Source organism: Rhodococcus sp. 15-2388-1-1a, assembly GCF_002259145.1.
Lineage (GTDB): Bacteria > Actinomycetota > Actinomycetes > Mycobacteriales > Mycobacteriaceae > Rhodococcoides.
In genome coordinates this window covers 56950-113937 of the sequence record NZ_NPFP01000015.1, presented here as the reverse complement: position 1 = coordinate 113937, position 56988 = coordinate 56950, and the positions used below count along the sequence as shown (strand labels likewise).

The 56988-nt window shown below is 64.8% G+C and carries 53 protein-coding genes and 1 riboswitch (2 of these 54 cut by a window edge); of the genes, 24 read left to right on the top strand and 29 right to left on the bottom strand.

What is annotated here, in order from left to right; genetic code table 11:
* The 4 genes in view from gcl to allB are tightly spaced (at most 2 nt apart) and all read left to right on the top strand, a layout consistent with a single transcriptional unit that may run on beyond the window.
* On the top strand, positions 1–1340 hold the 3' portion of the coding sequence (gene gcl, locus CH302_RS09845; RefSeq protein WP_037195073.1) for a glyoxylate carboligase. It extends 460 nt beyond the left edge of the window; 1340 of the gene's 1800 nt are visible here — the last part of the coding sequence; the start codon falls outside the window, past its left edge; its stop codon occupies positions 1338–1340.
* A 2-nt stretch (positions 1341–1342) separates the two neighbouring features.
* On the top strand, positions 1343–2494 hold the full coding sequence (locus tag CH302_RS09840) for a glycerate kinase (protein ID WP_037195070.1): 1152 nt from the start codon (positions 1343–1345) through the stop codon (positions 2492–2494).
* Positions 2491–3534: an allantoicase gene (gene alc, locus CH302_RS09835; protein ID WP_037195068.1), complete on the top strand. Its 1044-nt coding sequence runs from the start codon at positions 2491–2493 to the stop codon at positions 3532–3534. Before CH302_RS09840 ends, alc begins: the two co-directional genes overlap by 4 nt.
* Positions 3485–4840 carry an allantoinase AllB gene (gene allB, locus CH302_RS09830; protein WP_052048093.1) on the top strand — a complete coding sequence of 452 codons (1356 nt, stop codon included), beginning with the start codon at positions 3485–3487 and terminating at the stop codon, positions 4838–4840. The genes alc and allB overlap by 50 nt, the downstream gene beginning before the upstream one ends.
* Here the strand turns inward: allB and CH302_RS09825 are convergent.
* The 7 genes from CH302_RS09825 to CH302_RS09795 form a co-directional block, all read right to left on the bottom strand.
* On the bottom strand, positions 4837–7158 hold the full coding sequence (locus CH302_RS09825; RefSeq protein WP_094649930.1) for a DUF222 domain-containing protein: 2322 nt from the start codon (positions 7156–7158) through the stop codon (positions 4837–4839). The genes allB and CH302_RS09825 overlap by 4 nt on opposite strands.
* A 289-nt stretch (positions 7159–7447) precedes the next feature.
* Positions 7448–8524 carry an XdhC family protein gene (locus tag CH302_RS09820; protein WP_037194937.1) on the bottom strand — a complete coding sequence of 359 codons (1077 nt, stop codon included), beginning with the start codon at positions 8522–8524 and terminating at the stop codon, positions 7448–7450.
* A 1-nt stretch (position 8525) separates the two neighbouring features.
* Entirely contained in the window at positions 8526–9968 is a 1443-nt protein-coding gene (locus tag CH302_RS09815) for an NCS2 family permease (protein WP_037194936.1), read from the bottom strand.
* A 122-nt stretch (positions 9969–10090) separates the two neighbouring features.
* Positions 10091–12415 (bottom strand): xanthine dehydrogenase family protein molybdopterin-binding subunit, encoded by a 2325-nt coding sequence (locus CH302_RS09810; RefSeq protein ID WP_230596458.1) that lies wholly within the window; start codon positions 12413–12415, stop codon positions 10091–10093.
* The gene (locus tag CH302_RS09805) at positions 12412–13764 is read right to left on the bottom strand and encodes an 8-oxoguanine deaminase (protein ID WP_176460678.1); all 1353 of its coding nucleotides are present in this window, start codon (positions 13762–13764) and stop codon (positions 12412–12414) included. The genes CH302_RS09810 and CH302_RS09805 overlap by 4 nt, the downstream gene beginning before the upstream one ends.
* Entirely contained in the window at positions 13761–14234 is a 474-nt protein-coding gene (locus CH302_RS09800) for a (2Fe-2S)-binding protein (RefSeq protein WP_037194935.1), read from the bottom strand. The genes CH302_RS09805 and CH302_RS09800 overlap by 4 nt, the downstream gene beginning before the upstream one ends.
* A 2-nt stretch (positions 14235–14236) precedes the next feature.
* Positions 14237–15133, bottom strand: coding sequence for an FAD binding domain-containing protein (locus tag CH302_RS09795; protein ID WP_230596455.1), 897 nt, complete (start codon positions 15131–15133; stop codon positions 14237–14239).
* 149 nt (positions 15134–15282) lie between these two features.
* Between CH302_RS09795 and CH302_RS09790 the strand changes: the two genes are divergently transcribed.
* Together CH302_RS09790 and CH302_RS09785 are read left to right on the top strand one after the other, a co-directional pair.
* Positions 15283–16788, top strand: a complete 1506-nt coding sequence (locus tag CH302_RS09790; RefSeq protein WP_255137821.1) for a PucR family transcriptional regulator — start codon at positions 15283–15285, stop codon at positions 16786–16788.
* 13 nt (positions 16789–16801) lie between these two features.
* The gene (locus CH302_RS09785; RefSeq protein WP_037194925.1) at positions 16802–17098 is read left to right on the top strand and encodes a putative quinol monooxygenase; all 297 of its coding nucleotides are present in this window, start codon (positions 16802–16804) and stop codon (positions 17096–17098) included.
* Between the two features lie 12 nt (positions 17099–17110).
* Here CH302_RS09785 and CH302_RS09780 read toward each other — a convergent pair whose 3' ends face one another.
* From CH302_RS09780 to CH302_RS09770, 3 genes are all read right to left on the bottom strand, one after another.
* Complete coding sequence (locus CH302_RS09780; RefSeq protein ID WP_037195531.1) at positions 17111–17755, bottom strand: GntR family transcriptional regulator; 645 nt, start codon at positions 17753–17755, stop codon at positions 17111–17113.
* A 71-nt stretch (positions 17756–17826) separates the two neighbouring features.
* Entirely contained in the window at positions 17827–18597 is a 771-nt protein-coding gene (locus tag CH302_RS09775; protein ID WP_052048088.1) for an ABC transporter permease, read from the bottom strand.
* Between the two features lie 101 nt (positions 18598–18698).
* Positions 18699–19478 (bottom strand): ABC transporter ATP-binding protein, encoded by a 780-nt coding sequence (locus CH302_RS09770; RefSeq protein ID WP_037194922.1) that lies wholly within the window; start codon positions 19476–19478, stop codon positions 18699–18701.
* A gap of 287 nt (positions 19479–19765) precedes the next feature.
* Between CH302_RS09770 and CH302_RS09765 the strand changes: the two genes are divergently transcribed.
* The 3 genes from CH302_RS09765 to CH302_RS09755 all read left to right on the top strand — a co-directional run bounded on the left by CH302_RS09765 (position 19766) and on the right by CH302_RS09755 (position 23316).
* Entirely contained in the window at positions 19766–20932 is a 1167-nt protein-coding gene (locus CH302_RS09765) for an ABC transporter substrate-binding protein (protein ID WP_037194921.1), read from the top strand.
* Positions 20933–20995: 63 nt separating this feature from the next.
* Positions 20996–21979 carry an isopenicillin N synthase family dioxygenase gene (locus CH302_RS09760; RefSeq protein ID WP_037194920.1) on the top strand — a complete coding sequence of 328 codons (984 nt, stop codon included), beginning with the start codon at positions 20996–20998 and terminating at the stop codon, positions 21977–21979.
* Between the two features lie 29 nt (positions 21980–22008).
* Entirely contained in the window at positions 22009–23316 is a 1308-nt protein-coding gene (locus CH302_RS09755; RefSeq protein WP_037194919.1) for an amidohydrolase family protein, read from the top strand.
* Between the two features lie 29 nt (positions 23317–23345).
* Here the strand turns inward: CH302_RS09755 and CH302_RS09750 are convergent, their stop codons facing one another.
* The 4 genes from CH302_RS09750 to CH302_RS09735 all read right to left on the bottom strand — a co-directional run bounded on the left by CH302_RS09750 (position 23346) and on the right by CH302_RS09735 (position 29412).
* A complete protein-coding gene (locus CH302_RS09750; protein WP_037194917.1) occupies positions 23346–25046 on the bottom strand; it encodes a bifunctional diguanylate cyclase/phosphodiesterase in 1701 nt (566 codons plus the stop codon).
* A 147-nt stretch (positions 25047–25193) separates the two neighbouring features.
* Entirely contained in the window at positions 25194–27563 is a 2370-nt protein-coding gene (locus tag CH302_RS09745; protein ID WP_037194916.1) for a lysylphosphatidylglycerol synthase transmembrane domain-containing protein, read from the bottom strand.
* A 9-nt stretch (positions 27564–27572) separates the two neighbouring features.
* Positions 27573–28160: a GNAT family N-acetyltransferase gene (locus CH302_RS09740; RefSeq protein ID WP_037194914.1), complete on the bottom strand. Its 588-nt coding sequence runs from the start codon at positions 28158–28160 to the stop codon at positions 27573–27575.
* Complete coding sequence (locus CH302_RS09735; RefSeq protein ID WP_037194913.1) at positions 28129–29412, bottom strand: MFS transporter; 1284 nt, start codon at positions 29410–29412, stop codon at positions 28129–28131. The genes CH302_RS09740 and CH302_RS09735 overlap by 32 nt, the downstream gene beginning before the upstream one ends.
* 90 nt (positions 29413–29502) lie before the next feature.
* Here CH302_RS09735 and CH302_RS09730 point away from each other — a divergent pair, with 90 nt between their 5' ends.
* Together CH302_RS09730 and CH302_RS09725 are read left to right on the top strand one after the other, a co-directional pair.
* The gene (locus tag CH302_RS09730) at positions 29503–29817 is read left to right on the top strand and encodes an ArsR/SmtB family transcription factor (RefSeq protein ID WP_037194912.1); all 315 of its coding nucleotides are present in this window, start codon (positions 29503–29505) and stop codon (positions 29815–29817) included.
* A gap of 34 nt (positions 29818–29851) precedes the next feature.
* Positions 29852–31000, top strand: a complete 1149-nt coding sequence (locus tag CH302_RS09725) for a macrolide family glycosyltransferase (protein WP_037195527.1) — start codon at positions 29852–29854, stop codon at positions 30998–31000.
* 1 nt (position 31001) lies between these two features.
* On the opposite strand, the gene CH302_RS09720 is transcribed toward CH302_RS09725, so the two are convergent.
* The 6 genes from CH302_RS09720 to CH302_RS09695 all read right to left on the bottom strand — a co-directional run bounded on the left by CH302_RS09720 (position 31002) and on the right by CH302_RS09695 (position 35281).
* Positions 31002–31523 (bottom strand): hypothetical protein, encoded by a 522-nt coding sequence (locus CH302_RS09720; protein ID WP_037194911.1) that lies wholly within the window; start codon positions 31521–31523, stop codon positions 31002–31004.
* Positions 31524–31780: 257 nt separating this feature from the next.
* Positions 31781–32107 carry a hypothetical protein gene (locus CH302_RS09715; RefSeq protein ID WP_037194906.1) on the bottom strand — a complete coding sequence of 109 codons (327 nt, stop codon included), beginning with the start codon at positions 32105–32107 and terminating at the stop codon, positions 31781–31783.
* An 85-nt stretch (positions 32108–32192) separates the two neighbouring features.
* The gene (locus CH302_RS09710; RefSeq protein ID WP_037194905.1) at positions 32193–32936 is read right to left on the bottom strand and encodes an AIM24 family protein; all 744 of its coding nucleotides are present in this window, start codon (positions 32934–32936) and stop codon (positions 32193–32195) included.
* Positions 32937–32948: 12 nt separating this feature from the next.
* Entirely contained in the window at positions 32949–33626 is a 678-nt protein-coding gene (locus CH302_RS09705; protein ID WP_037194904.1) for an AIM24 family protein, read from the bottom strand.
* 1 nt (position 33627) lies between these two features.
* On the bottom strand, positions 33628–34236 hold the full coding sequence (locus tag CH302_RS09700) for an AIM24 family protein (RefSeq protein ID WP_037194903.1): 609 nt from the start codon (positions 34234–34236) through the stop codon (positions 33628–33630).
* A 67-nt stretch (positions 34237–34303) separates the two neighbouring features.
* Entirely contained in the window at positions 34304–35281 is a 978-nt protein-coding gene (locus CH302_RS09695) for an LLM class F420-dependent oxidoreductase (protein ID WP_037195525.1), read from the bottom strand.
* A gap of 59 nt (positions 35282–35340) precedes the next feature.
* On the opposite strand from CH302_RS09695, the gene CH302_RS09690 reads away from it, so the two are divergent.
* On the top strand, positions 35341–35721 hold the full coding sequence (locus CH302_RS09690; RefSeq protein WP_037194902.1) for a VOC family protein: 381 nt from the start codon (positions 35341–35343) through the stop codon (positions 35719–35721).
* A gap of 6 nt (positions 35722–35727) precedes the next feature.
* Here the strand turns inward: CH302_RS09690 and CH302_RS09685 are convergent, their stop codons facing one another.
* On the bottom strand, positions 35728–36828 hold the full coding sequence (locus CH302_RS09685; RefSeq protein ID WP_037194901.1) for a S1C family serine protease: 1101 nt from the start codon (positions 36826–36828) through the stop codon (positions 35728–35730).
* A 95-nt stretch (positions 36829–36923) separates the two neighbouring features.
* On the opposite strand from CH302_RS09685, the gene CH302_RS09680 reads away from it, so the two are divergent.
* The gene (locus CH302_RS09680) at positions 36924–37757 is read left to right on the top strand and encodes a DUF72 domain-containing protein (protein WP_037195523.1); all 834 of its coding nucleotides are present in this window, start codon (positions 36924–36926) and stop codon (positions 37755–37757) included.
* 41 nt (positions 37758–37798) lie between these two features.
* On the opposite strand, the gene CH302_RS09675 is transcribed toward CH302_RS09680, so the two are convergent.
* Positions 37799–38605, bottom strand: a complete 807-nt coding sequence (locus CH302_RS09675; protein WP_037195521.1) for an IclR family transcriptional regulator — start codon at positions 38603–38605, stop codon at positions 37799–37801.
* 109 nt (positions 38606–38714) lie between these two features.
* Here CH302_RS09675 and CH302_RS09670 point away from each other — a divergent pair, with 109 nt between their 5' ends.
* From CH302_RS09670 to CH302_RS09650, 5 genes are all read left to right on the top strand, one after another.
* Positions 38715–39590 (top strand): isocitrate lyase/PEP mutase family protein, encoded by an 876-nt coding sequence (locus CH302_RS09670; RefSeq protein ID WP_037194900.1) that lies wholly within the window; start codon positions 38715–38717, stop codon positions 39588–39590.
* 5 nt (positions 39591–39595) lie between these two features.
* Complete coding sequence (locus CH302_RS09665; protein WP_371828458.1) at positions 39596–40861, top strand: 3-isopropylmalate dehydratase large subunit; 1266 nt, start codon at positions 39596–39598, stop codon at positions 40859–40861.
* Positions 40858–41406 carry a 3-isopropylmalate dehydratase gene (locus CH302_RS09660; protein WP_037194899.1) on the top strand — a complete coding sequence of 183 codons (549 nt, stop codon included), beginning with the start codon at positions 40858–40860 and terminating at the stop codon, positions 41404–41406. Before CH302_RS09665 ends, CH302_RS09660 begins: the two co-directional genes overlap by 4 nt.
* Complete coding sequence (locus tag CH302_RS09655; RefSeq protein WP_037194898.1) at positions 41403–42722, top strand: MFS transporter; 1320 nt, start codon at positions 41403–41405, stop codon at positions 42720–42722. The genes CH302_RS09660 and CH302_RS09655 overlap by 4 nt, the downstream gene beginning before the upstream one ends.
* 81 nt (positions 42723–42803) lie before the next feature.
* Complete coding sequence (locus tag CH302_RS09650; protein ID WP_037194897.1) at positions 42804–43784, top strand: NAD-dependent epimerase/dehydratase family protein; 981 nt, start codon at positions 42804–42806, stop codon at positions 43782–43784.
* Positions 43785–43973: 189 nt separating this feature from the next.
* Here CH302_RS09650 and CH302_RS09645 read toward each other — a convergent pair whose 3' ends face one another.
* Positions 43974–44540 (bottom strand): TetR/AcrR family transcriptional regulator, encoded by a 567-nt coding sequence (locus CH302_RS09645; protein WP_037195517.1) that lies wholly within the window; start codon positions 44538–44540, stop codon positions 43974–43976.
* Between the two features lie 81 nt (positions 44541–44621).
* On the opposite strand from CH302_RS09645, the gene CH302_RS09640 reads away from it, so the two are divergent.
* The gene (locus CH302_RS09640; RefSeq protein ID WP_230596449.1) at positions 44622–46241 is read left to right on the top strand and encodes an MFS transporter; all 1620 of its coding nucleotides are present in this window, start codon (positions 44622–44624) and stop codon (positions 46239–46241) included.
* Positions 46242–46307: 66 nt separating this feature from the next.
* On the opposite strand, the gene CH302_RS09635 is transcribed toward CH302_RS09640, so the two are convergent.
* The 3 genes from CH302_RS09635 to CH302_RS09625 form a co-directional block, all read right to left on the bottom strand.
* A complete protein-coding gene (locus tag CH302_RS09635) occupies positions 46308–47072 on the bottom strand; it encodes a GTP pyrophosphokinase (protein ID WP_052048086.1) in 765 nt (254 codons plus the stop codon).
* A gap of 414 nt (positions 47073–47486) precedes the next feature.
* Positions 47487–47642, bottom strand: coding sequence for a DUF6131 family protein (locus tag CH302_RS29995; protein ID WP_094608853.1), 156 nt, complete (start codon positions 47640–47642; stop codon positions 47487–47489).
* Positions 47643–47735: 93 nt separating this feature from the next.
* Positions 47736–49685 (bottom strand): helicase-related protein, encoded by a 1950-nt coding sequence (locus CH302_RS09625; RefSeq protein WP_037194895.1) that lies wholly within the window; start codon positions 49683–49685, stop codon positions 47736–47738.
* Between the two features lie 48 nt (positions 49686–49733).
* Between CH302_RS09625 and CH302_RS09620 the strand changes: the two genes are divergently transcribed.
* From CH302_RS09620 to CH302_RS09610, 3 genes are read left to right on the top strand one after another with little or no spacing between them, the layout of a single operon-like run.
* Positions 49734–50447: a type 1 glutamine amidotransferase gene (locus tag CH302_RS09620; protein WP_037194893.1), complete on the top strand. Its 714-nt coding sequence runs from the start codon at positions 49734–49736 to the stop codon at positions 50445–50447.
* A 9-nt stretch (positions 50448–50456) separates the two neighbouring features.
* Complete coding sequence (locus CH302_RS09615; RefSeq protein ID WP_037194890.1) at positions 50457–51635, top strand: alpha-hydroxy-acid oxidizing protein; 1179 nt, start codon at positions 50457–50459, stop codon at positions 51633–51635.
* On the top strand, positions 51635–52930 hold the full coding sequence (locus CH302_RS09610) for an alpha-amylase family protein (RefSeq protein WP_037194888.1): 1296 nt from the start codon (positions 51635–51637) through the stop codon (positions 52928–52930). Before CH302_RS09615 ends, CH302_RS09610 begins: the two co-directional genes overlap by 1 nt.
* On the opposite strand, the gene CH302_RS09605 is transcribed toward CH302_RS09610, so the two are convergent.
* Positions 52923–53234, bottom strand: coding sequence for a hypothetical protein (locus CH302_RS09605; RefSeq protein ID WP_037194887.1), 312 nt, complete (start codon positions 53232–53234; stop codon positions 52923–52925). The two genes, CH302_RS09610 and CH302_RS09605, sit on opposite strands and share 8 nt — an antisense overlap.
* 105 nt (positions 53235–53339) lie before the next feature.
* Positions 53340–53432: riboswitch (TPP riboswitch) on the top strand.
* A gap of 48 nt (positions 53433–53480) precedes the next feature.
* On the opposite strand from CH302_RS09605, the gene CH302_RS09600 reads away from it, so the two are divergent.
* The gene (locus tag CH302_RS09600) at positions 53481–54242 is read left to right on the top strand and encodes a 3-oxoacyl-ACP reductase (RefSeq protein ID WP_037194884.1); all 762 of its coding nucleotides are present in this window, start codon (positions 53481–53483) and stop codon (positions 54240–54242) included.
* A 1-nt stretch (position 54243) separates the two neighbouring features.
* A complete protein-coding gene (locus tag CH302_RS09595) occupies positions 54244–55512 on the top strand; it encodes an LLM class flavin-dependent oxidoreductase (RefSeq protein WP_037194882.1) in 1269 nt (422 codons plus the stop codon).
* Between the two features lie 6 nt (positions 55513–55518).
* Here the strand turns inward: CH302_RS09595 and CH302_RS09590 are convergent, their stop codons facing one another.
* Both CH302_RS09590 and CH302_RS09585 read right to left on the bottom strand, forming a co-directional pair.
* Positions 55519–56415 carry an alpha/beta fold hydrolase gene (locus tag CH302_RS09590; RefSeq protein ID WP_037194881.1) on the bottom strand — a complete coding sequence of 299 codons (897 nt, stop codon included), beginning with the start codon at positions 56413–56415 and terminating at the stop codon, positions 55519–55521.
* Positions 56416–56427: 12 nt separating this feature from the next.
* Positions 56428–56988 carry the 3' portion of a PDR/VanB family oxidoreductase gene (locus CH302_RS09585; protein WP_230596515.1) on the bottom strand. It continues 459 nt past the right edge of the window, so only the last 561 of its 1020 coding nucleotides appear in the window; the start codon falls outside the window, past its right edge; its stop codon occupies positions 56428–56430.

Below are 56988 nucleotides of genomic sequence, written 5' to 3'. Positions count from 1 at the left end.
GCCCCGGTCCGGTGCTGATCGATCTGCCCATCGACGTGCAGTTGGCCGAGATCGACTTCGATCCCGAGACGTACCAGTCGCTGCCCGTGCACAAGCCCGTCGCCTCGCGTGCTCAGGCCGAGAAGGCCATCGACATGCTCCTGGCTGCCGAGCGCCCGTTGATCGTGGCCGGCGGAGGCATCATCAACGCCGATGCCTCCGACTTGCTCGTGCAGCTCGCCGAGATCCTCGACGTGCCGGTCATCCCGACCCTGATGGGCTGGGGCACCATCCCGGACGATCACCGCCTCGCCGCAGGCATGGTCGGTTTGCAGACCGCACACCGGTACGGCAACGCAACCATGTTGGCCTCGGACTTCGTGCTCGGCATCGGAAACCGTTGGGCCAACAGGCATACCGGCGGCCTGGAGACCTACCGCAAGGGCCGGAAGTTCGTCCACGTCGACATCGAACCGACCCAGATCGGACGCGTCTTCGCACCCGACTACGGCATCATCTCCGACGCCAAAGCGGCTCTCGAGCAGTTCGTGGCCGTCGCCGAGGAGCGCCGTGCCGCAGGTACCCTCCGCGATCTCTCGGGTTGGGTCGAGGACTGTGCGACCCGCAAGCGCACGATGCATCGCCGCACTCACTTCGAGAACGTGCCGATCAAGCCGCAGCGTGTGTACGAGGAGATGAACAAGGTCTTCGATCGCGATACCCGCTACATCAGCACCATCGGGCTGTCCCAGATCGCGGGCGGTCAGTTCCTGCACGTCTACTCCCCGCGCAACTGGATCAACTGCGGGCAGGCCGGCCCGCTCGGCTGGACCATTCCCGCGGCGCTCGGTGCGGTGGCTGCCGATCCCAAGGCGAATGTCGTTGCACTGTCCGGGGATTACGACTTCCAGTTCATGATCGAAGAGCTGGCCGTCGGTGCGCAGTTCAATCTGCCCTACGTGCACGTGGTGGTGAACAACTCGTACCTCGGGCTGATCCGTCAGGCGCAGCGCGCGTTCGACATGGACTTCTGCGTGCAGTTGGGATTCGACAACATCAACCACCAGGACACCGTGGACACTCAGCCCGGTATCCCCAAGGGCTACGGCGTCGACCACGTGCAGGTGGCAGAAGGGCTGGGCTGCAAAGCGCTTCGCGTCACCGAACCCGAGCTCATCGGTGAGGCGCTCGTGCGGGCCAGGACTCTGGCCAACGAGCACAAGGTTCCCGTCGTCGTGGAAATCATCCTCGAGCGGGTCACCAACATCTCGATGGGCACCGAGATCGACAACGTCGGTGAATTCGAGGAACTGGCCAACACCTCGGCGGACGCACCCACCGCGCTGCTTCTGCTGGACTAGAGATGACACGAATTCTGCTCGCTCCGGACAAGTTCAAGGGCTCGCTGTCGGCAGCCGAGGTTGCTCGGGCATTGGCCGAGGGTCTGGTTGCGGTCGACCCGTCACTCGAGACGGTGTGCCTGCCCGTCGCCGACGGCGGTGACGGCACCGTCGATGCTGCCGTCGCCGCCGGGTGGGACCGAGTGGCAGTGACCTGCTCGGGACCGACCGGTGAACCGGTCGATACCTCGTACGCTCGCCGGGGTGATACCGCCGTCGTCGAACTGGCGTCGGCGGTCGGGCTCGAGCTCCTGCCCGACGGACGGATGGATGCTCTGGGATCCAGCACATTCGGGCTCGGCACCGTCATTGCACACGCACTCGAGGCAGGTGCAGGGTCTGTTTCAGGTGCGCGGCGAATCGTCGTCGGACTCGGGGGCAGCGCATCCACCGACGGCGGTGCCGGAATGCTCGTCGCACTCGGTGCGCGGATCCTCGATGCCGACGGCAACGACGTCGCGCTCGGCGGTGGTCCGCTGCGCGGTGCAGTCCACCTCGACTTGAGCGGCTTGTTGCCGTCGGCTCGGAATGCGGTGTTCGAGCTGGCCTGCGACGTCGACAATCCGTTGCTCGGTGTCACCGGAGCCGCGGCCGTCTACGGCCCGCAGAAAGGTGCCGGACCGCAGGAGTTGCTGTATCTGGAACACGGCATGCGGCAGTGGGCGCATCTGGTGCGCAACGCAATCGGCCGTGACCTCAGCGGTCTGGCGGGCACCGGGGCGGCCGGCGGAACCGCCTTCGGTGCCATGGCCGTACTCGGTGCTGCGGCCAAGCCGGGGATCGAGACCGTGCTCGAGTTGATCGACTTCGGCAGCGCTCTGGCGTCGGCCGATCTGGTCGTCACCGGCGAGGGGTCGCTGGACGAACAGAGCCTGCACGGCAAGGCACCGATCGGCGTCGCGCACGCTGCGCGTGCAGCCGGTGTTCCGGTGATCACCGTTGCGGGACGCAGCGTGGTCGGCATGGATCGATTGCGCCCCTACGGAATCACCGCCTCCTATGCACTGACCGACCTGGAGCCGGACGCGCAGATCTCGATGCGTGACGCGGCCAGGCTGTTGCACGAGGTCGGCCGAACGTTGGCCACCACACACATTTTGGAAGGAACTTCATGACCGGAACCGATTTCACCACGCTCACCGATCTGGCTTCTCGGGCGCTCGGCGGCAGCGTCTCGGCGGCGAACGACGAGCTGTTCGCCCAGCGCGAGAACCTGATCAAGCCCGATGCTCCGCTGTTCGATCCCGCGGACTTCGGCCACAAGGGAAAGGTGTACGACGGGTGGGAGACTCGGCGTCGTCGTGACGAAGGCGGTCACGACTGGGCGATCGTGCGACTGGGCTCCCCGGGCATCGTGCACGGCGTCGTCGTCGACACCGCTCACTTCACCGGCAACTACCCGCCGTTCGTCTCCATCGAGGCGGCGTCGATCGACGGCTATCCCTCCATCGAGGATGTGCAGAATGCGGAGTGGCACAGCATCGTCGACAAGTCCCCCGCAGTCGGTGACACTGCAAACACGTACGCGGTGGCCGATCGGCACCGGTGGACGCATGTGCGGCTGTCGATCTACCCCGACGGCGGCGTCGCCCGGTTCCGTGTGCACGGTCAGGTGGTGCAGGATCCGCGGTTCCTGACAGGCACCGTCGACCTGCTCGCCGCAGAGAACGGCGCTCGGCTCACCGATTGCTCCGATGCGTTCTACTCCTCGCCGGCCAACATCATCCTGCCCGGGCGGGCTCGTAATATGGGCGAAGGCTGGGAGAATTCCCGACGACGTAACGGCGGCAACGACTTCGCAGTGTTCGCTCTCGCATCACCCGGCACCCCGCGCCACGTCGAGGTCGATACGAGCTACTACGTCGGCAACGCACCGGGGTGGATCCGGCTCAGCGCCATCGATTCTCGTCGCCGGCACATCACGGACCCGACGGCGTGGAGCGAGATTCTGCCCCGCACCGCTGTTCAACCGGATACGCGCCACCGGTTCCTGCTGAACGAGGCCGCCGCGTACACGCACCTGCGACTGGACGTATACCCCGACGGCGGACTGTCCCGATTGCGATTGTTCGGGGAGCTCGACGCCGAAGCCCTCGATGCGGCAGATGTCGCATGGAAGTCGTCCGAGCTCCAGAGTGTCTCCAGTGCAGTCTGATCTGGTTGTTCGCGCTTCGCGGGCGGTGATCGGTGGACGGGAGGTTGCGGCCTCGATCTCCGTGTCCGACGGCCGCATCGTGGCAATCGACTCCTTGGATGCGCGCGTATCTGCGGCGGTGGTGGTCGAGCTCGGTCCGGATGAGGTGCTGCTGCCGGGTTTGGTGGACACCCACGTTCACGTCAACGAGCCAGGGCGTACCGAATGGGAAGGGTTCGCGAGCGCGACCCGGGCTGCCGCGGCTGGTGGCATCACGACCATCGTCGACATGCCGCTCAACAGCATCCCCCCGACGGTGGACGTCGCAGCGTTGGAGATCAAGCGTCGGGTGGCGGCGGATCAGTCGGTGGTGAACGTCGGATTCTGGGGCGGTGCCGTGCCGGGGAATGTCGATCAGCTGCGACCACTGCACGATGCGGGTGTCTTCGGCTTCAAGTGCTTCCTGCTCGCGTCGGGGGTGGACGAGTTTCCGCCGCTGACGATTCCGGAGCTCGAGAAGGCTCTGATCGAGATCGCGTCGTTCGACGGGCTGATGATCGTGCACGCCGAGAACGCCGAGGTGATCGCCGAGGCACCGTCGGCGGCGGGCCGTGAGTACTCGGGATTCCTCGAGTCGCGCCCACGTGCGGCCGAGAACCGGGCCATCGAGCAGGTGATCGAGTTGTCTCGTCGGACAGGGTGTCGGGTGCATATTCTGCACCTGTCGAGTGCCGATGCGTTGCCGATGATCGCGGCGGCCAAGCGCGAGGGGGTGCGGGTGACCGTCGAAACCTGTCCGCACTACCTGTGTTTCGACGCCGAGGCCGTACCGGCCGGGGCCACGCAGTTCAAGTGCTGCCCGCCGATCCGCGAAGCCGGTAACCGAGAGTTGTTGTGGCAGGGTTTGTCCGACGGCACCATCGACACCATCGTGACCGACCACTCCCCCTGTACTCCCGATCTGAAGAGGTTCGACACCGGAGACTTCGGTGATGCCTGGGGTGGGATCGCGTCGTTGCAGGTGTCGCTGGCTGCGGTGTGGACCGAGGCGCGTGCCCGTGGGTTCGCGCTGACCGACATCGTGCGGTGGATGGCCACCAACACCGCCGACCAGGTGGGGATGACGGATCGTGGGCGCATCGAAATCGGAAGCGCTGCAGACCTTGTGGCGTTCGCTCCCGACGAGAGGTTCACCGTCGACGTTGCGCAGCTGTACCACCGCAACCCGGTGACTGCCTACGATCGACTGGGTTTGTCGGGTGTGGTGCGACGGTCGTGGATCGCGGGGTCGGAATCCTCGACCGGGCGATTGCTGGCGCGCAACTAGAACGGCGGTGTTGCCGTGTCGTCTGGTTCGGGCTGTTGGTTGTCGGGTGGGTCGGGGTAGGCGATGACGCCTGATCGTGTCGGTCGGGTGGGGATGTGTGGTCTGAGGTCGTTGCCGAGGATGGGTACGGCTGTGCCGTTGGTGGGCAGGGTGATTCGGGTGGTCTTGGATGTGGATCTCCAGAGGATGGCTCCGCCGGGGAGCATGGTGGCGGTCCAGTAGCCGGCGGTTTTGACACTGTGGTGGTAGTCGCAGAGGCATTGGAGGTTGTTGACGGTGGTCCATCCTCCGCCGAGGGGGTTGGGGTGGTCGAAGGCGGTGATGTGGTCGAGTTGGCAGCGTGCGGCGGGTCGGTGGCAGCCGGGAAAGCGGCAGTGTTTGTCGCGTAGTCGGACGGCTGCGGTGGTGAGCGTGTCGGGTCGGTCGATCAGGGCGCGGTCGGTCAGTGGGTCGCGGGGTACGGATGTGCCGAGGGTGGGGTCGGCGGCGATCGCGGCTTCGAGTGCTGCGGCGAGGGAGGCGTTGCCGAGGTAGATGCCACTGGCTGTACAGCTACCGCGGTTGCCCGAAGGCCCGAGTCCCGACTGGTTCAGGGCAGCGTGGTTCAGGGCGGCGCGGTTCAGTGTCGGGAGATCGAGGGCGGAGCTGTGCCGTGTGCCCCGGCCGACGGGGGTGTGGGTGCAGAACAGGGCTGCGGCGGAGGCCAGCGATCCCAGGCGGCGTTGGCGTGGGTTGTCGCTGGCGGCAGCGGCAGCCGCAGCCGCAGCCGCAGCCGCGCCTGTTCCCGGTGCTGGGCCGTCGGCTGACGTTGGGCCGGATCTTGTGGAGCCGCATGCGGTTGTGGGCGAACCGGATTCCGGACAGTTCGGTGCGATACCTGGTACCGGCGATGTCTGTTCCGCAGGTGATCGTGAAGCTGACGCGGGTTCGGACGATGCAACTGCCTCAGGGCCGGTGGCCGACGTTGCCTCCGCCAGCGAGTCGGTCAGCGGTGCGGTAGCGCGTGTTGCTGTGTGCTTCTGGACAGGGTCGGTGGTGCCTGGGTCAGCAGTTGCCGACGGGTCGGTCGCAGGTGTGGGTGCGGACTCGTCGTTCTTCTCGGCATCGTCGCTCGCGTCGGTCTCATCTGCCGGTGCCTCGGGTGCTGCTGGTTCGGTTGCCGGGGTGCTCCCAGGTACAGCTGCAGGTGAAGGTGAACTGGCCGAATTACGTTCGGTCGAGGAATCAGCCTCCCTACCCGAGTCCGTGGCCGACTCAGTTCCCGCATCAGCACCCGCACTCGAGTCTCCAGCCATGCCCGGGCCCGAGCCCGCGTCTTTGTCGTCGTCCGTCGCTGTTCCTGTCTCGGGTTCTGTAGGGCTCCCGTCGTTTTCGCTGTCCGAGGTCTTTTCCCATTCCCCGGTCTCCGGGTTCTGGACTGCCAGTCCGAGTTTCTCCGCAAGGGTGACTGCTTCGGTGAGCAGGATCTGCCAATGGCTGTTGCGTGCCAGCTCCTGCGCGAGGTCGGGGTCGATGGAACCATGCCCGGCCAGGTAGGCGGGGTTGGCGAGCAGTCCGATGAGGGTGGCGATGTCGACGGTGATCATCGTCAACGGCACCCGCCGATCCGGCAGCACTGTGTCTTTCTTCGGGCAGTCGGGGCGGTGGCACAGGCATGCCAGTTGGGGTTCGCCGTGCATGCGGGCCATGAACGCATCACAGAGGCGTTCTTTCTTCCCGCGCGGGTCTTTGGGGCAGAGGGTGTCGGCCATCTCTTCGAGGAGTTGCCAGGCGGCGGCGGCTTCGGGTGCGGTCAACTCGGCTCGGATGCGGGCGAGTTCGCCGGCGGGACTGTAGGTGACGGTGCGGAATTTCTTCGCGAACTCCCGCAGTGCCGCTGCTTCCTCCGGAGCAATCCGCAGCAGGATGTCCCAGATCGCCTGCTCGAGCGGGCCCGGGGACGACCTCCGCGCCGCCTCGACCACCTCTTTCTCGACCGACGTGACGATGTCGTCGGAGAGGTTGTCGAGGATCCGGCATGCGGTCCGCACGCGGGGGAGGTCGATCTCCCCGGTCTCGAATGCTGCTCGTAGTAGTGGGAGTCGGGTGTGCAGGGCTACGCCGATGGATACATACGATTCGGCGACGGTCGCCGAGCAGCCCAACGCGACAGCCATTTCGGTGCGTCCGTATCGGCTGTAGTGCTTGTGTTCGGTGTCGCGGGTGATCCAGTCGCAGTGCACGGTGTAGCAGGCGGTGATCTTGCGGGCCGCGTGCCGATTCTCCTCACGCGCGGCAGCGGTCAACGCCTCCAGTGACACAGTCGGTATTGCACCCATTTTTTCACCCCCCGGTGAGCAACAATTCAGAACGTGCGTTCGAACTGAAAGGAGACTATCTCGGCCCACCGACAAGAACCGAAAGTGTCGATTCAGGCGACTCGTGCAGGCAATCTCGGGTGGAAGGGATAGTGCCGGGGGGATGACCCTTGATCGGCGGTCCAGGTGGATTCACTACCCACGTCTTGCGCGGGGAGTCGAAGCGCAGGGGGTATAGATGTGGCGATCCGGCCGGGGGTGCCGGGCAGAAGTCGAAGGTTGACGACGGGACGTTGTCTACATGGAAGGCTTACGCGTATTTCGCGTTCGCCTCGTCGTGGTGGATCGGGCCCGCCGTACGTGTCAAAGGCAGCGCGCTACCCCCACGTCGCACGGCCACGAATTCCGCCGCGATGGCCAGCGCAGTCTCCTCCGGAGTTCTCGCACCCAAGTCCAAGCCGATCGGCGACTTCAACCGTGCGAGCTCCTGCTCGGTCAACCCGACGTCACGCAACCGGGCCGCCCGATCGTCATGAGTTCTGCGCGATCCCATTGCCCCTACGAATGCGACGGGCAGTCTCAAAGCCACCTCGAGCAGCGGCACATCGAATTTGGCATCGTGCGTCAGTACGCAGATCACCGTCCGGGCATCGACCATAGTTCGCGCCAGGTAGCTGTGCGGCCATTCGGTGACGACCTCGTCGGCGTCGGGAAACCGTGCAGCAGTGGCGAACACGGGGCGAGCATCGCACACCGTCACGTGGAACCCGAGGAACTTGCCCACCCGCGCGAGTGCTCCTGCGTAGTCGATTGCCCCGAAGATCAGCAGCCGCGGTGCAGTGGCGTAGGACTGTACGAACACGTCGAGGTCAGGCCGGCACCGCACCGACCGGATGCCGGTACCGCCGGAGTCCAGCATCGCCAGCGCCTCACCGACGACCACCGCGTCGACGTCCGAAAAACCGGTCGTACCCATTGTGGCCGAGGACGAGACCGCGAGCGACTGCCCGGAGCCGTCGAGCATCGTGACCGTGGCCACCGCAGTATCCGACGCGATGGCCGCGAGCACGGCCCGCGGAGGACCGAGGCGCACGAACACCTCGATCACTCCCCCGCAGGTCAAGCCGACCGCGAAGGCATCGATGTCGCTGTAGCCGAACGACTCTCGCTTGGACTCGCCGGTCTCGAGAACCTCGCGGCACAGCTCGTACACTGCACCTTCGACGCAGCCACCGGAGACGCTGCCGACTGCTTCACCGTCGGCGCACACCGCCATCGCAGCACCCGGAAGCCGTGGAGCACTTCCGGATACCGCGATGACCGTCGCCACCGCGTAGGGAACGCCTGCGTGGTCCCAGGCGGACAGACGATCGACAATTTCTTTCACGTTACGAGATTCCCAACGCTTCTTCGATCGGGTGCAGGGCGAAGTAGACCAAGAAGATACCCGACATCAGGTACAGCAGCCAATGCGTCTGGCGTGCTTTGCCTTTGGCGAGACGAACCAGGGTGTACGAGATGACGCCTGCTGCAACACCGACGGTGATCGAGTAGGTGAAGGGCATCAGGACGATGGTGAGGAAGGCCGGGATCGCGATTTCGGTGTTCTCCCAGTCGATCTTGCGTACGTGCGTCATCATCAGCGCGCCCACCAGAACCAGTGCCGGTGCAGCGGCTCCAACGGGGACCACGCCGGCCAGCGGGGTGAAGAAGATCAGGCTCGTCAGCAATCCGCCGGTGACAACGCTGGCAAGGCCGGTCCGGGCACCTTCGGTGACGCCTGCCGCGGACTCCACGACGGCCGTGTTGGCCGATCCGTTGATCGCGCCTCCTACGATGGCACCGATGCCGTCGACGGTGAGGATGCGGCTCAATCCCGGCATCCTGCCCTGCTTGTCGACCAGACCTGCTTCCTCGCCGACACCGAGGATGGTGCCCATGGCGTCGAAGAAGCCCGAGAGAACGAGAGTGAACAGGACGACCGACGCCGTGACGATTCCGGCCCGTGCGAAGCCGCCGAACAGGTCGACGTTGAACAGTAGGTCGAATTGTGGTGTGGCGACGATGGAATCGGGCACCTTCGGAACGACCGGTCCCCACGCCTCCGGTTCGATGTCGAACACCGAGTTCAGGATGATCGCCAGGTTGGTGGCCACGAAGATGCCGATGAGCATCGCGCCCGGCACTTTCCGCACGAACAGCATGATCATCAGGACCAGGCCGACGCAGAAGACGAACACGGGCCAGCCGGCGAGCTTGCCGAACGTGCCGAGGGTGACTGCGGTTGCTGCTGACTCGTGGTGCCCGACGAACCCTGCGTCGACCAGGCCGATGAGCGCGATGAATGCACCGATCCCGACGCCGATCGCCTGCTTGAGAACCAGTGGTATGGCATCCATGATCAGTTGCCGAATGCCGGTGAGAGCGAAGACGACGATGACCACGCCTTCGAGAACCACCAGCCCCATCGCCTGTGGCCAGGTCATGTACGGGGCCGCCTGGAACACCACGATCGGTGTCACCCCGAGGCCGGCCGCCATGGCGAGGGGCGCGTTTCCGACGACCCCCATCAGGATGGTCGTCAGACCGGCGGACAACGCCACCATGGTCGACAGCTGCGCCGGATCGAGCGTTGCCCCGGTGACATCGCGGGCGTCACCGATGATCAGCGGGATGAGAACGATCAAGTAGGCCATGGCCACGAATGTGGTGACACCACCGCGAATCTCGCGGGAGAGCGTGGAGCCCCGGCCGGTGATGTCGAAGAACTTGTCGATCTGGGATCGACCTCGTCCACTTTGGCGAGTGCTGGATGTACGTACGTCGGTCATGATCGGCCCTCCCAGGGCGTGATCAACCTCGTCGAGCGTGGGGCCGGGCCGACGTGCCGGGGGAGTTGGCGTCGGTGCGGTTGTGCCGGAGAAGGTTTCGTCGAATGGGGATGGAACTCGGATCAGCTGTTGATGATGTGTTCGGGTCGGACGGGCACGCGGGTCAGCGCGAGCCCGGTGGCGTTGCGGATGGCCGCGACCACGGCGGGGGTCGAGGAGAGGGTGGGTGGCTCGCCCGCCCCGCGAAGACCGTACGGTGCAAGGGGATCCGGGTTCTCGAGGATGTCCAGCTTCATGGGCGGCATGTCGAGAATCGTCGGAATGAGGTAATCGGTGAACGACGGGTTCTTCACGAGACCGTCGACGACGACGATCTCTTCCATCACTGCAAGGCCGAGGCCCTGCGCTGTGCCGCCGTGGATCTGGCCTTCGAGCGACAGCCGGTTGAGGATCTTGCCGACGTCCTGCACGGCCGCCATCTCGACGACCTTGACCAGACCGAGTTCGACGTCGACGTCCACCACGGCGCGATGGACACACAGTGCGAGCTGGGTGTGGCTCGCTCCTTGTCCGGTGACCGGATCCATTCCGCTGGTGGGGCGATGGTGGAATTCACGCGTCTGCTCGATGACCCGCTCGCCGAGAACGTCCTCGATCGTCGCCAGCACACCGTCGGTGGCCGAGACGATCTTGCCGCCGTCGAGGCTCAGGTCGGCAACCGCGCGGCCGAGGTACAGGCCGGCCAGGACGAACACTGCCTCGCGGACAGCCTCGCACGCGGTCTTGACTGCGCCGCCGGTCATGTACGACTGCCGCGACGCGGACGAGGAGCCGGCATTACCGACCTTGGTGTCGGCGGGATGGATGACGACCTTGGTGACGCCGAGCTCGGTGCGTGCGATCTGCGCCTCCAGCGTCACCAGACCCTGTCCGACCTCGGCAGCGGCCGTGTGTACCAATGCTGTTGCCTCACCGCCGATCACCTCCAGTCGAACGCGCGCGGTGGAGTAGTCGTCGTAGTTCTCGGAGAAGCAGATGTTCTTGATGCCGACGCCGTATCCGATTCCGCGTACGACGCCTTCGCCGTGGGTGGTCTGCGACGCCCCGCCCGGCAGATTACGGATGTCCGACGCGTCCACGGGGGCAGGCATTTCCATCGCCTCGGCTCGGGCGAGCATCTCGGCCAGTGGGGCAGGTGCTTCGATGACCTGGCCGGTTGCGAGGATCGAACCCTGGCTGACGGCGTTGATCTGCCGGATGGCCACGGGACCGATACCGCAGGCCTCGCCGAGCTTGTCCATCATCGACTCGTATGCGAAACATGCTTGCACTGCGCCGAATCCACGCATCGCGCCGCAGGGTGGATTGTTCGTGTACACGCCGTAGGCGTCGATCTCGATGTTGGGAATGACGTACGGTCCGACGCCCAGTGAGGCTGCGTTGCCGACGACGTTGAGGGTGGCCGAGGTGTACGCGCCACCGTCGAGGATGATCTCGACATCGGCGAACACGAGCTTGCCGTCGCGGGTCGCGCCGTACTCGTAGTGCATCTGCGCGGGGTGGCGGTGAACGTGTCCGAAGAACGACTCGTAGCGGTTGTAGACGATCTTGACGGGCTTGCCGGTGTGCATGGCGAGCATCGCGGCGTGAATTTGCATCGACAGGTCTTCGCGGCCACCGAATGCCCCACCGACGCCGGCGAGCGTCATCCGGATCTTCTCCTCGGGCAGTCCGAGGCACGGTCCGATCTGGGCCAGATCGTTGTGCATCCACTGGGTTGCGACGTAGAGGTCGATGCCGCCGTCCTCGGCCGGAACAGCCAGACCCGATTCGGGTCCCAGGAATGCCTGATCCTGAATCCCGACGGCGAAGTCGCTGCTGACGATCACGTCAGCGGTCGCCCGGGCGGCGGCGACGTTGCCGACACGCACCGGCTGATGGCGCGCCACCCCGCCGCGTTCCTGCACCTTCGGGTAGTCCGGGTCCAGTGCTGCGCGTCGGGCGTCGGTCAGAGGCTCGAGAACGTCGTACACCACAACGATCTTTTCCATTGCGCGCCGGGCGGTCTCGGGATGATCGGCCGCGATCAGCGCGATCGGTTCACCTTCGTGCCGGACCTCGTCGAAGGCCAGTACCGGCTGATCCCACGTGTGGTCGAGCCCGAAGCACTTGCGTCCCGGCACGTCGTCGTGGGTGAGTACCGCCTCGACGCCGGGTGTCGCGAGAGCCTGCGAGATGTCGACCGAGACGATCTTGGCGCGCGGATGCGGACTTCGGAGCGTTGCGCCCCAGAGCATGCCGTCGATGAACAGGTCCGACGAATATGCGAACTCGCCCTTGACCTTCAGTGTTCCGTCGGGTCGCAGGGGACTGTCTCCGACGCGGCCGCGTCCCGGTGCGGGGATGTCGGCGGGAGCTTGCCGGGGTGTGGTGGTCGGGGCGCTCACAGCACGTCCTCCGCGAGTTTCATCAGGCGACGGTGCGCGTCGGCTCCGGCGCGGCCGATCTCGTCCTGGGGTGCGCTGGTCAACACATCGTTCTCGACGATCGTCCGTCCACCGACCATCAAGCGAGCCAGCGGCGGTGTCTGTCCGTACGCGAACGCGACGACGGGATCGTCCACCGCCGAATAGAAGCCGTCGGTGCGCCAGATCGCGATGTCGGCGAGCTTGCCGACTTCGAGCGAACCGATCTCGCTCTGTCGGCCCAGTACCGTTGCACCGCCGAGCGTTCCGATCTCGAGTGCCTGACGCGCCGTCAGTGCTGTCGGACCGTACTTGGCCCGCTGCATGTACATCGCCTGGCGGACCTCGCCTGCGAGCGGCACCATTTCGGCCGAGGCCGAGCCGTCGACTCCGAGGCCGACGGGTGCGCCGGCGGCGAGTAGATCGGAGATTCTGGCGATGCCTGCGCCCAACCGTGCATTGGAACTCGGGCAGTGCGCAGTGCCGGTGCCGGTGGCCGCCATCTTCGCGATGTCGGAATCGTGCAGGTGTACCGCGTGGGCGAACCACACGTCGTCACCGAGCCAGCCGACCTGCTCCATGTATTCGACCGGGGTGCAGTTCATCTGAGCGAGGCAGTGCTCTTCTTCGTCCAGCGTCTCGGCCAGATGAGTATGCAGCCGAACACCTTTGGCGCGAGCGAGGGTGGCGGACTCGACGAGCAGCTCCTTGCTGATCGAGAACGGGGAGCACGGTGCGACCGCGATGCGGAGCATCGAACCGAAGGAGGCGTCGTGATAGGTGTCGATTGCCTCGGCCGTGGCGGTGAGGATGTCGTCGAGCGATTCGACCACCTCGTCCGGTGGCAGACCGCCGTCGGACACACCCCGGTCCATCGAGCCGCGGCACGGTTGGAACCGCACGCCGATCCGCTGTGCGGCGTCGATCTCGGCCGCGAACAGGTCGCCTCGGCCCTTGGGGAAGATGTAGTGGTGATCGGTGCTGGTGGTACAGCCCGATTTCGCGAGCCAACCGAGACCGGCAGCGGCGGCACCGCCGACCACCTCGGCGTCCATCTTGGACCACGGCTTGTAGAGTGCGACAAGCCATTCGAAGAGCGTGTTGTCCTTGGCCAGGCCCTGGGACGCCCACTGGTACAGGTGGTGGTGGGTGTTCACCAGGCCTGGGATGACGAGGCAGCCGGACGCGTCGATCGTCTCGGCTCCGGCGATCACCGGTGCCGGGCCCGAACCGATGGCACTGATCGTGGTGCCCTCGACGACGAGGTATCCGGAGGGGATCTCGTCCCCGACGATGGGAGCGATGTAGGCGCCCGAGATCACCGTGGTCATTTGGCTTCGGCCTTTCGAGTTGCTGCGAGCCGTACGGCATCCAGGATCTTCTCGTATCCGGTGCAGCGGCAGAGGTTTCCGGCGAGAGATTCACGGATCTCGGCGTCGGACGGATCGGGAACACGTTCGATCAGATCGTGAGCCTGGACCACCAGTCCCGGCGTACAGAAGCCGCACTGGACGGCACCGCACTCGACGAACGCTTCTTGCATCGGGTCCAGCTTCTCGCCGTCGGCGAGGCCTTCGACGGTACGAATCTCGCGGCCCTCGACCTGACCGGCTGCCACCAGGCAAGCGCACGCCGGAATGCCGTCGAGATAGACGGTGCACGAACCGCATTCGCCTTGTTCGCACGCGTTCTTGGATCCGGGTAGTCCCATGCGTTCGCGCAACAGGTACAGCAGACTCTCGCCCTCCCAGACGTCGTCGGCTTCCATGTCTTTTCCGTTGATGGTGCAGTTGACTCGCATGTTCAGGCCACCTTCCGTGCGGCTGTGAGGTCTCGCCATGCCCAACCCAGTGTTCGCCGGGCCATAACGGACAGGGCGTGCTTGCGGTAATCGGCAGTGCCTCGTACGTCGTCGATGGGACTTGCTGCCGCACTGACCAATCGGCCGAATTCCTCCGACACCCCAGGATCGAGGGCACCGTCCCACTCGAGTTCGGCCGCGAGGTAGTTCTCGGCATCGTAAGCCCGGCGCGGCGTCGGCGCAGCGGAGCCGAGACCGGTACCGACGCGACCCTCCTGTGGAAACAGCGCGATCGAGAACGAGCAGACGGCGATGACCATGGCGTTGCGGGTGCCGATCTTCGAGAAGTACTGCGGTCCCGCTGCCGGTGCCACGTGGAAGGCGCGGATGAGTTCGTCCGGCCGGCAGGAATTGCGCTTGACGCCGAGGTAGAACTCGGTCGCGGGAATCATGCGTACACCGCGCTCGGCCGATTCGACCTCCACGGTTGCGCCCGCCGCGAGCAGAGGCGCGTGCAGATCACCTGCGGGTGACGCGCCACCGAGGTTGCCGCCGACGGTGCCGCGATTGCGGATCTGCGGTGAACCGACGGTGCGGGAGGCCTGGGCGATGCCGGGAAGCATGTCTCCGAGCTCGGCGATGATGCGAACGTAGGGCACGCCTGCGCCCACCCGTAGCGTCCCGTCGGGGAGCTGTTCCCATTCGGTGAGTTCGGTGATCGGGTTCAGATCCAGCAATGCGCCCGGCCGGTGCAGGTCGAAGTTCATCTCGACCATGACGTCGGTGCCGCCCTGGATGGGCACCGCGTCGACATCGTCGGCCTTCGCGGCCAACGCGTCGCCCCAGGTCTGTGGTCGCAGAAAATCCATATTCGGTACTCCGCTCGCTGTCTTCTTCATCGGGTCGTTCCTGCAGGCTCCACTCCTGCTTCGTGTTCACCCAGTACAGCGGCCTGAGGCGTTGGGAACGAGAGACAGGAACGACGAAGTATGACGCCGATCACAGTGTAGGTTTTGGAGGATCCTACGAAGAGGAGGTCGATGTCACCGTGAGGCTGCGTGATCTGGCTGGTCTCGCCGATCTGAAACTGCAGCCGATCGTCGCTCCCGAGCACTTCGATCCGACCATCCGATGGGTCGTGACCACCGACATGCTCGATCCGAGCCGCTACCTCAGCGGGGGCGAACTGGTCTTGACCGGCCTGATGTGGCGGACGGGCCCCGAGGACTCGAGGACGTTCGTACGGGCGGTGTCCAAGGCCGGGATCTCGGCGCTGGCGGCATCCGACGACGGCGTCGTGCCCGACGATCTGGTCGACGCCTGCCTCGAGCACGGGCTGCCGCTCTTTCGTGTACCCGCCGACATCGCTTTCGCCACGGTCACCGAGAGCGTGGTCCGGCAACTGTCGACGGCGAGAGCCTCGGACCTGAGTCTCGTGCTCGACCGGCATCGACGTCTCGTTGCAAGTGCCGGCCCGGGCGGCGGGCTGGGTCCGCTGCTGGAGATGGTCAGCTCCGATCTGGGCATGAACTGTTGGGTCGTCACTGCGTCGGGACGGGTACTCGCCGGATCCGACAATCCGCCGGACACCGAAGCCGTGGCGCAGGAATTCATGTCGTCGGTGCGGCTGCCGCGGTACTGCCGAGAGCAGAGAGTCTCGGTGTTCGCTGTCGATGGAGAGTCCGCACCGCGGGTCGTGGATTGGTTCGTGGCCTTCGAAAGTGATTGGCAGACATGGGATGCGCCGAGGCTCTCCCTGGCCGGGCAGCTGGCGTCGATCGTGGCCGTGGAGCGCAGTCGCGTCGACGATCGCCTGTCGGGCTCGGGAATACTGGCGCAGGAATTCGTGCGCACGATCGTCGGGGGCGCGACGGCCGCAGACATCCTCGCCCAGATGCACGTCATCGGACTCGATATCGAAACACGTTACGCTGCAGTGGCTGTGGCCACATCCGGCGAGACCCTGCGCCTCGGTGAGCTACGCCCGCTGCTGCGAGAAGTGCTGGCACCGTTGGAGATCACGGTCGGAATCGTCGACGACGAGGCCATCGCGCTGGTGGAGGCGAGAACCGATCGAACCGATTCGGTTCGGCGAGCCGTCCACACGTTGGCGCCGGGACTGATCGGTAGCGGCACCTCGATCGGTGTCAGCGCTCCGACCGCGCCCGCCGACATCCGAAGCGCGATCGAGGAAGCGCGCTACGCCCGCCGGCTCGCCGAGCGCCGTGGCTCGGACTGCAGCGTCGTCGGGCACGATGAATTGGCCACGTTGACAATACTTCTCGCCAACGTTCCCGATGACGTGCGACGCATGTTCACCTCGAGGCTGCTGACTCCCCTGGTCGACTACGACGACCTGCACAACAGTGATCTCGTGGAGACATTGTCGGTGTACCTCGACACCAACGGTGCCTGGACGCGATGTGCCGAACAACTGCACATGCACGTCAATTCCGTCCGATATCGCATCCAGCGCATCGAGGAACTCACCGGCCGCGATCTGTCGCGACTGGAGGACAGAATCGAGTTCTACTTGGCACTTCGGCTGAGATGACTAGTGTGAAGCCATGGCACTCATCGCTCTGTTGGATCTGACGTTCAAGCCCGAGTCCGTGGCCGATGCCCGCGCGTTGCTGCGGACGGTGCTCGCCGATACTCGCGCATTCGACGGTTGCCTCGGAGTCGAGGTGTGGGTCGACGAGGAGAACGAGGCACACGTGATCGCCTACGAGACGTGGGAGTCGGCCGAGGCCGATGCGAAGTACCGCGAGTTCCGCGCCGGACCGGGCAAGATCGCCGAGTTGCCGCCGCTGCTCGCCGCCGCGCCGACTCTGACGAAGTTCACCGTCGATTCGTCGATCTGATCGGGCGCTGAATCAGGTTCGTGTGATGCGCACGAGCAATCCCGCGACATGCGCCGAGGCCGCAATCCGGGCAGCTTCGGCGTCGCCGGTCTCGATGGCGTCCACGATGCGTTCGTGCTCGGACACCGCGAGTCGCCGAGCAGTCTCGCCCGACCACATGTCGGTGCGATACAGGTGCGCCTGACTGTCGAGTCGTAACAGCGCGTCACTGAGCGGACGGTTGCCGGCCACGTCGCGAATGCGCGTGTGGAAGCGAAGGTCCAGCAGCGCATCGCGCTGTGCGTCTGCCGGCTGATCGAGCAGCGCGCGTTGCTCGGCGACCATGACCCGGAGCTCGTCCACGACGTCGTTCGTGGCGTTCAGCGTTGCTCGATGTGCCGCCAGTCCGTCGAGAAGTTCTCGGACCTCGAACACGGATCGAATGGTGTTGGCATCGAGCGAATCCACCTTGGCACCGGCGTTGCGGGTGTGTACGGCGATCCCCTCGTAGATCAACTGCTGCACCGCCTCCCGCACCGGTGTGCGGCTGACGTTCAACTTGGCGGCCAACGCCGGGACGCTCAGCGGGGTGCCGGGAGGCAACTCTCCGGAAAATATCTGCTCTCGCAGAGTTGCATGAACCGACTCGGTGAGAAGTTCCCGTTCGGAAGTGGTCATGGATTCCATCCGTTACGTGCGTCGTATCGTGCCGATGGACATTCTCGCCTACACCGCGTGCGATACCCGAATCACGAGTCCGAGCCCGATGCGTGCCACGTGCCTACGAGAGCGCGAGAGAGGATTCCGAACAACGAGAAGACTGCGATTCCGAAGGCCGACGCGATGGCGATCGCCGCGATGAGGTCCTCGGACTGCAACCGGCTGCGATAGACGTCGAGCAGGGTCCCGATGCCTGGTTCTCCCTTCGCGAAGAACATGTCACCGATGATCGCGCCGACGACCACCAGTCCAGCGGCGGTGCGGATGCCGGTCAGGATCGAGGGAAGTGCCGCGCGCAGTTCGAGTTTGGTCAAGCGCTCCCACCGGCTCGCTCGGCCGAGAGTGAACAGTTCGTGCAGCCCGCGATCGACCGAGCGCAATCCGAAGTGGGTGTTGGTGATGATCGGGAACGCCGCGATCATCACGCAGACGATAGTACGGGCGACCATGCCGTAGCCGAACCACAGCCCGATCAGTGGCACGATTGCGAGGATGGGAATGACCTGCAGGGCAACGGCATACGGATACACCGCACGCTCGATCCAGCGTGCCTGATTCATCAGGACGCCGACGGTCACACCGAACAGGACGGCGATGACGAACCCGATTGCAGTCACCCGAGCCGTGACGGCAAGGGCCTCGAGCATCGGCATCAGGTGTGCGGAGTCGAGGAGTGACAGCGTCAGGACGCGATGGGGTGCCGGGAGCAGAAAACGTCGCTGTGGCTCGAGGACGAGGTACGTCACGGCGTACCAGGCCGCCAGTGCCACGGCGAAGGACGCCAGGGGTACGCCGATCATGCTCAGCGAGGTCTTCGGCTTTCTCGCCAGGATCGCGCCGCGGTCCCCGACCGCTCCGGCTGCACGAATACGCGGCACGAGGACCGACAGCGTCTGAGTCATCACGCAACTCCCCGCAGGCTCGCGGAGATCTGTGCGACGTACTCGGTGAAGGTCCGGTCGAATCGCAGGCTCTCGGTGCGGGGCCTGTCGAACTCGATGTTCACCACCGAGTGAATCCTGCCGGGTCGGGGCGTCATGACGACGACGCGATCGGCGAGAAAGACGGCCTCGGACACCGAGTGTGTGATGAACATGGCGGTGAACTTCTTCTTGTTGCAGAGGCGGTGTAGAAGGGCTTGCATGTCGTATCGCGTCATCTCGTCGAGGGCACCGAACGGCTCGTCCAGCAGCAGAACCTCGGGCAGGGACGTGAGCGCCCTGGCCAGCGACACTCGCATCTTCATGCCACCGGACAGCGCACTCGGCAGTTGGTCGGCGAAGCCGGTCAATCCCACCGCGTCGATGGCCGCGCTTGCGCGTTCGCGACGAGTTTTCTTGTCGACGCCTCCGAGCTCCGCTGAGAGTTCGATGTTGCTCTGCACGTTGCGCCACGGCAACAACGTGGGTTCCTGGAAGATGAACCCGACGGAATATGTTGCAACACAAACATTGCCGCTCGTGCACCGATCCAGACCGGCGGCCATGCGCAGCAGAGTGGACTTCCCGCAGCCCGACGGACCGACCACGGCAACGAACTCGCCTCTGCGGACGTCGAGGTCGATACCGTCGAGTGCTGTCGTGCCGGTCGGGAATCGTTTGACCGCCTTGTCGAAGGTGATCTGTGAGTTCTTCATCAATGACGTCGCGTCGACATCGAGCACGGTATCGATCAGATCCATCGGGGCTCCAGGCGTTGATTGCATGTAATTTGGTAGTTGGAAGGATGTATTGCATGCATTACGTACGAGTTTCTGCTCGTAAATTCTGGGTGACCTGTCGTCGGACGGACGGCTATGAACAGGACTTGGATGGCGACAATCGAGTCGGAACCGCATGCAGGGCTGCTTTCCTCTTTACATGTAATCATCGCTCGTGCACACTGTGCTCAGCCGCTCGTCGCCTCCTCGGCCGAATGCCGGTTTCCCACAACGTGTCTCACACCCCCACCAGAAGAGAGTTACTCGCTATGGTCACCAAGAAGACTCGGGCCGCCGCTGCGGCGGTTGCAGTTGCGTTATCGGTCTGCGTGAGCGCGTGCAGCGCAGGCGACACCGAACCGACCGGCTCGGAGCCCCTGGAAGCCGTTGCAGCCCAGGACAGTCTGGCCGGACTGTGTCCGTCGACGCTCACTGTTCAGCTCCAGTGGCAGCCGCAGTCCGACATGGGCGCGCTGTTTGGCATGCTCGGTCCCGGCTACTCCGTGAACACGGACGAGAAGTCCGTCACCGGCCCACTGGTGACAGGCGGCAGGGACACCGGCATCGACCTCTCGCTCCGAGCGGGTGGGCCGGCGATCGGATTCCAATCGGTGACGTCGCAGATGTACGTGGACGATTCGATCGACCTCGGCATCGTGCACGGCGACCAAGTGATTGCCGCTGCGGCAGATCAACCGGTCGTCGGAGTGACGCCACTGTTGAAGTACAGCCCCGCGATCCTGATGTGGGACCCGGAAAGCCACCCGGACTGGACGTCGATCGCCGACATCGGACGATCCGACGCCACCGTCGTGGTGTCCAAGGAGCAGATATTTCCGCAATGGCTCGTGGAGAAGGGGCTGCTGAAGTCCTCGCAACTCGACACCGGGTACGACGGAGCTCCGGCCAGATTCGTCGGTGATCCGCAGATCGCCCAGCAGGGTTTCGCCAATTCGGAGCCCTACACCTACGAATCGGACACACCGGCCTGGGGCAAGCCGGTCTCGTATCAGCTCGTCAAGGACACCGGATTCGACATCTACGCATCGAACCTCTCGGTACGAGCCGACAAACTCGACGCGATGGCACCTTGCTTGGACAAGCTCGTTCCGTTGGTCCAGCAGGCGACCGCCGACTACATCACCGCGCCTGAGGAGACCGACTCCACCATCGTCGACATCGTCGCGCAGGACACGTCGTTCACTCCGTACACCGACGGTGAAGCAGCGTTCAGTTCGGCGCTGCTGAAGGAGCGAGGGCTGATCGCCAACGAAGCCGACGGGTCGGTGGGAACGTACGACGCGGCGCGCACACAGAACAACCTCGCCGAACTCGGGCCCGTCCTCGCCGCCGACGGTGCCCGTCTTCCGGCAGACCTGACTGCCGAGCAACTCTTCACCAATCGCTTCACCGATCCCTCCATCGGCATCTCTTGATCGACACCGCTCGATCGGCGCACCACCCACCACGAACGCCCACCTGTAGGAGAATGACGACCGATGAACCACCCATTGACCGAACTGGACCGCGAAGCCCGCATGGGCGGCATCGGCACCGAGACGACGGCTCGTGAGATCCGTCGAATCGATCTGTCGAACTTCGACTCTCGTCGTGAGGACATCACCGAACAACTGTGGAGTGCCGCTACCGATATCGGCTTCTTTCAGGTGGTCGAACACGGAATCGACCTGGATGAGGTTCGACGCGCTTTCGCAGCGGCCGAAGAATTCTTCGCACTGCCGGAGGAGGTCAAGGCGCAGTACCCGCTGAAGAAGGGCTTCAACTCCGGTTGGGAGTACAAGTCGCAGGTGCGGCCGTCGATCGGAACACCCGATCAGAAGGAGTCCTATCAGGTCACACGTCCGCACATGGACGATCTCTGGCCGACGGAGGACGAGGTCGCCGGTTTTCGCGAGACCATCCTGTCGTTCGAGGCGAAATGCTGGGAACTCGCGATGAAATTGCTCTCGTGTTTCGCCGTCCGACTTGGGTTCGATCAGAACTTCTTCACCCTGGCCCATGATCCGTCGGCCGACAGCTACCAGAGCACGCTGCGCATGTTGCACTACTTCGCCATCGACGAGGCAGCAGACACCTGGCGCGCAGGTGCGCACACCGACTTCGATTGCCTCACACTGCTGTTCCAACGCAATGGACAGGGCGGTCTGCAGGTGTGCCCAGGTCGCGAGATGGACGCGCAGGAGTGGACCCCGATCGAACCCTCGGACGACGCGATCACGTGCAACATCGGCGACATGCTGATGCGATGGAGCGACGACCTGTTGCCGTCCAATTTTCACCGCGTCAAGAACCCCGGCCCCGAGGAGTATCAGGGCGCTCGCTACAGCCTCGCGTTCTTCGCTCAGGCCAATCGAGACGCGGTGATCGAGGGTCCGTCCGGCAAGTATGCGCCCATCATTGCGGAGGACTACCTCTACCAACGGATCAACGCCAATTTCACCGGGTCCACCTCTGCAGGATGACGACGACACGATACGAGGGGGCAACAACCATGCACGACACGATCGTTCGTGACGTCACCGTGTACTCCGGCAGATCCTGGCAGCCGCACCGCGATGTCGTGATCGAGGCAGGCGTCGTGACGGACATCCGCGACGCGTCGTTGTCGGGTGGCGGCGGAACGGACGGCAGCGGTGCCTATCTCGTTCCCGGGTTCGTCAACACCCACACCCATATGCAGCAGTCGCTGATGCGTGGGATCGCCGAGGGGACTCCCTTGCTCGAGTGGCTTCTCGCCGTCGCGGAGGACTCGGTGGACATCACCCCCGAGCGTGCGTACACCGCGACGGTCGCGGCGTCACTCGAAGCTTTACGGAGTGGCACAACGACTCTCGTCGAGCACATGTGGCCCCACCCGTCCACCGAGGTGCACGACGCAGTGATCAGAGGGCTGCGCGACACGGGAATCCGAGCGGTGCTGGGCCGCGGAACCGCCGACCGTGCCGATCCGACCCGGCGGTGGGGATTCGATCCCCGCCTGATGCAGCCGTTGGCCGATGTTCTCGAGCACCTGGACGAGCTCGTGAAAGTGACTGCGGGGAGTCGTATCTCGCCCGCAGTTGCGGTGCCGAACCCTCGTTCGCTGACACCGGACGGCATGGCTGCCGTCAGTGAGTTCGCCCGTTGCCGCGACATGACGGTGATGATCCACCTGCTCGAAACGCAGACCGACGACACGATGTGCCGCGAGCACACCGGCGTCGGCGCGGTGGATTACCTCGATCGACACGGATTTCTCGACGGTCGTGTGCTGGCTGTGCACTGCGTCGAACTCGATGCCGAGGGCCGCGCGAGGTTGGCGCAGCGCGGAGTCGGAATTTCGTACAATCCGTTGAGCAACATGCGCCTGGGATCGGGGGTCGCTGCCGTCCCGGACATGTTGGCGGCGGGATTGCACGTCGGACTCGGGGTGGACGGTGCGGCCAGCAACGACACCCAGGACATGCTCGAAACGATGCGCGTCGGCGCGTACGTGCAGCGGGCCGTGAACAAGAAGGCGGACCTGTTGGGCTTCGAGGCAATGATCGACATGGCGTCCGGTGGGGCGAATACGGCTCTGGGACTACCGCTGCGGTCGGGCGGGGTGGCGGCCGGCGATGTCGCGGATCTGACGATGGTGCGGTTCGAGCGCGATTTCGCATGTCTACCCGTGCGCGATCCGGGTGCATCGTTGTTGACGACCGGTACCCGCCAGGTCGTCGACACGGTCTGGGTGGACGGTGAGGTCGTGATTCGAGACGGCCGAAGCACCCGCGTCGAGGAGGAGGAGTTGGTGGCGGCGCTGCGCGAGATCCGTTGACCGGACCGGTGGGACGCAGCCGGGTTCGACTACCTCGTCACTTGTCGGTGGGAGTGCGCGGACGCCGGTTCCGGTCGGCCGGTGAGGAACCCCTGGACCATCTGGGCACCGAGTTCGCTCGCCACCCGCAGTTCCGCTTCGGTCTCGACGCCTTCCATGATGACGGTGGCGTCGATCTGCCGAGCGAAGTCGATGATCGCGGTCGCGGCTGCTCGCCGCAGGGGGTCACGGTCGATCCCGTGCACCAGCGCATAGTCCACTTTGAGGATGTCCGGCCGCAGTTCGACGACGTGGCGTAGACCGGCGAATCCGGCACCGACGTCGTCGATGGAAATCTGCACTCCCGCAGCACGCAGAGTGTCGATGGCTCGGGTGAGCGCGAGGTAGTCGTCGACACGCTCGTGCTCGGTGATCTCGAGGTGGAACGTCCGCGACGCCAGGTGTGGGCGCAGTCGATCGAGCAGGTTCGTCGTGCGAATGGTGTCGGCGGACGCGTTGAGCGAAACGAACGATCCCGGCGGCAGCGCGCACATAGCGTCGAGCGCTCGGTCGAGTGCGGCACGTTCGAGGCGGGGACCGATGCCGGCCTCGGTAGCGTCGCGGTACCACGACAACGGAGATCCGGCACCGAAGGGAAAGCGCGAGAGCGCCTCGAAACCGAGGACGGATCCGGTGACCGTGTCGCAGATGGGCTGGAAGAAGATGTCGGGTCCGCCGGATGCGATCAGTTCGTCGATCCGGCTCCGTGTCCGCTCGTGCGAGTTCGTTTCGGGAAGACGATCGGACGCCGCGCTCCCGGAGGTGCGTGCCTTGAATCGGTACATCTCGATGTCGGCCAGCGCGATCAACTGTCGAACCAGGACGTGAATGCTGGTATCGGAATCGAGTGCTTCGACCGCCGATCCGAGGCTGGTGGTGAACCGAGGCCCGTCGAACGTCTCCTCGAGGGCCGCCCGAATCCTGTTGTCCGACTCGGTGATCTCCTCGCGAGTTCCGGTTGTGACGACCACGAACTCGTCGCCGCCCAGTCGTGCGACCGCCGACCGATCGGCCACTGCCGTGGACAGGCGTCGGGCGACCTCGATGAGAACGGCGTCGCCGGAGGGGTGCCCGAATCTGTCGTTGATCTGCTTGAACCGGTCGATATCGAGAACCGTCACCCCCACCGCGTCGCCGGCCTCGGAAGGTGAGACGCCCAGGGTGTCCATGGTGTCCAGCAAGCCGCGTCTGTTCCACAGGCCGGTCAGCGGGTCGCGCAGCGCCCGCGCGGCCTTGAGTCGGAGTTGCCCGATGTAGGCCTTGATCATGAAGGGGGCCGCATAGAGAGAACCGATGGTGACGATGCGGGACGCGGCCGACCACGGGTCGGCGCCATCGGCCACGGCCAGGACCCCGAGCATCAGCAGCGTGACGGTCGCGACGCCGAGGTGAATCAACATCACCCGATAGGAACTTCCGATGACGATGAATGCGGCGACGATCGCGAACATCGCGCAACCGGGCATCGCGTCGAAGGGGGTCTGGAACGAGAACAGAACCGAGACGATGCCGACATCGGCGTACAGGACGTAGGCAGCCGCCAGCCGAGGAGATGTCCAGGGACGGAGGTACCAGGCGATGGCCACGGGCAACGTGGTGGCAGACGCGAGGAACACCGCGATCGAGACCGACTCGGAGAACTGCCCCGCCGGGATCATCAGCACACCGGCCAATCCGAACGTCAGCGTCATTCCGCTGATGAACAGCCGAACCCATCGCTCCTCGGCGGTGGGGATGAAGTCTCCCGGATCGGAAATCGCAACGCCCTCCGTCGAATAAGGCCCCTACCTGCATGAAAGCTAGCACCCACGGTATTGGCGCACCCTGAATCGGACGAATCAGACCATGTCTCGCTTGGTGAGCCACCGCAATGTCGGCCACCCGAGAAACACCGGCAACCAGCAGGTCAGGACACGGTAGAGCAACACCGACGGTACGGCGATGGAGGCGGGCACGCCGAAGGCGGCCAGACCGCCGATGAGTGCGGCCTCCACGGCACCCACACCGCCCGGCGTCGGCGCGGCGGAGGCAAGAGTTCCGCCGATCATCGTCACCACCGTCACGGTGACGAACGTGGTGCCGCCGCCGAAGGCCTCGATGCTGGCCCACAGTGCAAGCGCGGCACCCAACGTCGTCGCCGCGCAGCCGAGAATGATGATCGAGAAGCGTTTGGGGTCGCGGGCGAGTTCGCCCAGTTCGCCGAGGACCTCCTTGATCTGCGGCCGGACGGCGACCCGCAGCCAGCGGCGCAGCTTCGGGACGAACATGAACGTCCCGACGACGCCGAAAGCAGCACCGGCGATGAGATACAGAACAGTGTTGCCCGGCACCATGTTCGACAGTCCGGACGAGGTGCCCGCGACGACGCTGAAGAAGATCAGCAGGCTCACGTGGGTGATCACCTGGACGGATTGTTGCAGCGCCACAGCGGCCGTCGCGCGAACCGTTCCCAGCCCACCCTTCTGCAGGAAGCGCACGCTCAGGGCAAGTCCGCCGACGCCCGCTGGTGTCGTCGTCGCCGCGAAGGTGTTGGCGACCTGCATCACCGTCAGATTCCAGAAGCTGACCTTGCCCAGCGCGCACGCCCACAACGCAGCTCCGGCACCGATGTACGTCAGTGCGGACACCGCGAGACCGAGCAGAGCCCACCACCAGTTGGCCGAACCGAGTTCGGTGACGAATGCGGGCACCGCACTGATGAACGGGTATGCGACATAGACCAATCCGATCAACAGCACGAGCGAGATGATCTGGTTACGGCTGAATCGGGTGACCTGTTCGGCCTCGATCTTGGCGGTGCCGGTCTGCTCGAGAACTTCGAGCCGGACGGCCTTCATCGTCTTGTCGGCGTCGCGCACCGACTGGCGAATGCGAGGCGGGATGGCGGACTTGGTCAATCGACCCGAGGCCGCGACCACGGTCTCGAAGCCGAGCACGTCGATGGCGGTCGCGACGGCGCGCTGGGAGCCGAACAGATCCGCCGTGGTGAGCAACAACTGCGCGACGTCGGATTGCATCTGGGAAGCCGAGGCACCGAGTTCGGCATGGCCGAAACCGCAGAAGAGGGCATTGCCGTCGTGGATCCTCAGTTCTCCGCGGTGCAGATCGCCGTGGGAGATCTGGTTCTCGTGCAGAGTGTTCAGGGCCGTCCACAGGGCACCGAGGGTGGCGTCGTCGTGCTCCGCCTCGACCGGATCACCGATGGGCAGGCTGTGCGCGTACAGGGTCCATCCCCTGTCCAGCGCTGCCACCGCCAGCGGATGACTGCCCGCCGCACCCAACCCCTTGATGGCCAGACCCATCAGGGCGCGATGCTCGACGGCCCTGCGCATCGACGCGTGCAGTGGCGCAGTTTCGCTGCCACGCAGCGTGAACCACCGCCAGGACTGGCGCAGTGCGCCGCCGCTGCGCTGATTCTGCCCGTACAACTCGACCACCACATCGGCGTCGGGAGTGTGCGCGTTCAACACCAACGGGCCGGGGCCGGCCGGACGGACGACGGTGAAGCTGCGAACGGTGACACCGCGACTGTGGAACAGGCGAACCGCCGCGTCGAGTGGAACCTCCAGTGCCGGTGTACCGACGAGCAACACGATGACGGCTCCGACGAGCCAGCCGACCGCCAGTCCGAGCATCGAGCGAGCCGGGACCACGGTGGAGACGACCAGATGTATCGGCACGAACGCGAGCAACAGCGTCCACCATGCCCGACGCCATCGTGCGGGCAGGCCGGGGCCGGACACCGTCAGGGCCGCGGCCAACATGGCGATCCAGCGCGAATCGTCGAGGAATTGCGAGAGGAAGGTGTCGAGTCGCTCGGGAACGTCGAGGTCCCAGGTGGGAGTGGAGATCCCGGTTCCGGTGATCGACAGCGCCAGGGCGGCCAGCAGTGCCGCCGCCGCGTACCCGGCGAGCAGTTTCCATTTGCGGCCGGCGATCAGTCCGATCAGGACGCCGAACGGGAGCGCGAGAATGGCGACGCCGTAGACGATGTAGACGGCATTGGACTGGTCGGGACTGAGCACGCCGACGATGTTCGAGACCGATTGCTCGAGCGCATCCCACTGATTTCTGGTGATCAGCGAACCGGCGATCACCACGCCCAGCAGTGCCGCGGCCGATACGACCCGAATGATGTCGCTGGTTCTCCGCACCAGCGGCTGAAGCAGGTTTCCCGCTACGGGAATGTCCCGCCCATCCACACGCATGGGGTCAACCTACCGTGAGGTACGCCTGCGAAGTTCGTTGCGGACGGTGGGCCATTCGGATTCTATGATCGAGAACACGACGGTGTCGCGCAACGAACCGTCGGACATGCGTTGATGATTGCGCAGAATTCCGTCCTGCTTCGCACCCAGTTTCGCGATCGCCGTCCGCGACTGCAGGTTCATCCAGTGGGTACGAAATTCGACGGCGATGCATCCCAGTTCCTCGAATGCATGCGTCAACAGCAGCAGTTTGCTCGCGGGATTGGTGCCGGTTCCATGCGCGGAGCGGGCATTCCAGGTGTATCCGATTTCGACGCGACGGTTGGTGGCGTCGGCGTTGCAGAATGTCGTCGCTCCGATGATCTGCCCGGTGTCGTTGCGGCGCAGCGTGAACGGAAGCATGGTGCCTGCGTCGAGCAGTCCGAGTCGACGATCGATCTCGGCGGCCATCTCCTCGGGCTTCGGCACGCTGGTGTACCAGAGATTCCACAGCTCGCCGTCGCGGGCGGCGTCGCACAGACCTTCGAGATGATCGTGGCTCAGCGGCTCGAGGGTCACGAGATCGTCAGTGAGGGTCACCGGTTGTAGAAAGGACATTCGCCGACGATACGTCGGACCTGCCCGTCCGGGAAAGCACGACGATCAGCGCTGCGGTGACGGCCACGGCGACCACCACCAGGGCGATGACTTCGGTGAAGGCGTGGGCGTAGGCGTCGGCGAACCCCGGTTGCCCGGCCGCCGCTGCCTCGGCGTCGGCCTCGCCGGGCACACGTCCGCGGACGAGGATCGTCAGCAGCCAGGCGTAGCCGGCGACCATCACGGCCTCGCTACCGATGCGGAAGAGATTGAGTACTCCTGCTGCGGTGCCGCTGCTGTGCGGCGGAACTGCAGCGAGTGCTTCGCCGTCGACCAGCCCGATCGGGAGCCCGAATCCGAGCCCCAACAGAATCATCGGGACCACGACGGCGGCGAGCGAGACACCTGGTTGCAGGGCCAGCATGCCGAGATTCCCGAGAACCAGGAAGCCGAGACTCGTGCCGATCACACGGTTCGGGGTGACGGCTTGGAAGGCGGTGATCGCTCTGGCGACCGTCAACGGAGCGATCAGTACCGGAATCGTCATCGCCAGCATGAACAGTCCGGCCCGTCCCGGCGTCAGAGACGCGACGGCGCTGAGCGCAGCAGGCAGATAGGTGAGCAGGGTGACGAATCCGATGGCTCCGGCGACCGGGACCAGGCACAGCGCGAGGAAACGACGGTTGCGCAGTAGGCCGAAGTCCAGCAGTGTCGATGGTGTGGTGGGGGTGCGTAGTGCCGGCAGGGCCAGGGTGCCGACGGCCGCGACGACAAGGACGAGAGCCTGAGCGGCGAACACTTCACGCCAATCGAGCACGGCGATCAGCAGTCCGGAGATGGTCGGCCCGAGTGCCAAACCCAGTCCGTTCACGGTGCCGAACAGGGCGAACGCCGTCGCTCGTTCGGTCCCCTCGAAATGCAGCGAAAGAATGGACGTCGAGCCCACCAGTACTGCTGCGGCACCGATGCCGGCGAGGACTCTCGCGGCGTCGAGCAGGAGCAAGGAGGGTGCCAGTGCACTGGCCAGGCTGGCGACAGCCGTGAGCACGACGCCGATGCGGAACGACGTCCGGTGGCCGATGCGATCCGAGACCGCACCCCAGACGACGGTGAACAACGCGAAGGCAACGTTGAAGCCGTTGACGACCCATTGCAGCGGTGTCGGATCGGAGCCGAGATCTGCGGCGATCACCGGGAGCGCGATGGCGGTGCCCGAGATGGACATCGGTACGACGAACTGTGCTGCGAGTACGACCGGCAGAACTGCTCTCATGGATCCCCCTTGGCTTAGGTACGATGGTTTTCGTACTAGACCAGGTTTGAAGGTACGGCGCAAGTCGTACCTTGTTGTGGGGAGGAGCTCATGGCAGACGAGAACGGGCATCCGGAGCCCGAGGAAATGCAACTCGGCGCGGTGATGTCTGCACTGGCGGATCCACTGCGGCGCAAAGTGGTCACCGAACTCGTCGGCGACGACGACGGTGCCGAGCGAACCTGCATGTCGTTCGAGCTCGGCGTCACCAAATCGACTCTGACGCATCACTTTCGAGTGCTACGGGAAGCCGGACTGGTGTTTCAGGTCGATCGCGGAAACAGCCGCAAAGTGACGCTGCGACGCCAGGAGCTGAACGATCGATTTCCCGGCTTGCTGGATCTGATCGCCAACGAAATCCACTAGCTCTCCGCACGCGATGCGCCTTACGGTGGGCACCATGCACATCGCCATGATCGGCACGACGGCCCCGAGTCATATCTATCCATCGCTGGCCGTGATAGCCGAGCTGGTCCGGCGCGGGCATCGCGTCACCTATGCCGTCGGTGATTCTCTGCGACACGTGGTCGAACCCGCAGGAGTCGAAGTGGTGCCGTTCACCTCGATACTTCCCGACGGAGAGGCGTCGTGGCCGGACGATCCGGCGGCGGCGATGCAGGTCTTCCTCGACGAGGCAATTGCGTCGTTACCCGTGCTCACGGCGTTCTACGACGACGATCAGCCGGATCTGTTCCTGTACGACATCGGCGGAATGACGGCACCCGTCCTCGGTGTGCGATACGGCGTTCCTGCGGTGCAACTGTCGCCGACGTACGTGGCGTGGGATGGATACGCCGAGGATCTCGGTGATGGGATGACCTCCATCCGAGAGTCGCCGACCGGCGTTGCGTATCGCGAAACCTATGCAGCCTGGTTGCGAGAGAACGACATCGACGCCGATCCGTGGGAGTGGATCACCTACCCGCAACACTGTCTGTCGCTGATCCCGAAAGTGATGCAGCCCCATGCGGATCGGGTACCGGATTCGGTGCAGTTCGTCGGGCCGTGCCTCGATCCGGTACGCCTGCAGGACCGAAGCTGGACGGCACCCGACGCGCCTGTCCTGTACATCTCCCTCGGCACCGGATTCAACGAGCGACCGGAGTTCTACCGCCTGTGCATCGAGACGTTCGCGAACACAGACTGGCACGTGGTGATCTCCATCGGCCGACGCGTCGACCCGGCTGCACTAGGTCAGCTACCTGCCAATGTGGAACTGCACGAGCATGTTCCACAACTGGTAGTGCTCGATGCTGCCACGGTGTTCATCACCCACGCCGGTATGGGTGGCTGCACCGAGGCACTGTGGTTCGGTGTGCCGACCGTCGCGGTCCCGCAGGCCGTCGATCAATTCGGCAACGCCGCGATGCTCGCCGAACTCGGGGTAGGAGTGCACCTGGACTTCGAGAAGGTCACGGCTGCGGTCCTGGCCGACGCCGTTGCCGAAGCTCGCGAATTCGCACCGCGCGCAACCGGGATCAGTGCAGAGGTGCGGGCGCACGGTGGCGTCGACCAGGCAGCGGATGCGGTAGTCGCGTTTCTTGCGTGATTCAGTTGGCGGCGCTACCGCTGTCCAGTATGGATCCGAGATCGGGGGCCGGCGTACTCGGCTCGACGGTGACGACAGTGGAGGACTGCTCCACCTTGTATGAAGTCCAGGGAAGCCCGTTCAGAAATTCGTCGAGTCCGGGGTAATCCGAGATCCATGCGGTGGTGGTGTCCCCGTCGACGGAAGTGCACGACGCCAGCGCGACATAGGAGCCGGCCGGAACGTCGGTAATCGTCTGGACCGTCGAACCCGGCTGGGTGTCTCCGTTGGTGTACAGGGACTGCCCGTTGCCGATCACCTCGAGGACCGGAGGAAGAACGCCGTTCGGCGCAGGTGCGAGCGATGTTCCACAGCCGATAACCGTGCCCGAGGAATTGGTGATCGTATTGGTCACGCTGGTTCCGTCGACCGCGAACGAGAATGTGATGTCCCCGGGTTCGGCCGCGAGGGCCGACGCGGGTGCAACGAGGGCGAGGGTGGTGCAAGCCGAGGCAATGGTCAAGGTGCGCAATGTCGTTCGCATGAAGGTTCCTCGTCGTCGAGTGGCATCGTTCGCATCAGAGTCTGCCTCAAAATAGACCGTTTGGCACTTTTCGGGCGCGGCGCAGCAAAGCCATCGTGAAACCCGCGAATCTTCTGTTCGAGACCGACTCGCACTCCTACATCGCGGTTTGCGGCACCGATCGGTACCCGTGAGGTCCGGGTATCGCCGCAGTCCGAGTCGAGCATGCACGAATCCGGTGCAGCCAGCCGCGCTGAGCGCGGTCCAGTGCACCCGATTCAGTCCTCCAGAACGCTGACGCTCACGCCGTAGGGCAGGAAGCGGACGCGTCGACGCGGGTCGGTGTTGTCCTTGTGTGCACGGAGAGCATCGAGTTCGGTGGCGTAGAGCTGGTCGATCTGGGGTGATCCGGCGTCGTCGACGCTGTAGATCGCCCAGACTCCGTCACCCTTCTGACCTGTGGTTTCGGGCTCAGGCGGAGCTTTGGGTGCCCCGGCGTTGGATGCGAACAGTGAGCCGACCACCTCACGTAGTCCCTCGGTTGCCTCACGAGCGAACTTGTCGAAGTCGTCGGATCCGAATCCGAAGGGTCCTTGGTTGGCCATGACGGTACCTCCTCAGGTGAAACTCCAGTATGCGCGTTTTCTCCGAACAGCCGCCGCGCATACCGTCGAGGTGCTGCGAGCCGCGCTACTGCTGTAGTCGGGCACCGATGGTGTTGTGCAGCGCTCGCAAGGAGTTCTGGCCCAGCGAGACCGTCTGCGATTCGATGTAGCGCAACAGGTGTGAATCGTTGAGCACCTTTTCGCTGGACTGGATCAGCACTGTGCCGGCACCGGTGAAGTCGAACTGCCGCTCCTCGCCGCTGTTGGCTCCGAGAAATCCGCGGGCCGCACCGAGGAAGTTCTGCATCCAGTCGGCGTCGAAGTGATGCGACGGTGACGGGCAATCTGCCCATCCCACAAGGGCTTCCGGGTCGATGCGCAGCGGTGGCTCGGCGAACATGACGGGGCCGTTGGACGAGGCCAGGAACTTGCCCGTACCGAGCAGAGTCAGGAATCCCGGGACGATGGACTGCTTGAGATCCAGAGTCGGCTCGAACGCGAGCAGGTTCGCGGCCCGGATGGTGAGGTTGCCGTCGTCGAGGTCGTAGCTGTTGATGTTGAACCCGCGATCGCCGAGGATCAGCTTGCCCTGGCCCTGCGCGAGTACCCAGTCGTTCGAGTACAGCGGCGACGAGAACCGTGCCGCGACGATGGCGGGCATCGACGTCTGCCCGAGCGGTTCGAAGCGGACATTGCCGTAGTACGCGATCATCGCGCCCTTCGACGTGAACCACGGCTGGCCGGCGAGTTCGACGCAGAACGCGTAGTCGTTGCCGGGGACGTTGTCGTTGACCGGCAGCGTGTACGGGGTGTGAATGTCCAGACCCATGGGGTGTCCCTCCTAGAACTTCTGCTCGGACGCCTGCACCCACACGGTGCCCATGCCGGTCATCTTCAACTGGATCGCCTCGCCGCTGCCCTTGCCGACGGCGTCGCGCCATCCGACGTTCGCGGAGATGTCGACGTTGATGTTGCCGATGTGGCAGACGTACGCCTGCGGATCCACCACGACCTGGGGGTGATCGGGCCCGACCTGCAGCGGAGTCGCGCCGCCGTGCGAGAGAACCGCAACGCTGCCCTGGCCGGTGAGCTGCGTCGTGAACAGGCCCTGCCCGGTCATCGCGCCGCGCACTGCTCCCCGGACGCCGCCCTGCGAGGTCAGGGCAACGATGGAACTCTGGAGGTAGCCGTCGTGCACCAGGAGTCGATCGGCTTCGACGGTGAGCATCGACGAACCGTCGAGGTGGATCACCTCGATGTACAACCCGGCATGACCGTAGAAGACCTCGCCCTGCCCCTCGGCTGCCATCATCGCCACGTGCTCGCCTGCCATCATCCGCCCGGCCATGCCTGCAACGCCGCCCATGCCCGGCATGGCACCGGCCGAGCCGCCCATCGAATGCGGAACGAACCGGACGTCGCCGGTGTAGTAGAGCATCGCTCCACGACGCGCGAGCACGTTCTGATTCGGTGCCAGAACGGATTTCACGACTTTGCTGTTGACGAGTTCGAGCGGCACGTCAGCGCTCCTCTGGTTGGATGTAGACGACGCCCTGGCCGTCGAAGCGGAGGGAGAACGCCTCGCCGCTACCGCCGCCGATGGCGGAACGCCACGTGACGTCGGTGACGAAGCTCTGATTCAACTGGCCGCGATGGGCGACGAAGGCGTCGGGATCGACGACGAGTGGGTACTGCGGATCGACGGCGAGGGCGATGATCGGCCCACCCTTGGACAGCAATGCCACCGTGCCGGATCCGCTGACGACGGTGGTGAACAGTCCCTGGCCGGAACTCGCGCCGCGTAGACCGGAGAATTTGATGTCCGTCTTCAATTGCCCTGTGAGAGCGAGTAATTGGGACGACTCGACGTGAAGGTTGTCGCCCTGGACCTCGACGAGAGTGATGTCTTGAGCGTCGACGGCGAAGTACACAGTGCCCTTGCCGGACACGTCCATCAGAGACAGCGACTCGCCGGTCACCTTCTGTTTGAGTGCGGCGCGAAGTCCGCCGCCACCACCCATGCCGGCACTCTTGAAGGCGACATCACCCTCGTAGGCCACCATCGAGCCCGACATTGCGCGCAGGGAGTCGCCGGTCAGGTCGGCGACCAAGACGCGGTGCCCGTTCATCCTCAGCTGAGCCACGGGGGAACTATGCCACTGCACGCGCCCCCGCGGCTACTGCTGGAGAAAATATCTAGACGAGCTGCTTCAGGGCTTTACCTGCCAGTTCGACGGCTCCCGGCTGGTGTCCGTTGGTGATCAGGTTGATGATGATGCCGTCGACGCCCTGATCGAGGACGCGCTTCTGCACCTGCTCGGCAACGTCGTCGGGGGTTCCGCAGAAGTGGCGATCGGTGGCCTTCGCCGCGTCCTCCTCCGACAGGTTCGTCAGATCGAGGCCCTGCTTCAGTACGAACTCGCGCTGCAACTCCTTGGCCTTGTCGCCGTCCTCGTCGACGATGACGAAGGCGAGGAAGCTCGTTTCGAGGTCCTTGGGGTCGCGGTCGACCTCCTCGCATCGGGCCTGCACGGCAGCCATTTTCCGCGGCAGTTCGTTTGCGTCGCAGATGATGTTGAGATGGTCGGCGAACTGGGCAGCCAAGCCGAAGGTCTTCTTCTCGCCGCCACCGCCGAGCATGATCGGCAGATCGTCGCGGATGCGCGGCTCGTTCATCGCGTTCTCGACCTGGTACCAGAGGCCGTCGAACGTCGGACGCTGGCCGCGCAGCATGGGTTCGATGATCTGCAGTGCCTCGTCGAGCCGCTCGAAACGGTCGGTGAAGGTACCGAACTCGAGTCCGAAGCTCTGGTGCTCGAGTTCGTACCAGCCGGCACCGATGCCGAGGATCGCGCGACCGCCGCTCACGACGTCGAGCGTGGTGACAGTCTTGGCCAGGATCGCCGGATTGCGGTAGGTGTTGCCGGTGACCAGGGCAGAGAGCTGAATGGTGTCGGTGGCCGTCGCAAGGGCGGACAGCGCGGAGTAGGCCTCGAGCATCGGCTCGTCGGGCTTGCCGATTCCGGGAAGTTGGTAGAAGTGATCCATCACGAATGCGGTGTCGAACCCGGCCGCTTCGGCCTCGCGCGCCTGCGCGATGACCTGGGGAAAGAGCTCTGCGACCGAACCGTCGTAGCTGAAGTTGGGCATCTGGTAACCGAGGCGAATAGTCACGAGATCCACGCTACTCGGATATCCGCCCGCGGCACGTGCGAGAGCGCGATAATTCGACGATGACAATTCTGGAGCTGACCAGGCAACCGTTCTCGGGGTTCGCCGTCGACGACCTGCAGGCGGCGCGCGCGTTCTACGCCGAGACGCTCGGACTGACGGTCACCGAGAACGAGATGGGCATGCTCGAGCTGCACCTCGGGACCGGGGCGATCGTGCTGATCTATCCGCGTCCCGGGCACGTGCCCGCGCAATACACCATCCTGAACTTCCCGGTGACCGATATCGAGAGCGCAGTCGACGCACTGACTGCGAAAGGGGTTGTGTTCGCACAGTATCCGGAGATGGGCACCGACGAGAAGGGGATCTTTCGACACGGTGGACCGCTGATCGCCTGGTTCACGGACCCGGCGGGCAATGTGATGTCGGTGCTGCAGGATTGACGACCCCTATGCAGTCGGTGTTCCGGCGGCGAGTGTGACTGTGCCGGAGCTGGTTACACCGGCGTCATCGACCCATTCGACGACGGCGGATTCGCCCGGGCGACGTCCGAGCAGCGCCTCCGCCAGGTCCGATGAGGATCCGATCTCGGTGCCGTCGAACGTCACGATCACGTCCCCCGCAGACAATCCCAGCACCTCCGCCGGGGAATCGAACGTCACCGTCACGACGGCCGCCCCGATCGCCGGCTTGTTCTCGAAGACCGACACATCGCGCACCGAGACTCCGAAATACGGTGTGGGGCCGACATGTACGGTGCCACCCGACCGGCCGGCGAGCACCTGATCGAGGACCGAGACCGCCTCGGCGATGGGAACGGCATACGCCTCGGGCGCCTGTGGGGGTGAGAACTCGGTGCCGTTGCGTGCCTCGTCGGACAGCCCCGCGGTGTTCACGCCCACCACACGACCCCAGGCGTCGAAGAGAGGTCCGCCCGAATCCCCCGCTCGCACATCGGCATCGACGCGAATCATTCGTTCCAACGTATTTCCCGATCCGTCCACCGAACTGCGCGTACGCACCTGCTGATCGAGGGCGGTCACCGCACCGGGAGCAGGAACCAATACCCCCGCCCCCGAGGCATTCCCGACGGCGGTCACCGCATCACCCACCTCGGGAAGTGGGTCCGGGGCCAGCTCGACCACCGGCAGGTCGGCCGCGGTGATCAACTGCACGACCGCCACGTCACGAGATTTGTCGTAACCCAACACGGTGGCGTCGTAGATCAGTCCGTTCCCCATGTGTACTGCGCTGATCTCGGTGGCGTTCTCGACGACGTGGAAGTTGGTGAGCACGATTCCGTCGGGCGCGACGACGAAGCCGGTGCCCGCGACCCCCGAGAATCCTGCGGACGCCGAGAGGGTGACGACGGTGGGGTCGACGCGAGTCGACAGCTCGTCGAGTGTCAGCGGTGGCGGTTCGACGACGGGTGCGACGGGTGCCGGGGTCGCGACGAAATCTGCGGTTCCGGGATCGAGCGGTGGCGTCGCGAAGAGCCACACGCCGGCAGCGACCAGCGTCAACACCACCGCTCGTCCACCCGACCGCATAGAGACCGATTATGGTCCGGTGGCGATGGTGGTGCCAGCTAGTTGGCGATCACGGCCTGGCGGTACCTCTCCGTGCGTCCGTCTACAGTCTGTCCATGCCCGCGTCGCATCGACCCCGAGTCCTGATCGGCATCTCCGGTTGGACGTACGCGCCGTGGCGAGGTGATTTCTATCCGGCGGGCTTGGCCCACCGCAAGGAGCTCGGGTACGCGTCGGAACATCTGACGTCGATCGAGATCAACGGCACCTTCTACGCGATGCAGAAGCCGTCGAGCTTCACCAAGTGGCACGACGAGACGCCGGACGACTTCGTGTTCTCCATCAAAGGCGGTCGCTACGTCACCCACATCAAGCGGCTCGTCGGTGTCGAGGCAGCCCTCGCGAACTTCTTCGCCACCGGGGTCTTGACGCTGGGCGACAAGCTCGGACCGTTCCTGTGGCAGTTGCCTCCGAACCTCGAATTCGACGCGCAGAAGATGTCGGACTTCTTCGCCGTGTTGCCCCGAACAGTCTCCGCTGCAGTCGCTCTGGCGCAGTCTCGCGACGACAAGCTGACCGAGGATCGGGTGTTGTTGCCGCCTCCGTCGTCTCGTGTCCTGCGGCACTGCGTGGAGGCCCGGCATCAGAGCTTCGCGACCGACGAGGCCGTGCACTTGTTGCGAGAGAACGACATTGCGTTCGTGGTTGCCGACACCGCCGGCAAGTATCCGTACGTCGACACTCCGACAGCCGATTTCATGTATGCCCGCCTGCACGGTGACGAGGAGCTGTATGCCAGCGGCTACACGGATGCGGCGCTCGATCGGTGGGCGGCGAAGATCTCGGACTGGACGGCCACGGGCCGAGACGTCCACGTGTACTTCGACAACGACGTCAAAGGATATGCACCTTTCGACGCCATGAAACTGATCGAGCGAATCGGTAGGTGAGTATTCGGCTCTCTAGCCCACCTGGTAGATGTACGTATAGTTCAATGTTCTCGCCCCGGCGCAGGTAGCGCCTCTGCCACACGGGACAGGCCCTTTGCGGAGGCAAGAATCGTGGACACCTTCTCTCTCAGGGCATCGCCCTCGAATGTCTCCGCTCGGCCGCCCACGCTGATCGATGCAACGACCGCGCCGCCTCGCCCGAGGATCGGTGCTCCGACCGCCGCGACGCCGGTGAGGTAGTCCGAGTTGCTCAATGCGTACCCCTGCGCTCGGATCTGTTCGAGACGTGTCAGCAACTCGTCCGGCGCGGTCGGCGTTCGATCCGTGAACGCAGGTAGGTCTTCGGTGAGCCATCGGTCGCGAATCCGAGCGGAGAACGCCAGCATGGCCATCGGGCCTGCGGTGGCGTGATACGGGAGAACCGAACCGATCGAAATGCCAGCGACCACAAGAGGATTGCTTCCTTCATGGCGATCGATGCAGACGGCGCCCTCGTCCGCAGGTACCATGAGATACGCAGTGTCACCGAACTTTTCGGCTATCTCCGACAGGTACGGTTGCGCGGCACCGCGGATGTCGAGTTGCGTCAGTGCCGACGATCCGATCTCGAAAACGGGCATGGCAATTCGGTACGAGCCCTCGGGCGTTCGGTCCACCCAGCCGGCGTGGATCATCGTGGTCATCAACCGGTGCACGGTGGTCTTGTTCATTCGACTTGCTGTCGTCAAGTCGTTCAGTGTCCATACCGGATGCAAGGTGTCGAAGTGCTCGAGCAGCCTGCACGCCTTGACCACCGCTCCGACGATGTCGCGGCCGGCGTTGGCGTCGGACTCGATGGGCGATGCCACGTGTGCTCCTTCGATCGGACTGGGAAGTGCTGCCGCCATCCTACGAACCCCCCTTGACTTGTGATCGCCACCACTCTAGTTTCGGAATGCGTTCCGCAATACGAAATGGATGGTGTGTATGACTGCGACACTCAGAGAACTGACCGAACAGGGACTCGTGTACGCCCCCGGCGTGTGGGACGGGCTGACCGCCAAGCTCGCCGAGCAGGCCGGATTCTCGGCCCTGTGCGCCTCCGGATTCGCAGTGTCGGCTGCCCTCGGACTCCCCGACGCCGAGCTGTACACGATGACCGAGAACCTTCAGGCGGTACGCACCATCGGCGAAGCGTCTTCCCTCCCCCTCGTGGCGGACATCGATACCGGCTACGGCAACGCCGTCAACGCGGCGCGGACAGCAGCCCGGTTCGCCGCCGCAGGTGTTCAGGGCGTCTTCATGGAAGACCAGCTCTCGCCCAAGAAGTGCCCCATCTGCGTGGGCGAGCCGGTGGACCTCATCAGCATCGAGGAAGCGTCGGGCAAGGTGCGCGCGGTACGGGATTCGCTTCCGGACCACGTCCTGATGATCGCCCGCACCGATGCGCGTGGCGACGACGCGATCCGACGCGCCACCGCATACGTCGACGCCGGTGCCGACATGATCATGCCGGTCACGAAGACTTTCGAGACCGCCGACGAGTGGGCTCGCTGTCACGACGCCGTAGGCGTCCCGCTGATGGCGACGTTGACCGCGTCGACCTGGACCGAGCGCGAGTTCACCCCGGACGTGTTGCAGCAGATCGGCGTTCGACTCGCTCTCCTGCCCACACAGGTGCTGATGGCCGCCACCGGAGCCGCTCGTGAGGCTCTGCGCCGACTCGCCGGCGGCGAAGCGCCGGCCGACGTGAGCGCCGACGCGTTGCAGCACCACGAGTTCGTCGATCTGATCGGCTTTCCGGAAGTGGAAGCAGCGCAACGCAAGTACCTTCCCGCCGACGCGAAGGTGTGATCGGCATGAGCTCCGACGCACTGACGATGGTCGAGAAGATCCTCGGCCGAACCTGTGATGCCGATGTGGTGCATGCCGGAGAGAATCACGCCGTCAGGCCCGCTCGCATGATCGCGTACGACTTCCCCGGCTACACCGACGTGATGTTCCGGCAGATGCGCGAGGACTTCGGCATCACCGAACTCGTCGACCCCTCCCGGTACGTCGTCTTCATCGACCACATGCTCACCAAGAAGAATGCCAAAGAGCAAGAGGTGCATCAGGTCACGCGAGACTGGTGCGAGTTCTACGGCATCGAGCTGCACGAGGGGCGGGGCATCGGCCACCAGCTCACTGCCGAACTCGGGCTCGCGACGCCAGGAGACTTCCTTGTCCACTTCGACGGGCACATCAGTGGAATCGGTGCTTTCGGCGCACTGGGTTGGGGCATCCGCCGCGATCTGATCGAGGCCTGGGTGACGGGTCAGCTGTACGTCGACATCCCGGCCACCACGCGGTTCGACCTCGTGGGTGAGTTCGGCGCCGGCGTCGACAGTCGCGATCTCGTTCACACGATCATCGACCTGGTCGGTGCCGACGGATGCGCCCACCAGGTCATGGAGTTCGGTGGCCCCGGAGCGCGGTCGATGAAGATCGACCACCGCCAGGGGCTGTGCGGAATGGCGATGTTCACCGGAGCGGTCTCGGCGATCTTCGAGCCCGACGAGCTGTCGCTCGCCTACGCCCATGACGTCGCCCGGCGGACGTTCACCCCCGTGCTTCCCGATGGGGGTGCCACCTACGCGGCGCACCACACCATCGACCTGTCGACCATCGTGCCGCAGGTGGTGCAGCCCGGTTCGGCCCGTGCTGCCAACACGCACACCGCTGCCGATCTGGCCGGAATCCCGATCACGAAGGCGTTCATCGGCTCCTGCGCCAGCGGCCGCATCGAGGACCTACGCGCCGCGGCTCTGGTGCTCGACGGGCGAACCGTCGCTCCCGGCGTCGAGCTGAACGTCGTGCCGACCTCCCAGAAGGTGCACGATCAGGCCGAAAGCGAAGGGCTGCTGGACATCTTGCGATCGGCGGGCGCACACATCGCGGTGTCGAGCTGCGACTTCTGCTTCGGCTACCAGAAGCCCCTCGCGGCCGGCGAGAACTGCATTTCCACCGGGGTGCTCAACATCTCCGGGCGAATGGGTAGCTCCGACGCCAACATCTACATGGGTTCGCCCTTCACCGTCGCGGCCAGCGCCCTCGCCGGGACGATCGCGCAGGTGGGGTCATGAGCGCGTACCCGCCCCCGCCCGACGTCATCGACGGCGCGGTCGCGTGGATATTCGGTGACGACTTCGACATCGATCTCGTCGTGGGAGTGGCCAACATCAAGTCCTACGACCCCGACCACCTGCGGTCGGTCTGCATGACGGCGTACGACCCGGGCTTCGTCGATCGAGTCCGCCCCGGAGACATCATCGTCGGAGGACGCAACTTCGGTTATGGACATCCGCACTATCCGCCGATGGTGGCGCTTCGCAACTTGGGCATCAGAGCCGTTGTGGCGGAATCCTTCTCACCGGGATTCTGGCGTGGCGAGACCTTCAACGGTATGCCCTTGATCACCGTTCCCGGAATATCCGACGCGGTGGCCGTCGGTGACGATGTCAGACTCGACTGGCGGCGTGCGGAGGTGTCGAAGCAGGACGGCACCACGATCGCCGGCCGTCCACCGAACGCCCGAACCGTCGCTGTCATCGAAGCAGGCGGTTCGTACGAACTTCTTCTCTCCGAACACCGAAGCACGCAACCACTCACAGAAGGATCAGCGCGATGACGAACACCGAACACTCCCGCGTAGGAGTCGCTCCGCCCAAGGCGGACACCACGACTGCGCGTCGAGCTGCGATTGCCGGAGGTGTCGGTACGCTCATCGAGTACTACGACTTCGCGGTCTACGGCTTTCTCGCGGTGATCATCGCGCCGCTGTTCTTCCCATCCACCAGTCCCGGCGTGTCGATTCTCGCGACCTTGGCCGTATTCGGCGTCGCCTATGTCGCCCGTCCGCTCGGCGGAATTTTCTTCGGTCGGCTCGGGGACCGCAAGGGTCGTCGGCACGCTCTCGTCATCACCGTGGTGTGCATGGGTGTCGCGTGCGGAATTCTCGGCCTGCTGCCGACACACTCGAGTGTCGGGGTGCTGGCCCCCGTTCTGCTGGTCATCATCAGGCTCGCCCAGGGATTCTCTGCGGGCGGTGAGATCGGAGGTGCCGCAACGTACATCGCGGAGTCGGCACCGCCGAACCGTCGGGGATTCTTCGGGTCCTTCACGCCGGTGGGATCGACTCTCGGCTTTGCCGTCGCTGCGGCCGTCGTTGGGCTCGTGGCTCTGATCACGACCGACGAACAGATGTCGTCGTGGGGATGGCGCATCCCGTTCCTGCTGGCCCTGCCCCTGGCGTTCGTATGTCTCCGTGTGCGACTCAAGCTCGAGGACAGCCCGGAGTTCGAGGAAATGGCAGCCAAGAACGAGGTCGCCAAGAGCCCGTTGAGTGACGTGGTGAAGAAGCAACCGTGGTCGGTGCTCCGCGTCGTCGGCATCGCGATCGCCATGAACGGATCCGGATACATCGGACTGACCTACTTCAGCGTGTATCTGATCAACGACCTCGGCTTCTCGAAAGACTCGGTGTACTGGACGTCGGCCGTGGCAATTGCATTGGCCTGCGCCACATTCCCGCTGAGCGGGATGCTCACCGACAGGTTCGGCCGCAAACCCGTGCTGCTGTTCGGCTACGTGGCCTACGTGATCATCGCGCTGCCGGTGTTCATGATTCTCGGTGCGACGTCGAGCATTCTGATCGTCGGCGTCGTCTACTTCGTCTACATGGTGCTCAACGGTGTGGTGCAGGTCCCGGCTTTCCCGCTGTTCACCGAACTCTTTCCTCGGGCAGTTCGCTACACCGGAGTGTCGTTGGGCTTCAACATCGGAACGATCGCGGCCGGTGGAACGGCCCCCTACGTAGCGGCCCAGTTGGTCGAATCGACGGGCAATGCCATGTCACCGGCGTATTGGGTCATGGGCGTGTGCGTCATCGGTGTAGCGACGGTACTGACCATCAAGGAGACGGGACACAGCAAGCTTCCTGTGTAGCTCGAGCCGCGCTGCTGTCAGCAGAGATCCGAACCCGGCGTTCGGCAGAACAGACGGACTGCTCACCGGCACACTGGATGCATGAAGCTATTGGTCCTCGGCGGCAGCGACTTCGTGGGGCGAACTGCCGTCGAACATGCTCTCCAGCTGGAGTGGGATGTCGCGGTCCTGAACCGCGGCACAACCGCGTCGGATCCTCGTGTCACGCAACTTCGGGGCGACAGGCGCTCGTCCGACGGATTGGATGAGACCCGAGAAGGATACTGGGACATAGTCTTCGACACCTGGTCGTGGGAACCGGACGTGGTGGCGCAGTCGGCGACGATGCTCGACGGCCGAGTCGGCAGCTACGTCTACGTTTCGAGCCGATCGGTGTACGACGCGCCGCGAGCGGGAGCGGCCGAGACCTGGCCGACGGTGCAGGGACCTGGCGAGGACTACGCCCGATTCAAGCTCGGCGGTGAGCAGGCTGCCGCCGCAACATTCGGCGATCGAACGCTGCTGGTCCGCGCCGGGCTGATTCTCGGGCCGTACGAGAACATCGGCCGACTTTCGTGGTGGCTGAACAGAATTGAGCGCGCCGGTGAGGTGCTGGCACCCGGTCCGGTCGATCTGGCGCTGCAGTACATCGACGTCCGCGATCTTGTTGCGTGGAGCCTTGATGCTGCCGCGCGAGGGCTGGGCGGTGCGTACGACGTGGTGAGCCGGCCCGGTCACGCGACCATCGGCGAGCTGTTGCAGTGCTGCCTCGCCGCCACCCGGTCCGACGCTCGCCTGTGTTGGGTGGAGCCGGACGTCCTCAGCGCTGCGGGGGTGCAGCCGTGGACGGAGCTCCCGATCTGGATTCCGCCCGGCGCGGATCATGATTCGCTGCATGCATCCGACGTTTCGAAGGCATGTGCCGCAGGTCTTCGGACGCGTCCGATTCAGGAGACGGTCGCGGATACGTGGACGTGGTTGCAGTCCCTGGGCGGGCGGACGCCGATGAGGGGTGATCGGCCGCCCGTCGGACTCCCGGCAGAGCGTGAGGCGGCAATTCTGGCGGGCCGCGGGCTCACGTGAGTCTGCGAGGTGCGCGAAGGGAACAGACGCGCGCGGAATCGTCAGACGCGTTCGGAATTGCCAACGGATCGGTGTCGAATTCGCGCGCGTATGGCAAACGCGCGCGCGTCTGCGGGGAAGCCGGCCCCGCTACCCCGCTACCCCACTATTCGCAACTCTTGCCCGAAAGCTAGAGAGTGATAGACAACGCTACGGAGTGCAGAGCCGCCGCACCGCACCCTCGATGATCGACGCCCGACGCTGGTGTTCCGCGTCGTCGACGGGTCCGCAGTCGCTGCCGGGAGCCGTCATCCAGGACGAGGTGATGCCGAAGATCATGGTGAACAGGTCGTCGACGGTGAAGGCGTCGGATATCAGGCCGTCCTGCTGTGCAGCTGCCATAGCGCGTCGCCGTTCGGCGATCACTGTGTGGATGTCGTCGGCACCCGCGACCACCATGCCGCCTTGAAGCTGTGTCCACAGCAGCAGTCGGTGTTCCTCGGGATTGGCGGCGAGGTGCAGGTACTCGCGCGCGGCGTATCCGCCGAGATCGTCGACAGTGAACGGGACCGACTCCAGGAAGCGCGCGAATCCGTCTTCCACTACTGCCCGGAAGAGTGCTTCCTTGTCTCCGAAGTACGCGTACAGGCGTTCCTTGCTCGCCTTTGCCGAGACCGCGATGCGATCCACCCGTGCTCCGGCCAGTCCGTGCTCGGAGAACTCCGTGCGTGCGGCGACGACGATGCGGGCGCGGGTTGCGCTGGCGTCTGGCTTCATGTCGGCCACCCTACCGCCAACCAACTAGTTCGTTTGACACGGCCGATCGAGTGGCCTACCTTTTCGGTCGGGACATTTTTCGTGCCCAGAATCAACGAGTACGAGTGGGGTAGAAACATGTCGCAGGACTCCGAACACGGGGCGCTGGCCGAGAATCCGAACTACGAGCGCCGTTGGTTGGTGCTCTGCATCGTCGCCATCACACAGCTCACGATCGTGCTGGACGGCACCATCGTCAACATCGCCCTGCCGCAGGCGCAGATCGACCTCGGCATCAGCGACACCAGCCGCACCTGGGTGATCACCGCCTACGCGTTGGCGTTCGGTGCACTGCTGCTGCTCGGTGGCCGCATCGCCGACTACTGGGGACGCAAGCGGTCGTTCATCGTCGGCATGGCCGGCTTCGCCGTTGCCTCCGCAGTCGGCGGACTCGCCCAAGAGGGCTGGCAGCTGTTCATCGCACGCGCAGGTCAGGGCGTCTTCGCTGCATTGCTCGCGCCTGCAGCACTGGCCATCCTGACGGTCACCTTCACCGACACCAAGGAACGAGCCAAGGCATTCGGCGTGTTCGGAGCGATCGCCGGTGGCGGCGCAGCCGTCGGCCTGCTCCTCGGCGGCGTGCTCACCGAATATGCGAACTGGCGCTGGTGCCTGCTCGTCAACATCCCCGTTGCCGTCATTGCCATCGCCGCCGCAGTCCCGCTGGTCAAGGAAAGCAAGGCGCACGGAGACACCCGCTACGACCTGCCCGGCGCGATCCTCGTCGCACTCGGACTGGCCTCACTGGTCTACGGCTTCACCGAAGCCGAAAACGGCTGGGCGACGGTACCCACCATCTCCTTCATCGCACTCGGCCTCGCGTTGCTCGCCGCGTTCGTCGTGGTCGAATCCAAGTCCGCCAACCCGCTGCTCCCCCTGAGTGTGTTGCTCGACCGCGACCGCGGTGCCGCATACATCGGGTCGGCCGTCATCGGTGCGGCATTGCTCGGTGGCACGTTGTACCTGACCTTCTACTTCCAGATCGTGCTCGAGATGAGCCCGGTGATCGCCGGTGTCGCGTCACTGCCCATGACCGGCGGCATCCTGATCACCGCTGCGATCGCGTCGGCTCTCGTTCCGAAGATCGGGCCCAAGCCGATGATGGCCGTCGGCCCGGTGGTTTCCGCGATCGGCCTGCTGCTGCTCACGCAGATCGGCGTCGACACCTCGTACTGGACGCACGTGCTTCCCGGCGTCGTGCTGCTCGGACTCGGCCTCGGTCTGCTGATGGTGCCGATGCAGAACGTTGCGCTCATCGGCGTCCCCGATCACGACGCGGGTGCGGCATCCGCTCTGATCAACGCCACTCTGCAGGTCGGCGGCGCACTCGGCGCCGCGGTGTTCACCACGGTCTACACCTCGTCCAAGACGTCGTACCTGGCCGACAACCCGGCCCCGACTCCGCCCGCAGGAGTGCCGGCCGAGGCCCTCGCCGGCCAGGAAATTCCCAGCGACGAGGTACTGGCCGCGCTGCCGGAACCGATCCGCGACTTCGTGCTGGCCACCATCGATCACGCCTTCGCAGCCGAGGTATCGGGCTATGCGTGGGCCTTCGGAACCGCTGCGATCCTGGTCGCACTGGTGTGCCCGGTCGTGCTGGTGCTGGTCCGCGCGAAGAAGGACGACCTGCCCGTCGGCGACACTCCGGTCCACATCGGCTAGACGCACACGAGAAAGGAACCCCGCTGCTCACCGTCGAGCAGCGGGGTTCTTCGTTGTGGGTGACTTTCAAGCCCGGTCTGGGTCGATCGCCTCGGCCTGTGCAGTGAGAAGCATGTGCAGTAGCTCGGGAGGCAAGGCCATGGGAGGCAGAGCGCCGAGAGCGATGGAGTTCTCCGCCTCGCCGCCCAGCTCGACCACCTCGTCGTGCAGGCTTTCCATCTTCTCGTCGAGCTTGTTGGCGCTCTCGGCTGCCTCGGTCAGCTCCGCCAGCAGAGTGTCCGGGATCTGCCCGCGGTACTTGTAGAAGATCTTGTGCTCGAGGCTCGCCCAGAAATCCATCGCGATGGTTCTGATCTGCAGTTCGACGAGCACCGGCTGGACGCGGTCGGACATGAACACCGGGATCTCCACCAGCAGGTGCAAGCTCTTGTAGCCGTTGGGTTTCGGGTTCGCGATGTAGTCCTTGACCTCGACGACCCGAATGTCGGTCTGGCTACTGAGCATGTCCGCGATGCGGTAGGTGTCGGAAATGAAGCTGCAGGTGATGCGCACTCCGGCGACGTCGAAAATGTTCTCGCGAATCGCATCGAGAGTGAGGGCGCACTTCTTCCGTTGCGCCTTGTCGAAAATACTTTCCGGGGTCTTCAACCTCGACGAGACGTGCTCGATGGGGCTGTACCGGTGAATATGGGTGAATTCCTGCTTCAAGATGTTGATCTTCGTGATCAACTCGTCGATCCCGAACTTGTAGCTCATCATGAATCGCGTGAAATCTTGTCTCAGTCGACCCAGGTCGACCGCAGTCTCACCGTTCTTCATGACCTCGCTCATGACTCCGATTGTCCACGACGGCAGGCCGAGCGCGCGCGGCGCGGGAGTCGAAGCTCGCATCACTGCACGACGGGCCCAGCTCCGGTGTGAATCTCACGACGCCACAGGACTGGCACTGATGCGTGCGGTGATGCCCCAGCTCGCACGAACAGGCTCGTGACCCGACGAGAACCGAACCGGCGACGAGCCGATGACCGTTGCCACATCGCGTCGGTGCTCTCTCGGCCCACCGATCCCCGACGCGGTACAGAGAGCCGGCCGCGGGCTCGGGTTCGAGTGCCATCGCGCGCGCCCACTTTCGACGAATCCGCCGCATCCGATATGGACCGCCCGAAGTGGCTCCGCTGGCCGCATCGCCAACTCCGGGGGCGCGTTCACACTAGCAGGAATCGAACGTATGTTCTAGCTCGTATGTCAGAACCACGTCTTGCGGCCACCGACTGCGCGCCCCATCGAACCGAGCACCGTCAGAACCGCGCCGACGACCACCAGAATGATGCCGACAGTCGTCAAGATCGAAATGCCGGCGAAATAGCCGATGAGGGCGAGGATGATTCCGAGAACGATCATGACTACTCCTGGTGCCACTGTGAGCCCGTTACCGGCGAATGCCGATGGGACCGAAGCTACGCCACCGAGATGGAGGAATGGTCACATTTGTCGCTATTTACCGGCATCCACTTTCGCTGCGAGGAATGCCTCGGGGTCGATCAGATCTGCCTGCCCCACGATCGACCCGAGATCCGCGATGCGTTCGATGCCGGTGAGCACCATCTCTTCTTCCACCGTGCCCTCGGCGTAACCGTAGTAACAGGTCGACGTCGTGTGGTTGTGGTCCTTGTCTATTCGGTTCGCCCGACCCTCGATCTGCCGGATGTCTATGGGTGTCCACCGAGGATCGTGGATCAGCGTCACGCGTGGTGCGAGGGTGGAGACCGTGCCCTCCGGGAGCAGTAACTCGTTGGTGTGCAGGTTGATCGCACTGGTGGTTGTCGAGACGATGACCGACGCGTCGCCGGTCTGGAACCGTCTGATCGACGCCTCCTGATCGGGGCTGCTCATACTGCCGTCGACGACTGCGACGTCGAGGCCCTCGTCGCGCAGTGTCTGCGCCAGCGCCGCGACGGACTCGCGGTAGAACATCGAGACGAACACCTGATTGCCGGCCTTGACCCACGTCCGTACCTGATCGGCCGACGCGGGAATGCGCAAGTACGAACACTTCTGGCGGAATCGCAGGGTCGCGGCACGGGTGCTCGGGTTCTTCTGCAGTACTCGCTTACCGCCGACGGCCTTCCAGATCGGTAGCCCGACTTCCTTGCGATAGTCCACCCATGCCGAGTTGTACAGGCGCTTCTGCGCGGCGGTGAGTTCCTGCCCGAGCGGCTCGCGGGGAGTCGGCGGCGAGGGACGCGAAATCGACCACGGCACAGCACCTCCCGACAACCAGCCGTGCACGGACGCGATATCGCGGGCGCGTCGGGCAGAGTCCTCGGGCTCCCACCGCCACGTCGTCAGCCCCGTCGTCGCCTTGCCTGCCTTGACGGCGAACCCGGATTCGATGAGGAACTCGGCCCACTTCATCGTCACCGCGTAGCCGAGATACTCCTCGTCACCGAGGATCTCGACCCCGCGGCTGCGCTCGACCGCACGAGCCATGTACGCGAAGTGCAGGGGCTGATAACCGGGCGTGGCGGACATCCACACCACCGAGCGCGCCGCCTCCTGATATCGCCAGAGGATCTGCGACTGCTGCGATTCGATGTTCATCAGCGCATGCGATTCGTCGGCGATCACCACATCGATGTCGAATCGAAGCTCGCCGAGCGAGATGGTCCGCTTGTTCTGTGTCCGTTTGCGTTTGCCCAGGTCGGTCTCGGGAGGAACCGACAGCAGCTTCTTCGTCGACTGGTAGGTGATCAACAGCCAACGCTTGCGCTCGGACGGCTCGATGTCCGCCTCGCTGTCTGCAATGGTGCGACGCCACCCCGGCAACGCACCCTTGGGGGCCACCACCAGCACCGTGCCGATCTCGGCCGCCGACATCTGCCGGACGGCCTCGCACACCGCCAACGTCTTGCCCAGACCCGTCGAATCCATCTGCGCGAAGTAGGGGAACCCGGCCTCGAGCGCGGCGAGATGGCGTCGAACGGATTCGAGTTGAGTCTCACGCGGCTGCATCGCGCGCTCGCGCACCACCTCGTCACGCCAGTTCTCGTTGGCATCGTCCTCGAGCCACCGCTGCAGGCTGTACGGCATCGACTCGTACGGCTGCAGATACTCCGGCAGTTCGGTGCCGTAGTACGCGAACACCCGAGGCCCGGGATACCAGCGCGCCCCGGCCGCGCCCGCCGCCGACCGATCCTCGAACGGCACGTCCAGCACCCAGACGCGCTCACCGGGATCGGGAACCCGCAGATCAGGGGCAGCAGTCTTACGAGGCGACGTCTTGCGCGGCGCTGCCCGCTTGCGTGGTGCGGCCTTCTTCGGGGCAGCTTTCGTCGTTGCAGGCTCACCGTTCTTGGCGGCCGCGAACTTTCGGGCAGCGCTGCTCTGCCCGGCCTTGACGGTGCGGGCAGTGGTGGATCTGGCTGTGCGTCTACGAGGTGGCATCGGATCCAGTCTGTCGTACGGTGTGCACGAACACCGTAAAGGAGCCCTGTGACATACACGAACGACCCGCGCGCCGTAGTACTCGTCCACGATCAGGACCCGGCTCTCGCGCGACGCGACATCGGCACCCTCGACGCCGAATTGCGCACCAGGGGTTTCCAGTTGGACGTGCACTCGTTCGACCACAGCCCCGACCTCGCGCCGCCGCCGCTGTCCGACGCGAAGCTGCTGCTCGTCATGGGCTCGCCCGACGCCGCGTACGACGACACGCTGACCTGGCTCGCGCCGGAGATCGCCTACGTTCAGGACGCGGTCGACGCGCAGGTCCCGATCCTGGGTGTCTGCTTCGGTGGGCAGTTGCTCGCTCGGGTACTCGGCGGCACCGTTCGCAGGTCCGAGCGTCCCGAGTACGGATTCGTCGACGTCGAGACGTCCGACCCCGAGCTCATCGCCCCCGGACCGTGGATGGAGTTCCACGGCGATACCTTCACCGCTCCTCCGCAGGCCACGGTGATCGCCCGCAACGAGGCCGCGCAACAGGCCTTCGTCCTCGGACCTCACCTCGGACTGCAGTTCCACCCCGAGATCGACCTCGACACCTACGACGCGTGGGCTGCTGCCTGGGACCGCGACGGCGTCGAACACGGTGTGGACGTGCACGAGATTCGCCGGGCCATCGCCGACGCCGAACCTGCCGCTCGGGTGCGTTGCTCGGCTCTGCTCGACGCATTTCTCGCCCGATCCTCGGCGGTGCCCCGGTAGGGTCGAACGATGACCGAGGCCAGGCCCAGCAACTTCAGCGATCACCAACTCGGCATCTACGCCGCCGGGATGTTCGCCCAGCAGACACCGTCGATCACCACCAACCTGGCGAGGCTGGAGGACCAGGCTGCCGAGAAGCTCTCACCCGAGGCTCTCGGCTACATCGTCGCCAGCGCGGGCAGTGGCTCGACGGCCCGTGCGAACCGTGCGGCTTTCGACAGATGGGCCATCACGCCGCGGATGCTGCGCAGCTCGGCTGCCCGCGACCACGCGTGCACCGTGCTCGGCACCGACATGCCTGCACCGCTGCTGATCGCTCCGGTGGGTATTCAGACTCTCGCGCACCCCGACGGAGAGCTCGCCACCGTCCGTGCAGCCGCGGAACTCGGTGTGCCGTACATCCATTCGACGCAGGCCTCGCACTCGTTCGAGCAGATCGCCGAGGCGGGCGGCGACGCGCCCCGCTGGTATCAGTTGTACTGGCCGACGGACGAATCGGTCCTACTGAGCTTCCTGCAGCGCGCGAAGGACACCGGGTTCACCACACTGGTGCTGACGCTCGACACGACCTTGCTGGGCTGGCGGCCCGCCGATCTCGACCGCGGCTACCTTCCCTTCCTGGCCAACCTCGGCATCGAGAACTACCTGACCGATCCGGCGTTCCAGGCCGGCCTGGGGCAGCCGGTCGAGGAGAATCCTGTTGCAGCGGCCATGCATTGGGCGCAGATGTTCCCCAACCCCGGTCTCTCGTGGAAGAACCTGGCGTTCCTACGGGAGCACTGGAGCGGCCCGATCGTGCTCAAGGGAATCTGCACCGTGGGCGACGCCAGGGAGGCGGCCGCACACGGAGTCGACGGCATCGTCGTCTCCAATCACGGCGGTCGTCAGATCGACGGGGCCAGAGCATCACTCGACGCGTTGCCGTCCATCGTCGAGGCTGTGGGCGACGAATTGACGATCCTGTTCGACTCCGGTGTGCGCACCGGTGCCGACATGGCCAAAGCGCTGGCGCTCGGGGCCGATGCGGTTCTGCTCGGCCGACCGTTCCTCTACGGCCTGGCACTCGGCGGGCAAGAGGGCGTTGCACACGTATTACGTTGCCTGCTCGCCGAATTCGATCTGGTGACGAGCCTCTCGGGTCACACCGGTGCGGGCGAACTGGGCCTCGACTCGATCATGGAGTCCTGATGGAGTGGACGAAGCACGCCATCTGGTGGCACCTGTACCCGCTCGGCTTCACCGGAGCGCCGGTGCACGGCTGGGACGGCGAATCCCAGTCGGATCTGCACCGGCTGAACAGAATCGAGAAGTGGCTCGACTACGCACTCGAGCTCGGTGCGTCGGGCATCGCCCTCGGTCCGATCTTCGAGTCCGAGAAGCACGGCTACGACACCGTCGACTACTACCATGTCGACGGCAGGCTCGGCACCGACGAGGACATCGACTCGCTGATCGCCGCTGCGCATTCGCGCGGCCTGAAGGTCATGTTCGACGGCGTCTTCAACCATGTGGCGCAGAGCTTTCCGAAGTTCCGACAGGCTCTGGCCGAGGGCCCGGACTCCGAGGCCGCGCAGTGGTTCCACCTCGACTGGTCCGGTGAAGAGCCGACGCATCGCAACTTCGAGGGCCACGACGAACTGGTGGCACTCAATCACGAGAGCCCGCATGTGCAGCAGTACGTCGTGGATGTGCTCTCGCACTGGCTCGGCCGTGGTGTCGACGCCTGGCGGCTCGACGCTGCCTACGCGGTACCGCCGCGCTTCTGGGCCGCGGTACTGCCGAAGGTCCGCGAGAAGCATTCGGACGCTTACTTTCTCGGTGAGGTCATTCACGGCGACTACGACAGGATCGTCTCGGCGTCCACACTGGACTCGGTCACCCAGTACGAGCTGTGGAAGGCGATCTGGAGCGGTCTGAGCGAGAAGAACTTCTTCGAGCTCTCCCATGCTCTGGAGCGTCACAACGGGTGGCTCGACGCCTTCGTGCCCGCCACGTTCGTCGGAAATCACGACGTCAATCGCATCGCCAGCGTCATCGAGGACGAGCGACATCTGGTGCATGCGTTGGTGGTTCTGTTCACCGTGGGCGGTATGCCCATGGTCTACTACGGCGACGAGCAGGCCTTCCGCGGTATCAAGGAGGATCGAGTCGGCGGCGACGACGAGGTGCGTCCGGAGTACCCCGACACGTCCGACGATCTCGCCCCGTACGGCTGGCCGGTCTTCCGTATTCATCAGGAGCTGATCGGTGTACGGCGTCGAAACCCGTGGTTGTACTCCGCGCGCACCGAAACGCTCGAACTGACGAACACCGCACTCGTCTTCCGAGCGTCTGCCGACGACGAATCCATCACCGTGGCACTGAATCTCGGTGACGACACCATCGACTACGCGGTCGAGGGTAGCGACGTGATCGCCGGCGAGGCACATCTGGACGGCGGCAGGATCACGGTGCCCGCGCACGGCTGGGCGATCGTCAGCTGAGTGCTCTGGCCGCCTTGGCGCGGTCGAAGAACGCCAGCAGGTGCGGCAGCTGCTCGTCGGTGACGGTGAACTTCATTCGGTCGCCCGCGTAGCCGATGCTGCCGTCGGATGCTCGCAGACCGAGGACGATCTTGGTGCCGTCCCGGGTCGGCTTCGCGTCCACACCCAGATGATCGACGTGCCAGCGACAGCGCCCGGCCGATGCGATCCTCACTGCGGCGTCGAACACCTCGACGGTGCGGTGGTCGAGAACGAAGATGACGTTCTCGTCGAGGCGATACTCCAGGTAGACGCGTTCGGCCATGGCGGCACAGTAACTTGTCATCGTCGTATTCGGATATCTATCGACTGAGCTAGAGAGCCGTATCGACGGCAATGCAGCGCCATATCGAGGCCTGTGGGTACAGTCGAGCGCGACACGGGGTGCCCCCAGGGGCTGAGAACACACCCGTCGAACCTGATCTGGTTAGGACCAGCGAAGGGAATGTCGTGACGTTCGGTATTCCTGTCCCCTCGTGACGGTCCCGACCTCGAACGAGAGGCGAGGCGCATGAAATTCGACGAGCAGACAGTGTTGATCACCGGCGGTGGACGCGGACTTGGGGCATCGATCGCCGCGGCGTTCGCCGGTCAGGGTGCACGTGTGGTGATCGATTACCGCAACAGCAAAGATGCTGCCGAGGCGCTGGCAGACCGGCTCGGCGAGAACGTGATCGCAGTACAGGGTGACGTCACCGACGAGTCGGCCGTCGCCGCGCTGTTCGGCACTGCGCGTGAACACTTCGGCACCCCGATCACCACCGTCGTCAACAACGCGCTGGCCGATTTCTCGTTCGACGGAGATGCGCGGCCCAAGGCCGACACCATCACCTGGGAGCGCTTCGACGCCCAGTTGCGTGGCAGCGTCCGCGCGGCGTTGCTCACCACCCAGGCCGCGCTGCCGGGTATGCGCGAGGCGGGCTTCGGCCGAATCATCAACGTGGGCACCAACTTGTTCCAGAATCCAGTGGTGCCGTACCACGACTACACGGCCTCCAAGGCGGCGCTGCTCTCGCTGACCCGCACTCTGTCCGCGGACCTGGGCGCAGACAACATCACCGTCAACATGGTCTCGGGTGGACTGCTGCGCACCACCGACGCCAGCTCCGCGACCCCGGCCGAGGTATTCGACTTCATCGCCGCCTCGACCCCGTTGCAGCGCGTCACCACCCCCGAGGAATTCGCCGACGCACTGCTGTTCTTCGCTTCGCCGTGGGCGCGGTCGGTGACCGGCCAGAATCTCGTCGTCGACGGCGGCCTGGTCAAGGACTGACATGCACCTCAACGCTTTTCTCTACGGTTGTGGCCACCACAGTGCGGCGTGGCGGCATCCCGATTCGCGAGTGGAGGACCTGGGCGATATCTCGTACTACGAGGAACTCGCCCAGCTCGCCGAACGGGGAAAGTTCGACGCGGTGTTCTTCGCCGACGGACATTCGGTGCGCGACCCCGCCGGAGCCGGAACCTGGTTCCTCGAGCCGATCACCGCGCTGTCGGCCATGGCCAGGGCCACCACGCATATCGGTCTCGTCACCACGGTGTCGTCCACGTTCTACACCCCGTTCCATGCCGCGCGCATGCTGGCGTCGCTCGATCACATCAGCGGCGGCCGAGCCGGCTGGAATGTCGTCACCTCCATGTTCGACGCCGAGGCACGCAACCACGGGATGGATGTCATCCCGGCTCGCGAGGAGCGCTATGCCCGCGCCGAGGAGTTCGTCGATACTGCACTGGCGCTGTGGGATTCGTGGGACGCCGACGCGTTGACGCTCGATCGCGCCGGAGCCTATGCGGACCCGGCCAAGGTGCATGCCATCGACCACGACGGCAAGCACTTTCGGGTCGACGGCCCGCTGACGGTGCCTCGTTCACCGCAGGGGAGGCCGGTGCTCTTCCAGGCCGGGGCGTCGGGGCCGGGTCGTGATCTCGCTGCCGCGTACGCCGAGGCAATCTATGCCGTCGCCTACGATCTTGTTGCCGCGCAGAGCTATTACGAGGACGTGAAGACGCGAATCTGCCATGCGGGCCGCGACAGCGCGGCAGTGGGAATCATGCCGGGTCTGGTGACGTACATCGGGTCGACGATGGATGAGGCCCGACGCAAGAAGGCCGAACTCGATGAGCTGCTGCCTACCGAGCAGTCGCTGGCGATGCTGTCGACGTTCACCGGACAGGACTGCGCTGCATGGGAACTCGATGAACTGGTACCCACGCTACCGCCGGCAGAAGAGTTCAGCGGACCGCAGGGCCGCTACGAGACGATTCTGCGCATCGTCGAGAAGGACGCCCCCACCGTGCGGGAGTTGCTCGGCACCCTGGCGGCCGGCGGCGGGCACGCCACGATGATCGGCACACCGGAGTCCATCGCAGACGAGATGCAGTCGTGGATCGGCCGCGGTGCCGACGGATTCAACCTGATGTGTCCGCGTTACCCGGACTCATTGGAGGACTTCGTGGACCAGGTGGTTCCGATCCTGCAGCGGCGCGGTGTCTTTCGCGCCGAGTACACCGAGTCGACGCTACGCGGGCACCTGGCGGGGTGATCGGGTCTAGCGTCGGTCCAACGAGTCGATGAACTCCCTCGTCAATCGAGCGATGTCGTCGGCATGGGAGATCGGCGACCAGTGTCCGGCCGGAATATCGTTGCGTGTCAAGTCTTTCACCCACTTGCCGGTGTCGTCGTAGTGATACGGACGCACTGCGACGTCCTCGGTGTTGACGATGAGGTGCACCGGGATGTCGATGTACCGCTCGCGTGGATTGCCCAGGAGCGGAATGATGTTCGCGCGGTACAGTTTGGTGCCGTTGGTGGCATCCGACCACAGCGTGGGGTTCTGAGTGACGAGCTTCGGGTCGACTCCCGAGAACTCCTGGAGGAACGCAGGCCAGCCCTTGGCGAACTGCCGCTTGATCCGCAGCGTGGACAGACCGGGGATATGGAAGGTGACGGTGTACCACGACGCGCGGACCTGGGCGAGCACCTGCTTGATACCGGTGAGCGTGGGTTTGCGAAGCCGCGACTGCGACCACTTACCGAGGTGATCGAGGTTGGGTCCCGAAAGCGATGTGTACGAGCGGATTCGGTCCTTCGCCTGCGGTTGAGCCGCGGCTTCCCAGACCTCCACGGCACCCCAGTCGTGGGCGAGCACGTGAACCGGGGCGTCGGGGCTGACGGCGTCGGCGACAGCGTAGAAATCCGAGGCCAGACGCGCCAACTTGTACGCCGACTGCTCGGCGGGAACCGAGCTTTCGCCTGCACCGCGGGAGTCGTAACTGATCACCCGGAAGCGGTCCTCGAGCTGGGGCACGATGTGGCTCCACAGCTCGTGGGTATCGGGCCACCCGTGGACGAGGACGATCGGGTCACCCTCGGGGTTGCCGCTCTCGAACACCGCCAGTCGGATTCCCTCGTTGACGACCGTCGTACGAACCGCATTGCTGCTCAACAGTTTTCCGTTCTATAGATCGAGTACGAGGCGTGCGCTGCGTGCGCGGGAGACGCAGATGAGCATGTGATCGCGTTGCTCCTCCGGCGTCAACCGTGTTTCGAGGTGCTCGGGTTCGCCCGAGAGCACGCGAACCTTGCAGGTGCCACAGAAGCCCTGCTGGCACGAGTACGCGATGTTGGGCTTCTGCTGCTTGACCGCCGTCAGCACGGAGGCGTCGGCGGCGACGTCGAGCACGGCACCCGTGCTGATCAGTTGCACCTCGAACGGCGTGCCGTCGAGAATCGGCGGCGGCCCGAAACGCTCGAAATGCAGTGCGGTGGCGGGACACTGGCGGAAGTCGCGGCGGACGGCGTCGAGCATGGGGGTGGGGCCGCAGCAATAGACGGCACCGCCTGCCGGGGCGCGCTCGAGCAGTTCGCCCTCGGTCGGGTAGCCGTACACGTCGTCGGTGCGGACGAACACGCGGTCCGATTCCCAGCTCTCGATTTCCTCGAGGAAGGGCATCGTGTCGCGGGAGCGACCGCAGTACACGAACTGCCAGTCCATACCGAGAATCCGTGCCGCACGGAC

What these genes read in the sequence shown, in the direction of transcription:
- CH302_RS09840 (WP_037195070.1), top strand. Translation starts at nt 1,343, where the DNA reads ATGACACGAATTCTGCTCGCTCCGGACAAGTTCAAGGGCTCGCTGTCG.
- alc (WP_037195068.1), top strand. Translation starts at nt 2,491, where the DNA reads ATGACCGGAACCGATTTCACCACGCTCACCGATCTGGCTTCTCGGGCG.
- allB (WP_052048093.1), top strand. Translation starts at nt 3,485, where the DNA reads ATGTCGCATGGAAGTCGTCCGAGCTCCAGAGTGTCTCCAGTGCAGTCT.
- CH302_RS09825 (WP_094649930.1), bottom strand. Translation starts at nt 7,158, where the DNA reads ATGGGTGCAATACCGACTGTGTCACTGGAGGCGTTGACCGCTGCCGCG.
- CH302_RS09815 (WP_037194936.1), bottom strand. Translation starts at nt 9,968, where the DNA reads ATGACCGACGTACGTACATCCAGCACTCGCCAAAGTGGACGAGGTCGA.
- CH302_RS09805 (WP_176460678.1), bottom strand. Translation starts at nt 13,764, where the DNA reads ATGACCACGGTGATCTCGGGCGCCTACATCGCTCCCATCGTCGGGGAC.
- CH302_RS09800 (WP_037194935.1), bottom strand. Translation starts at nt 14,234, where the DNA reads ATGCGAGTCAACTGCACCATCAACGGAAAAGACATGGAAGCCGACGAC.
- CH302_RS09795 (WP_230596455.1), bottom strand. Translation starts at nt 15,133, where the DNA reads ATGAAGAAGACAGCGAGCGGAGTACCGAATATGGATTTTCTGCGACCA.
- CH302_RS09785 (WP_037194925.1), top strand. Translation starts at nt 16,802, where the DNA reads ATGGCACTCATCGCTCTGTTGGATCTGACGTTCAAGCCCGAGTCCGTG.
- CH302_RS09780 (WP_037195531.1), bottom strand. Translation starts at nt 17,755, where the DNA reads ATGACCACTTCCGAACGGGAACTTCTCACCGAGTCGGTTCATGCAACT.
- CH302_RS09775 (WP_052048088.1), bottom strand. Translation starts at nt 18,597, where the DNA reads ATGATCGGCGTACCCCTGGCGTCCTTCGCCGTGGCACTGGCGGCCTGG.
- CH302_RS09770 (WP_037194922.1), bottom strand. Translation starts at nt 19,478, where the DNA reads ATGGATCTGATCGATACCGTGCTCGATGTCGACGCGACGTCATTGATG.
- CH302_RS09765 (WP_037194921.1), top strand. Translation starts at nt 19,766, where the DNA reads ATGGTCACCAAGAAGACTCGGGCCGCCGCTGCGGCGGTTGCAGTTGCG.
- CH302_RS09760 (WP_037194920.1), top strand. Translation starts at nt 20,996, where the DNA reads ATGAACCACCCATTGACCGAACTGGACCGCGAAGCCCGCATGGGCGGC.
- CH302_RS09755 (WP_037194919.1), top strand. Translation starts at nt 22,009, where the DNA reads ATGCACGACACGATCGTTCGTGACGTCACCGTGTACTCCGGCAGATCC.
- CH302_RS09750 (WP_037194917.1), bottom strand. Translation starts at nt 25,046, where the DNA reads ATGACGCTGACGTTCGGATTGGCCGGTGTGCTGATGATCCCGGCGGGG.
- CH302_RS09745 (WP_037194916.1), bottom strand. Translation starts at nt 27,563, where the DNA reads ATGCGTGTGGATGGGCGGGACATTCCCGTAGCGGGAAACCTGCTTCAG.
- CH302_RS09740 (WP_037194914.1), bottom strand. Translation starts at nt 28,160, where the DNA reads ATGTCCTTTCTACAACCGGTGACCCTCACTGACGATCTCGTGACCCTC.
- CH302_RS09735 (WP_037194913.1), bottom strand. Translation starts at nt 29,412, where the DNA reads ATGAGAGCAGTTCTGCCGGTCGTACTCGCAGCACAGTTCGTCGTACCG.
- CH302_RS09730 (WP_037194912.1), top strand. Translation starts at nt 29,503, where the DNA reads ATGGCAGACGAGAACGGGCATCCGGAGCCCGAGGAAATGCAACTCGGC.
- CH302_RS09725 (WP_037195527.1), top strand. Translation starts at nt 29,852, where the DNA reads ATGCACATCGCCATGATCGGCACGACGGCCCCGAGTCATATCTATCCA.
- CH302_RS09720 (WP_037194911.1), bottom strand. Translation starts at nt 31,523, where the DNA reads ATGCGAACGACATTGCGCACCTTGACCATTGCCTCGGCTTGCACCACC.
- CH302_RS09715 (WP_037194906.1), bottom strand. Translation starts at nt 32,107, where the DNA reads ATGGCCAACCAAGGACCCTTCGGATTCGGATCCGACGACTTCGACAAG.
- CH302_RS09710 (WP_037194905.1), bottom strand. Translation starts at nt 32,936, where the DNA reads ATGGGTCTGGACATTCACACCCCGTACACGCTGCCGGTCAACGACAAC.
- CH302_RS09700 (WP_037194903.1), bottom strand. Translation starts at nt 34,236, where the DNA reads ATGAACGGGCACCGCGTCTTGGTCGCCGACCTGACCGGCGACTCCCTG.
- CH302_RS09690 (WP_037194902.1), top strand. Translation starts at nt 35,341, where the DNA reads ATGACAATTCTGGAGCTGACCAGGCAACCGTTCTCGGGGTTCGCCGTC.
- CH302_RS09685 (WP_037194901.1), bottom strand. Translation starts at nt 36,828, where the DNA reads ATGCGGTCGGGTGGACGAGCGGTGGTGTTGACGCTGGTCGCTGCCGGC.
- CH302_RS09680 (WP_037195523.1), top strand. Translation starts at nt 36,924, where the DNA reads ATGCCCGCGTCGCATCGACCCCGAGTCCTGATCGGCATCTCCGGTTGG.
- CH302_RS09670 (WP_037194900.1), top strand. Translation starts at nt 38,715, where the DNA reads ATGGTGTGTATGACTGCGACACTCAGAGAACTGACCGAACAGGGACTC.
- CH302_RS09665 (WP_371828458.1), top strand. Translation starts at nt 39,596, where the DNA reads ATGAGCTCCGACGCACTGACGATGGTCGAGAAGATCCTCGGCCGAACC.
- CH302_RS09660 (WP_037194899.1), top strand. Translation starts at nt 40,858, where the DNA reads ATGAGCGCGTACCCGCCCCCGCCCGACGTCATCGACGGCGCGGTCGCG.
- CH302_RS09655 (WP_037194898.1), top strand. Translation starts at nt 41,403, where the DNA reads ATGACGAACACCGAACACTCCCGCGTAGGAGTCGCTCCGCCCAAGGCG.
- CH302_RS09650 (WP_037194897.1), top strand. Translation starts at nt 42,804, where the DNA reads ATGAAGCTATTGGTCCTCGGCGGCAGCGACTTCGTGGGGCGAACTGCC.
- CH302_RS09645 (WP_037195517.1), bottom strand. Translation starts at nt 44,540, where the DNA reads ATGAAGCCAGACGCCAGCGCAACCCGCGCCCGCATCGTCGTCGCCGCA.
- CH302_RS09635 (WP_052048086.1), bottom strand. Translation starts at nt 47,072, where the DNA reads ATGAGCGAGGTCATGAAGAACGGTGAGACTGCGGTCGACCTGGGTCGA.
- CH302_RS29995 (WP_094608853.1), bottom strand. Translation starts at nt 47,642, where the DNA reads ATGATCGTTCTCGGAATCATCCTCGCCCTCATCGGCTATTTCGCCGGC.
- CH302_RS09625 (WP_037194895.1), bottom strand. Translation starts at nt 49,685, where the DNA reads ATGCCACCTCGTAGACGCACAGCCAGATCCACCACTGCCCGCACCGTC.
- CH302_RS09615 (WP_037194890.1), top strand. Translation starts at nt 50,457, where the DNA reads ATGACCGAGGCCAGGCCCAGCAACTTCAGCGATCACCAACTCGGCATC.
- CH302_RS09610 (WP_037194888.1), top strand. Translation starts at nt 51,635, where the DNA reads ATGGAGTGGACGAAGCACGCCATCTGGTGGCACCTGTACCCGCTCGGC.
- CH302_RS09605 (WP_037194887.1), bottom strand. Translation starts at nt 53,234, where the DNA reads ATGGCCGAACGCGTCTACCTGGAGTATCGCCTCGACGAGAACGTCATC.
- CH302_RS09600 (WP_037194884.1), top strand. Translation starts at nt 53,481, where the DNA reads ATGAAATTCGACGAGCAGACAGTGTTGATCACCGGCGGTGGACGCGGA.
- CH302_RS09595 (WP_037194882.1), top strand. Translation starts at nt 54,244, where the DNA reads ATGCACCTCAACGCTTTTCTCTACGGTTGTGGCCACCACAGTGCGGCG.